Below are 57242 nucleotides of genomic sequence, written 5' to 3'. Positions count from 1 at the left end.
GGGATGGTCTGGTTCCGGCGCTGACATCCGGCAAGATCGACGCCATTATCGCCGGGATGTCTCCGACGGCAGAACGCAAGGAGACGATCGATTTCTCGGATAACTACTATAAGTCGAACTTGATTATGGTCGTGAAAAAAGGAAGCCCGTATGAAGGCGCAACATCGATCCAGGACTTCAGCGGCGCCAAAATCACGGCCCAGCTGAATACGTTCCACTACTCGGTGATCGACCAGATCAGCGGGGTGAACAAGCAGCCGGCCATGGACAACTTCCCGGCCATGCGCGTCGCGCTGGAATCGGGAACGATTGACGGTTATGTATCGGAGCTCCCGGAAGGCATCAGCGCCGCGGCGGCGAACGATAAGTTTGCTTACGTTGAATTTCAGGAAGGCTTCACGACTTCGGACGATGACACCGCCGTCGCCGTCGGATTGGAGAAAGGCAGCAGCCTGACGGAGAAAATCAACGAAATTCTGGCCGGCATTTCCGAAGAAGAGCAGGCCCAAATCATGAACGACGCCATCAAGAATCAACCTGCAGCGAACTAAATAAGGCACGGTGATCTTAAGCCGGCTGCAGCGGGACTGCAGTCGGTTTTTAGATGATCTTGCGGGAGGAAACAAAATGACTTACGAGTGGATTATTCGAATCGTATCCGACAACTGGCCTATGTTCCTGCGCGGAGCAGTAGTGACTTTATATATTTCATTGATCGGCACGATGGTTGGCGCGGCGATCGGCCTCCTGGCCGGCGTGATCCGCACGATTCCGCTGCCGGAGCGCGGTTTCAAACGCCTGCTGCTCAAGATCGTAAACGGCCTGCTCACCGTGTACATCGAATGCTTCCGGGGCACGCCGATGATTGTCCAGGCCATGGCGATTTTCTACGGATCATCCCTGCTGTTCAACTACGATATGGACCGGACGTTTGCGGCGATTTTTATCGTCTCGATCAATACGGGAGCCTACATGGCCGAAATCGTACGGGGCGGCGTCTATTCGGTGGACAAGGGGCAGTTCGAAGCGGCCCATGCGATCGGGATGACCCACTGGCAGACGATGCGGAACGTGGTGCTGCCGCAGGTGATCCGCCATATTTTGCCAGCGACGGGCAATCAGTTTATCATCAACATCAAGGATACCTCGGTACTGAACGTGATTTCCGTATCGGAACTGTTCTTCATGACCAAATCGATTGCCGGCAACAACTTCCGGTTTTTTGAATCGTTTTTTGTCGCCAGCGTGCTGTATTTGGTCATGACGCTGACGGTAACGAAGATTTTACAGCGTATTGAGAAGAGGCTGGACGGTCCCGAAAGCTATACGCTGCAGCGCTAGCAGAAAGCAGGAGTGAGGATGGAAAAGGTAATCGAGATTCGGCATTTGAGCAAATTTTTCGGTGCCAATGAGGTGCTCAAGGATATTAATATGTCGGTAAGCAAAGGCGAGGTCGTCAGCATTATCGGCTCCTCCGGTTCCGGAAAGTCGACGCTGCTCCGGTGCATCAACCTGCTGGAGAAGCCGAGCGGCGGAGAAATCATCTACAACGGCAACAACATTCTCGATGATACGCACAAAGTATCGCTATACCGCCGGCATTTGGGGATGGTCTTTCAGCAGTTCAACCTGTTCAACAACCATGATGCGCTCAGCAACTGCATAGTGGGGCAAGTGAAGGTGCTGAAGCGTTCCAAAGAAGAGGCAACCGAGACCGCGATGAAATATTTGCGGAATGTGGGGATGGAGCAATACATCCATGCCAAGCCGAAACAGCTGTCCGGCGGACAGAAGCAGCGGGTGGCCATCGCCCGTGCCTTGTCCATGGACCCGGATGTGCTGTTGTTCGACGAACCGACCTCCGCGCTTGATCCCGAGATGGTGGGCGAGGTGCTCAAGGTGATGAAGGAGTTGGCCTATTCCGGGCTTACCATGATCGTCGTAACCCATGAGATGGAGTTCGCCAGAGAGGTTTCGGACCGCGTCGTATTTATGGACCAAGGCGTGATCGCCGAGGAAGGCACGCCGGAGCAAATCTTCAATGAGCCAAAGCAGGAGCGGACGAGAGAGTTTTTGAAGCGGACGTTGAAGTAAGGAAATGTAGTGCCTCGATAAATAGTAAATGCCGGCGGAACCTGGATGCACATCCGGACTCCGTCGGCATTTTTTTCAGATCCCATCCCCGTACTCTTATTCAAGACTGCGGGGTTTGTACGGTATAACTAAAGGAATGCCATACCCCGAAATTATCTTTGACGGTGATGCCGCGTCTCCCTCCCATGGCCGCATCCTGATAGAAGGGGTATCGTCTGCCTGCTGTGAAATGGCCGCGGTAAGCGCCTTGGAACGTCATCGGCACCGCTTCGAAGCGGATCTCCCGGGGGGTGACGCTGAGGACGCGGGTCGTTTGCGTGGACGAGCCGTAATTGTTGTCGTGGCCCTGCTGCACGCTGTTATCGGCTTTCAGCATGTTGATGTCGCTTTGCATCGCGGTCAGCGTTTCGCGCACGCCGGCCATGTCGGGAGCGCCGCCGGCCGAAGGGATGCAAATCCGCTGCCCCACCCGCAGCGAGTTCGGATCGGTGCCCGGATTGGCTTCGAGGATGCTGGCGACGCTCACTCCGTAATCCTGGGCGATCTGATACAGGGTATCGCCGCGCTCGATGATTCTGGAGACGTGGTTCGGAGGACAGGACGGAATGCAGATGACCTGCCCGGTTTGCAGGTTGTTCGGGTCGAGGCCCGGGTTGGCCGCGAGGATTCGAGTCACGCTGGATTCCAGGCGGAAGGCGATGTGATTCAGCGTGTCTCCGGGCTGGACGGTATAAGAATAGTGCTCTGCGGGGCACTGCCGATAGTAGTAATTGAACAATGGAACGTTCCCCTTTCGTTCAAGCGGTTTTCCTATACACTATGCGCCAAATGGGCGTCTGTTACCGGGATTTCGCCCAGGCGGCCAAGGTGCAAGCTACCGGTACGTATAGTTATGAGAGGAACGATGCCTAATCCGAGTTGCTTCATCCAGAAAGGAAAACGTTCGGGAAGTCCCGCTCTACCTGCTTCGCCATGATGTACTGGATATTCCATTAAGTGAAGGCATGGTTGCTTATTCCTTAGGGTAAGGTTCTTTTCGGTTGGTACGGTTTAATAGATAGTCCACGCTTGTTTGGTGAAAATCCGCCAATTTCATCAAAATGGCGGTTGGAATATCAACCTCGCTCCGTTCATAATTACTGTAAATGCGCTGGCTGCAATTTAGAATGGAAGCTATTTGAATTTGCGTCAAATCCTTGTCTCAGGGAGAGGAGGATTATAATGAAAAGTATCTTGAATATTAGGGAGGCGTTGCTATGACTATCAGGATCGCGCTGCTGCGAGGCATTAACGTCGGCGGGAAAAACATCGTCAAAATGGCGGAGTTGAAGCGTTCCCTGACCGACCATGGATTCAAAGAGGTGCAAACCTACATCCAAAGCGGCAATATCTTGTTTGATTCGGACGAAAGAGAGGGGGAGCTGCGCTTGCGGATGGAACAGCTCATCCGGCAGGATTTTGGCCTGGATGTCCCGGTCGTGCTAAGAACGGCGGCAGAGCTGCGCGCCGCAGCGGCCGGCTGCCCGTTTACGGCAGAGGAGATTTCCGCGGCCGAAGCGACGGCGGCGGGAGAAAGCCTATACGTCGCCTTTTTGTCGGACAAGCCTTCAACGGAAGCGTTGGCGCGTTTTGCCGCTTACGCGAACGATAAGGAGCAATTCCATGCGGCCGGCAGGGAGGTGTTTCTGCTGTTTATGGACAGCGTCCGAAATTCCAAACTAGCGGCTAACCTGCAGAAGCTGGACGCGTCCGCCACGGTGCGCAATTGGAAGACGGTGAACAAGCTGATTTCGCTGGCGGAAGGCCTGGAGACGCAGAAGTAAAGCCCGTATCGGTTACCCGGGCTTCGACATCCCCGTTTTTTGCCGCCCGAACCAGCTTTTCCGATTCAAGTCGAGTTCCCGCGAGGTCAGATGAATCAGCAGCTCTTCCGAAGCGCTCATCGCGGAGAGGATACATAATGCGATAAGAACCCAAGGCGCTTTGCCCGCCGCGACCAGGAACAAGGGGGCGGCTAAAAACGAGCAGCCCGGTCATTTTGTTGCCCCAGGTATGGATCATGGCTACGGTGCGATATTTGCAGGCGGCATAAACCGCGGTTGCCAATCGAATGGCGACCGCACCGGCAAGGTACGGCCAGATCATCCCCATCCCTTCTCCCGCCCACCGAACCAACGCGGCGGTTGCCGCCCCGAACATCAGCAGGTCGGCTATGGAATCCAGCTTGGCGCCCCTATCGCTAACCGTATTCGTCCTGCGCGCGATCCTTCCGTCAAGCACGTCGGTTAATCCGGCGACCGCATAGATAACGATAAACGCCGCCGGCCGGTTCAGCACGAAAATCAGCATGATAGAAAGGACGATACGGCTTAGAGTCAAGCCATTGGCCAAATGTTTCATCCCGTTATCCTCATTTCCGGACCGTCGCCTGCCAACAGGTACTTTTTGGTGCCTAGGTTACTGTAAAGTGCGTACTGTTAATTTCACGGTCTCTGGGTGCATAATAACATAATCGAAGAGGAAATATCAGGAGAATGATGGAGGGATGGATCATGGATTTGCAATTGAAAGGGAGAATAGCGCTCGTCACCGGTTCAACCGCCGGCATCGGCAAAGCGATCGCGGCTTCGCTGGCGGCGGAAGGGGCGACCGTGCTTGTTAACGGCCGGAGCGCGGAGAAGGTCGAGCAGGCGATCGCGGAAATCCGGGCGCAGCATCCGGCTGCTGTTCTGAAACCGGCGGCCGCCGACCTCGGCACGGAGGCAGGCTGCCGCAAGGTGTTGGAAGAACACCCGGACCTGGACATTTTGATCAATAATCTCGGTATTTTCGAACCCGCCGAATATTTTGACATTCCCGACGAGGACTGGTTCAGGTTCTTTGAAGTCAACGTGATGAGCGGGGTCCGGCTGGCCCGCGGGTACTTGAAGCGGATGCTGGTGAAGCAAACGGGCCGGGTCATCTTTATCGCCAGCGAAGCGGCGGTCATGCCGTCGCTGGAAATGGCGCATTACAGCGCCACAAAAACGATGCAGCTGTCGTTGTCCCGCAGTTTGGCCGAGCTGACGAAAGGAACCGCCGTCACGGTCAATACGGTCATGCCCGGCTCGACGTTGACGGAGGGGGTCGAGGCGATGCTGAATACGCTCTACCCGAACGAGCGGCTGACGATCGAAGAAGCGGAAAAGAAGTTTATGGCCGAAAACCGGCCGACCTCGATCATTCAGCGCCTGATCCGGCCGGAGGAAATCGCCCATTTCGTCACTTATATCAGCAGCCCGCTTTCTTCGGCGATCAACGGGGCCGCGCTGCGGATCGACGGGGGATTGGTCAGAAGCATCGTTTGAGTTATTTCAGGCTGAGCGGTACGAATACCGAAGCGCAATTGTTCTGGCGGAACCGGGCGATCACCTTGCGGGTCCGGTCGAATTCATATTGCGGATGCGCGGACAAGTACAGCATCTCCAGTTTGTTGAAGGCGACGTCATACGGAATGGAAGGGTTGTCCCCGTTAAATTCCAACTGCGTGATATGGAGGTAGATTCCGCCCGGCAACGTCATTTGCTCGGCGATATCCGGCAAACCGTCGAAGCTGCTTACCCGGGTTCCGAAGCAGCTGTATACCTTTCCGTCCGCTTTCGATTCGAACGGAAACCCGTAATAGTCATGCAGGTAATACCTTGCGGATTCCACGGCGTACACCTGCTGCTCGATTTCGAAATATTTCATGATCGCGTCCACTCCCGTGCCGAGCGGCGCGACCGCGCAGGCGATTTTCATTTCGGGCAGCGTGACGGTCTTAAACCTCATGGAATCGTAGCGCTCCAGTTCGTCCTTCGGTATTTTTACGGGTTCGTATTTGGTCAGGATACGGCCTTCAAGGTCATACGTGTTCATCGGGCAGCCGTCTTGGTTGTAAACGTATTGCGTATCGTTCCTGAACCCGTCGATGAAATAGGCGTCGGCATGCATTCTTTCCTCGTAACCGGTCCGGCTTTCCTGACGCTGCTCGTTAATGAGCATTTTGGCAAACCGGCAGACGGGGACGGTCAAGGTATCGGCATATTCGGGCAAATGAGGCGGCAATTCCGGCAGCGACTCGACCTCGAAACCGACGAGTACTTTATAATTGCCGTCTCCTCCGATGTCGTACCGGGCGCTGATCAACTCCAGGCCGGTGAGATCTATCCCCAATACTTCGGCCAGTAAAGCAATGTCGCCCGAGCGAATCACTTTTTGGGCGAATTCGAAATCGGTCAGACAGTTGCCCGTAAACGCGCCGCCGCCGTAACTATAGCCGCGGCTTTCGTAGGTGATCGTTACCCCGATCCCGACGATGCGGGTTTCGCTTCGGTCCACGATCGAGCAGTACTCATGGACCTGCTCGACGGCGGTTTCTTTGGAACGGCTTCGGCTCGCTTCCTCGGCCACGCTCATAATAAGCGGCTTCGTTCTGGGACTGTAGCTTTCCGGATTCGCGTTTGTTTTTTTTGCTGCATTCATACGGGTGCCTCCCTTTGATATGGATGATTAGATGAACCCATTTTAGGGAAAAAAACGACGAAGGTATTATCCGTTTTTACCAGGTTTTAGCCTGCGGTACAGTTTGACCTCCTTAGGTTCGAAAGCGCCGTCGGCTTGGTAGACGGCAAAGGCCGGCGTTTCGTCCGCTTCCAGCCCGTTCTCGCGAATCCAGCGGGCCAGGATCCTGTCGTAAAGGGCATAGTCTCCGGAACCGTCGCCATATAACGCCGCGTAATCGTCGCTTTCCAGTCTGAGAATCGAGACGTTTGGATGGCCGGCGACGGTTAGCCCGTCAGGAATCCCGATGCCGCAAGTGCAGCGATTCACTTGCTTCGACACGAAAAACGTTCCGGCGCCGCAAAGCCGCCGGGGATTATGCTTTTGCAGATAGCCAATCAACATTTCCGCTGCGCTTTCCTCCGCGCGTTGACCGGATTGCGAAGCAACCAGGAAGGCGCAATTCTCCAGCCGCTCCACGGCGATTTTCGTCAAGCCGCTGCGTTTCTCAACCGGCAGGTAAAGCTTCACCTTGCGAACGTTTTTCTCTTTATGGAGGTATTCCTCAAAATACGGCAGCTCCGTCTGTTGGAACATGCTGGACGCCAGCCAGCCGGTATATATGTTATTCCAAGCTTCAAGAATGGCCTGCGGATCGTTGGCCGTTGCCGTCGTGGCAAAGGTAGCACCGATGGACGGAACGGTTTGGATCGCCGAGAACGGGCCTTGGGATAACTCCGCTTTTCCGACGCCTTGGAGAAAAAGCCGGTAGACATGGCGGTTTCCGGCGGCTTCGCCGTTTCTGCCGAACATGCGTCCATGATAATCCGGCACCAGAGCGAAAAGTGCAGCCAGCGCGTTGTTCTCCAAATGGTCCGGCACGTCCTGAACGTAATCGGCGCTTAACGTCTCGGGAATGACCTCCGCGGCTACCGCCACTTGCCGGCTTGTCCAGCTGTCGTAAGGAGGAAAATAGTAGTAGTTATCGCCGTTTTTGTAGTCGGTGGGAGTTTGGCCGATGGCGGCTTTGAGTGTTTTGCAGAAGGCTTGCTGGGAGCTGTACCCGCACGCATAGGCGATCTCCGCCAGGCTCCGGTCGGAGTGCTTAAGCAAAGCCAAGGCTTGGGACAATCGCCGCTTGCGCACGTATTCCTTGACCGAATGTCCCGTTGCGCTGTAAAAATCGCGGTATAGCTGCGTGGAGGAAACATACCCCAGTTTGGCGATTTTTGCGATATTCAACTCCTCGAACAAATTCCGTTCCAGCTCCTCGATGGCGGCAAAAATACGGTTTTCGGGTTCCAAGCGAAATCACCTTTCAATTTGTGATCCATTACAAATCGGGAATCTGCCAATCGATTTCGGCCAGTCCTTTGGCGCGCAAAAATTGGTTCGTTCGCGAAAACGGCTTGCTGCCCAGGAATCCCCGGTGGGCCGACAGCGGACTGGGGTGCGGCGTTTTGATCAGGTGATGGTTGCGGTTGGTGATGAGAGCCGCTTTTTTCTGCGCATGGCTGCCCCACAGCAAAAATACGACCGGTTCCTGCTTTTGGTTCAACGTTTCGATTACCTTGTCCGTGAAATTCTCCCAGCCCATGTCCTTATGGGAATTGGGCGTATCCGCCTGCACGGTCAGCACGGTGTTGAGCAGCAGCACGCCTTGCTTCGCCCACGGCACCAAATAACCGTTGTTGGGGATGGAGCAGCCCAGATCGTCGCGCAGTTCCTTGAACATGTTTTGTAAGGACGGCGGGGCTTTGACGCCCGGCTTCACGGAAAAGCTCAGTCCATGCGCCTGCCCTGGCCCGTGGTAAGGGTCCTGGCCCAGAATCACGACTTTGACGTCGGCGAAAGAAGTATAATGAAGCGCGTTGAAAATATCGTACATGTCGGGATAAATCGTTCTTGTGCGATATTCGTTCGCCAGAAACTTACGCAGCTGTGAATAGTACGGTTTTTCGAATTCGGCCTCCAGATGCGGGGCCCAATCGTTTTTCAGGATGGTCAAGCTCTTTCACTCCTCAGTATCGTCGAGATTAGTAAGGATTCGACACGGGTGCGTACAGTTCCTCCCGTATTCGTCCAACCCATATTTGGAAAACAATGGAATAATAAGTATCCGCCCATTGACGCACGGACAAAACGGTAGATGGCTGCAAAAGACGCTCCATCTCTGTTAGCAGTATGCGGTGTCCGGGTTTGCCGTCCGGACGGGGATGCAGCCATTCCACGACGAGTCCTTTGGCACCGGGCTTCATCACGCGCCGTATTTCCTTTATTCCGGCTGCCGGATCTTTCAAAATATGCAGGATAAGCGAAGCGATCGCGGCATCTACAGATGACGAAGCCAGCGGGACATGCTCCAAGTTCCCTGCAAGAATCTCCACCTGTGGGGTTTCATAGATTCGGCTGCGTTCTTGCAGGATGTCCAACATGAACGAATCGTTATCGACCGCGTAAACCTTGTTCTCCGTACGGTGTGCCGCGGGGAAGGTGAAGTATCCGCCTCCCGCCCCCAGGTCAAGGACGGTGTCTGTTTCCTTTAGGGCCAACAGATCCAACAACCGCTCAGGAGGAAGCTGGCGTATTCGTTCCGGCTTTTCCAAGTTCTGTAGCCTGGCTTGATTTGAAGCCAGTTCATTCCGGGATTCTTTCGATCCATTGCAATGATCTGCGTAAGCCATGCGTTTAACGCTCCTTTTCAAGTTCGATGATTACTCCCTATTCCATCACTTCCTGCGAAGTCCCTGCCTAATTTCACAAAAGGACACGAAAGGTTCAAACAAGGGAAAGCCGTGAGGAGGGTCCTCACGGCTTTCTTCATTATGAGATGAACAGCCGTCATACAAAGACGAACCTGTTATTTTTCCATCCATTGAAAATGGAAGGTGCCTTCTTGGTCGACCCGTTCGAACGTATGGGCTCCGAAGTAGTCGCGCTGCGCTTGCAGCAGGTTGGCCGGCAGCCGTTCGGAACGGTAGCTGTCGTAGTAGGCCAGGGCGGAGGAGAAGGCCGGGACCGGAATGCCGCGGGTCACGGCGATCGCGATCACCTGTCTCCAGGCGTCCTGATAATTTTCCACGACGCTTTTGAAGTAATCGTCCAGCAGCAGATTTTTCAGCTCCGGATCGCGGTCGTAGGCGTCTTTGATGTTCTGCAGGAAGCGGGCGCGAATGATGCAGCCGCCGCGGAAAATCATCGCGATGCTGCCGTAGTTCAAATCCCAGCCGTACTCCTCGGAAGCGAGCCGCATCTGCGCGAAGCCTTGGGCGTACGAGGCGATTTTGCTGGCGTAAAGCGCTTTGCGGACGGCTTCGATGAACGCCTGCTTGTCGCCTTCGAACGGAGCTGCAGCCGGGCCGCTTAACCGTTTGCTGGCGGCGACGCGTTCTTCCTTCATCGCGGAGATGAAGCGCGCGAATACCGATTCCGTGATGATGGACAGCGGCACGCCGAGATCGAGAGCGCTTTGGCTGGTCCATTTGCCGGTGCCTTTTTGGCCGGCGGCATCGAGGATGACGTCGACCATCGGTTTGCCGGTGGCCGGATCCTTTTTGCCGAAAATATCGGCGGTGATCTCGATCAGGTAGCTATCCAGCTCGCCGCCCTTCCATTCGGTGAAAATGCCGTGCAACTCGTCGGTGCTTAGGCCAAGCACGTCCTTTAATAGCTGGTACGCCTCGCCGATCAGCTGCATGTCGCCGTATTCGATGCCGTTATGGACCATTTTCACGTAGTGGCCGGCACCGTCCGGACCGATGTAGGTGGAGCAAGGGTCGCCGTTCACTTTGGCCGAAATGGCCGTCAGGATCGGCTCGACCAGTTCGTAGGCGTCCTTTTGCCCGCCTGGCATGATGGCCGGGCCTTTCAGCGCGCCTTCTTCGCCGCCGGACACGCCGGCGCCGATATAACGGAAGCCTTGCGACTCCAGCAGTTTGTTTCTGCGCTGCGTATCCGGAAAATGCGCGTTGCCTCCGTCGATCAGAATGTCGCCCGGATCGAGATAAGGAACGAGCTGATTGATCGTGTCATCGGTCGGTTTGCCCGCTTTGACCATGATCAAAATTTTGCGCGGCGTTTCCAGCGCTTGTACGAATTCCTCGATGCTGTAGGCGCCGACGAAATCTTTGCCCGGCGCTTCCTCCAGCAGTTCCTTCGTTTTCTCGGCGGAACGGTTATACAAAGCGACGGAGAAGCCTTTGCTTTCAATATTCAGAGCTAGGTTTTTGCCCATGACGGCCAGGCCGACCACTCCGATTTGTTGTTTCTTCATCTTTAAGTACCTCCAAACCTATCCTTTGGTATTTTCTTTAAAAGGTAACCAGAAACGCTATTGGCCCGCTTTTGAGCAGTTTCCGATTCTAACCGGACCGAGGAGACCTTATTTCGGTCAAAAGCGGCGTAATGGCCGCCACGAGAGCCCAATAAGGTCTCTGGAGTCCGTTACAGCGGGAAATAGCCGGGAAATGGACAAATAAGGTCATTACGGTCCGTTACGCAGCCGTGTTCAACGGACGTCCCTAGCCTCATCCAACCTTCTCGGTGCTGAAAAGCTGACATTTTGAACACTCACTATAACATTTATTTCACGGATTTCTTCCAGTCGGCGGCGAATTTCTCCAGCCCTTGATCCGTAAGCGGATGTTTGGTCAACTGCTCGATCACGCTGAAAGGAATCGTGGCGATATGCGCGCCGGCCAGCGCCACGCGGGTCACATGGTCCGGGTGACGGACGGACGCGGCGATGATTTGCGAATCCAGGCCGTGAATCCGGAACAGTTCGGCCACTTTCGCGACGAGTTGCACGCCGTCCTCCGAAATATCGTCCAGGCGGCCCAGGAACGGCGACACGTAAGTCGCGCCGGCACGGGCAGCGAGAAGGGCCTGGTTCACGGTGAAAATTAAGGTGACATTCGTTTTCACGCCTTTTTTCGAGAGGTAACGGGTGGCTTCCAGGCCGGCCAAAGTCATCGGGAGCTTGATCGTAATAAGCGGGTCGTTGTTGTTGATCTTGATCAGCTCGTTAGCCTGCGCGATCATTTCCTCCGCGGTCACCGCATCCGGCGTCACTTCGGCCGATACGGACTCGACCTCAGGCACGGCTTGCAAAATTTCCGCGATCCGGTCTTCGAATTTGACGCCTTCCTTGGCGACCAGGGAAGGATTGGTCGTTACCCCGGACAATACGCCGACTTTGTACGCTTTTTTGATATCCTCCAGATTGGCTGTGTCAATAAAAAACTTCATCGTCATTACCTCCAATTTGTTTAACTCATTTTTGAGATATCAGAGAGCAAAAACCGGGATGTTTGGGATTTTTATTTAACGGACAACGGTTCCTGGGCCGATTTGGCGGCGGCGGCTTCTTTTGCTTCGCCTTCCTTGTCGAACCACCACTCGTAACCGTCTTGCGCCAACAGCTCGTGAGCCGCTTTCGGCCCATAGCTGCCCGCCGGATATTCATGAAGCGGCAACTGTTCCGCTGCGAAGGCATCCAGGATCGGCTGTACCCATTTCCAGGACAATTCGACTTCATCCCAGTGCGCAAAGAACGAAGAGTCGCCGCGGAGCGCATCGTAAATCAGGTTCTCGTAAGCTTCGGGCACTTCGCTGCCGCTCTTGTGCGAACCGATCAGGATCGGGGTAAGGTCCTGCTTCATGGCATTGCCTTCCGTATTCAGCTGCAAATAAATGCCTTCGTTCGGGCTGATCTCGAACACGAGCAGGTTCGGCGTTTGGCCATCCTTTTGCGCGGCGGATTGCTTAATCGGCTCTTTGAATTCGATGACGATCCGGGTCGCTTTCTCTTTCATGCGTTTGCCGGTCCGGATGTAGAACGGAATGCCCCGCCAGAACACGTCGTCAATCTGCAGCTTGGCGGCGATGAACGTATCGTTTCTGGACTCGGCGGCTATTCCCGCTTCGGACTTGTAGCCGACCACCGGTTTTCCTTGGATCGCGCCTTCCGTATATTGTCCCCGCACCACATTCGCCACGACCTCTTCTTGCAGCAGCGGTTCGAGCGATTCCATGACATGTTTCTTCTTGTGACGCACCTGTTCGGAGTTATTGCCCGTCGGCAGGTGGCCGGCGAGCATCATCAGCAATTGCAGCATATGATTCTGGAACATATCGCGTACCGCGCCGGAATGGTCGTAATAGCCGGCCCGCTCCTCAACGCCGACCGTTTCGCTGGCCGTGATTTGAACGTTGGCGATGTAACGATTGTTCCAGGACGCCTGAAGCAACGGGTTCGTTTGCTGCAGTACCTCGAGCTTCTGGACCATCGGTTTGCCGAGATAATGGTCGATCCGGAAAATTTCCTCTTCGGTAAAAGCTTTGCTGAGCTGGCGGTTGAAATCCCGGGCGGACTGCAAATCGCGGCCGAACGGTTTCTCGATCACCAGGCGTTTCCAGCCCTGCGTATCGCCAAGACCGCTATCCTGAATGTTCGCGGCAATCGTTTCGAACAGCTCCGGTCCCACCGACAAGTAGAACAGCCGGTTAGGAGGGAGCCCCAGGCTTTGCTCGCGCTGCTCGATCAACTGCAGCAAGCTTTGGTAATCTTCTTTACGGTCTACATTCAGCACTTGGTAACGGAAAAAGCCGAGGAACTTCTTGACGGCCTCCGGATTGCTTGCTTCCCGTCTCGAAAAGCTGTGCAGAGATTGTTCGATGTTCGCCTTAAAGGTATCATCGGACCATTCTCTTCTGCCCAGGCCAATCAGGGAAAAAACCTCCGGCAGTTTGCCGTCCACGAATAAATTAAACAGGGCGGGGAATATTTTGCGTTTTGCTAAGTCTCCAGTTGCCCCAAACAAGACAAAAGTAGTGGCTTCCATCTAGTATCTCTCCTCTCGGCATAGCTTTTCTTTCTATGGTTGCTGGAGGTCAGGCGTGAATCCGGGTTAAATAACCAGATCTCCAACCGCTAAGCTATGGATTATTTTGACTGACTCCACTATAATACGATTATCATCATAGGTGAAATTAATATATTTGACAGGAGCTATAGATCACGTTTATGACTAACAATTATGAGCTATACAAAGTCTTTTATTGGGCGGCCAAAACCGGGAGCTTGACCCAGGCGGCGAACGCGTTGTTCCTGACCCAGCCCAGCGTCAGCCATGCCATCAAACAGCTGGAGGAAAGCTTTGGCCTTACGTTGTTTTACCGGAACTCCAAGGGCGTGTCGCTGACCCAGGAAGGCACGATCTTGTATTCCTACATCGAACAATCGCAAATCCTTATTACCCTGGCGGAGAAAAAAATGGCCGAGCTGAAAAACCTCGATACCGGCGTACTGCGGATCGGCGGAAGCGACTCGCTCTTTAAGCACTATTTGCTGCCCTATTTGGAGCAGTTCCATATTCAGCACCCGGACGTCGGGATTCAGCTGCTTCATGGCACCACGCCGGAAATCATGGGTTTCCTGAGGGAAGGGAAAATCGACCTTGGCGTCGCCCGGATGCCGATCGTCGATTCTCAGATCGAGGTGAGAGAAGGGATTCAACTGCAGGATTGCTTCGTTGCGGGCTGCGCGTACGCCGATCTGAAGGACAAGGTTATCCCGCTGGAGGAATTGCTGGAGTACCCGCTGGTCTTGTTTTCGCGCAACAGCCGGGCCCGAATGGCCATCACGGAGCTGTTTCAAGGCTTCGGGCACGAGCTGAAGCCGGAAATCGAGGTCGGCAGCGTCGATCTGCTGATCGAATTGGCGCGCAAAGGGCTGGGGATCTCCTACGTGGCGCGGGAATTCGTAAGCAAAGAGCTGGAAGAGGGGTCGCTGTTCGAGATCCGGCTGGACGTTAAGCTGCCGCCGTCCCAGGTGGGGATTATGAATATGCGGAACCTGCCGCTCACCAGCGCGGCGAAGAAGTTTATCGAGGGGTTCCGGTAAAAAGAAAAGGCGCTTCGAGAGAATCGTGCCTTCACTCATAAAACAATAAAAGGTGGGAAACTTAAAAAAGGAAAATTTGGCGCAGAAAGACGCGGCTAATCCTGAGCGAGCCTTTTGAAGGAGTGAATTAGGGTGAAGGTAGTAGTAACTGGAGCGGCCGGCAAAATCGGTCGCTGGACCGTAAGAACGTTTTTGGATGCGGGTCATCAAGTCGTGGCTTCGGATCGTAAGCTGAGGGAAGAATCCGCTTCAAAAGATTTTGTCCAGGCGGATTTGCGTGATTACGGCCAGGTCGTTCAACTCCTGATGGGGTGCGATGCCGTTGTTCATCTTGGCAATATTCCTACGGACGTGAGGAATACGCCCCAGGCGATATTTGAAAATAACATGCTTGTGAATTTCAACATCCTTGAAGCCTGCAAGGATCTGAATATTTCCAAGCTGGTGTGGGCATCGAGCGAAACGGTTTTGGGATATCCGTTTGTTCCGGAAGAGCTTAGTTATCTTCCCGTAGACGAAGAGCACCCGACCTTTGCCAAGTCATCCTACGCTATGGCCAAAGCGTTGACCGAGCAACTGACGGGAATGTATCGCAAACTGACGAACGCGCAGCTTGTTTCGCTCCGGTTTGCCAATATGTACGAGCCCGACGAATATGAGAAGATCCCCATCATGCATTGGAACGACAAGCAGAAAGATGTTCAGAAGAAAAACGCCTGGGCTTATTGCGATGTACGGGATGCCGCCGTGGCCTGTCTGCTGGCTATAGAAAAGAACGGTTTGGGGAATGAGGTTTTTCATATCACGGCTGCGGACACCATCATGCCCGATCTCAGTCTCGATTTGGTTAAGAGGTTCTTTCCGAATGTCACTTTAAAAAGAGAAGTACAAGGTCACGAGACGCTGATGGCCATCGATAAAGCACGTAAAATCCTTGGATATGAGCCTCGTTATTCCTGGCGTTCCGTATTGAACCTTGATGGGACGACCAAGGCACTGCCCGAGGACCAGCTTGCGTTATCGCATTCGGATATTTAACGGCAGAAATACGATCATTTCTGGGAAAAAGGACCTCATCCCCGCTTTGCCGGGGAATTCGAGGTCCTTTCGTGCGTAAATGGGGCTATTGTACCGGGTTTACTTCTTTCGCACGGGGTAGCATACCTCCGTTACCCATTCCTCGGGATTTTGCGTGTCATTAGGGCTAACGTGATAAATGCAGAAGGACGAACCGTCGAATTCATAGCCGTTGTCGACAACCCAGCCCGCTACTGACTCATTGACCTCAGTGATTTTTTCATAGCTGCCTTTATACGTCGCCGACGCCATATGAATGGGGGCGACCTTTTTAAATTTTACGTTTTCGGTATCCTCGTACAGTCCCTTCACGGAGATTTGTACATCCACATCCACTTCGCTCTCTTTGTACTCGTTATCATGAAAAACAGCCAGGGAATAGCAGGGTTCGTCGTGGATAATATGAAGCGGAGCCGTTTCGCTCATGAGAATATGCCAGAGCCTTCCTTCCTGTCCGTAGTCCGGAATCACCTTGCGCACACTGGCCACCGTTCTTGCCGGCAGTTCTTTTAACGTCACATTGTAATTCATCGCGGAATCATCCTTTCCAAGTCGGGTTAACGTGGTTTCCAACAGCAGAAGCCGCCGGTTTAGGCTGTCGGCTTGTTCCATGATCTCCGTTTGCTTGAGCCGGAGAAAAACTTTGAGTACAGCATAAAATATACCATAGTGAGAGAGTCAACAAGCCTCACTGAATCGGTATTTCTTTGTTGAAAAATACGATCGATGCGATTTCCTTATCGTTAATGACATGTTCAAAGGTTTTGATCATCAGCAATTGGCCGTTGATAAAATCGCTCGTGGCCAATCCGGTAAATATGCTGGTCGTTTATGAGGTGCCGTCATTGTAATTGATCGTGACGGGGTTCAGAAAAAAATCCTCCCTAGAATCATTCCAGGAGGATTATTTAGGCCCGCTGGGCGGTTTGGATGGCGATGAATGAATAAAGCGGGCAGTAGGGGCATTGTCATGAATCAATCGGCGCTTAGGACATCCTCGTCCAAGATCGCCAAGGTTTGATGGTCCTGCCACGTGCCGTTGATCCGCACGTTTTTTCGGGCGATTCCTTCTTTCTTGAAACCGGCCTTCTCCAGCACGCGGATCGACGCGGCATTGTGCGGCATGACCCCGGCTTCGATCCGGTGAAGGCCCAGCTCGGTAAAGGCGTGGCAGACGATGAGCTTCACCGCTTCGGTCATGTAACCTTTGCCGTTATGGACTTGGTCGAGAAAATACCCGATCCAGCATCCCTGCAGATTCCCCCGGGCCACTTCGGTCAGCATGACCTCGCCGATGACCTCGCCGATGACTTCGCCGCCGCTTTCCGGCAATACGAGCAAAAACAGATACGCCTCATCCGCTTCGCTTTGGTCAATGAACCTGCGGATGCGTTCCATTTGCCCGGACAACGTAAAGAACGCCTCGTTCCGCAGGCCGCTAAATTGCTGGAAAATAGGCGGATATACGATTTTATCGATAAGGTGGAGGAGAAACGCATGTTACCATTTCAAGATTCCCGGCAGATGGTGCCGCATCCCGTTTTGATCGAGGCCAGACAAATGACTCCCAACCAGATTTTGTTGACGTACGATCAGCGGGCGGATTTAGCCTCGGCCACCCGGGTCTCGAATTACTGGATTCGCAGCAATATGGGGCCGGGCGGCGCGGCCAGCCTGGATATGGGGGAGGCGCTGACGGCCGCTAACGCCATTCGACCCGAAGCGGGGATGATTACGCCGGTGGACAACTCAAATACGCGGTTTGTCATCATGTTCAGGGAACGGATCATGACTGGCGTAACCCATATCGTGCTTCCTTGATTCGTAAGCCTGGAAGGAATGACGGGGTATGGGGGAGCCAACTGGGGGCCTTTCAGCCGCAACGTGTTCGTCGGCATGTAAAACACCTATGAAAAAGAGGGGGCACCCCTCTTTTTAAGCCGAGAAGATAAGCCAATCCGAAGCCAAAGCCGCGGTACCGCCGACTTCACTTTTTTCAAACGGAATCGGGCGTTATAAATAACACAACATCGACTTTTCGATCCAATACGAAAATACCGTATCCGGGTGCTGCCGTTCAACCTGCTTTATTTTAAGATACAAGTCGATCCCGTCGGAAACGTCGTGCCACAGATCGGTGAACACGAAGTCGAACGCTTCTCCGGTTAGGCGCGTGCGGGCAAAATCAAAAGCATCGGCTTGGACGATCTTGATCTTTGGGGCATGTTTGAATTGGGGCAGCACATATTGCTTGAACAGACGAATGACGTCTTCGTTGATTTCCACGATCGTGACGTTATCGACGTTGTCTTTTTCCGAAACCATGTAGGCGTAATACCCAAGGCCAAGGCCAAACGTCAAAACGCGACCGAAAGCCTCGGCGATGGGTTCCTTCATCGTTTCGATCTCGTTTGGCGTAATCGTCATCCAGATGCGGTCCTGCTCCAAAACCGCCGGGTACTTGAATTCCGTTTCAAAAAAACCGATCTGCGGAATTTGCCTTCCCTCCGCCGTTTGGAGGATGTCGCCGCAGACGAAACCTTCATAGGGCTTGCAGGTTTCGTATTTCAACTCGCTGCCGCCGATTTTGGCCGCCGGGATGCGGATATTCCGGTAATAGGGATTTCGGGCGTATTCGCCGGCATCCAGCAGATGGACCATCGGGTCGAAATAGGCGATAAACAAGGTTTTATCCTCGGCGCTGCCGGCGATATCGAATCCGAACTTGGCGGCCAGCAGCAGCTTGAACGCATATTCGGCCGAAACGCCGATTTGCATGACCTCGGCGATTTCCGCCGGATAGATCAGATCGGGGGCGTGGTTCAAATAACTGCTGAGGAGAGCGAATATTTTACGATTGTCTTCTGTGATTTTTGCGGCTATGCCTGGATGGTGTTCCATATTTTCACCTGTTTCCGGTTTCGTCAAGTTTTATTTACGTTGGTAAAGTCGATATTATCAAAAAAAAGGTCATTTGACATACACTCGAATTTTATTTTCCCTAAATAAAATCCAAGAGTGTATTCAAATGACCTTAATCATCTGTTGACGGTTAAGCTCCTTCAACCATATCCCGTTTACGATATCCCATATAGCCCACAATCAACAAGGCAAAACTGATCACGGTCATCGTAATGAAGGTTACTCCATCAAATTGATCTACCGGCATCCGCGGAATCCAGCTTTGAACGGCTGTTTTCGAGAACCATTCCGGCAAATCCAAAATGCCGCCAAAGTAGTTTAAAGCAAAGGAATAGCCCAGATAAGCATAAACGGCTTTACCCAGTTTTGGTGCCCAACCTAAAGCCAAAGCGGCAAGTCCGGTAAAGAACAACACGGAAGGCAGGAAGTTATAGCCTGCGGCGAAAAAATCCCCCATATTCATGGGCGAGCCGTCGCCCATTGCGGAAATGGCCGTCCCGCCAAGTCCGCCTGCAGCCAGCAAAATTCCAAGGACTCCGGCTACGATGGCCAAAATGACACTCGTCCAATAGAGCTGAGCCCGCGTCACTTTTGTAGCATAAAGCTGGCTTAAATGCAGCCGCGCTTCTTCCGAGAAAAGTTTGTTCACGATGGCAATCGGCAAAATGGAAACCAAGCCAATCATGACCATCATAATGGTCCCGGTGAAGGCTTCTTCGATGGAAACGCCGGATATCGTAAACATTTGACTCATGATTTCATTGCTTTCAAGGAAGGTCTGCATATCTCCATAAATCGAACCATAGGCTGCTCCCATGATGACGAAAGCAATCATCCAGCTAATCGTTACGCCTTTGTTAAGCTTGGTAAACAAGCCGGGTACGGATAGCAATGATTTTTTTGCCGACTCCCGACCTTCTCGTTCGAGCAAATAACCGGCCCCCATATCCCGACCGCCTTCAAGGGCAAAAGCGATGATCACGACAATGATGCTGAAGACCGCGGCCAAAATCAGGGGGATCCAATCGTTTTCCGTAAATGGATAAGTCAGATAAGTCCAACTCATCGGATTGATCATGGAGAAATCAACATTCGACACATCCGTACCGGCACGGAAAATATAAAGCAAGCCTACAATTCCCAGCGATGAACCGGTTGCACCGGATGAAGTCGGCATGATTTGCGCCATGACTAAGGCAATCACGGCTCCCAAGATCCCGGCCATTCCGATGGATGCGCCAAACAAAAAGGATCCTCCGGCCGAAATCGTATCTGTACCAAAGCTGGTCATTATTCCGCCAATAACGAGCGCTAATATCATATTGATCATGACGACTTCGGCTATCACCGCAAGCGAATTGGCTTGACGGCCTACCTGAAAGGAGCGGACGAGTTCAGTAAGCCCAAGATCTTCTTCTTTACGCGTATGGCTTACCACATGCAAAGCAGCGATAATCATCGCAAACAAACCGCAGAATAACAACATTTCGTGCGCATACATGGCACCCAAAGTATAATCGGCTGCGGTGTCAACCGGTGTCGGACCAACCATGGAAATCATGGCAGGATTTTGCAAGGTTTCATACATTCCCTGCAAACCTTGCCCCTTGCCGATTTCTTCAAAAGCCGGAACAAATCCGGCTGAAAACAAACCTAAACCTAAAACCCAGATGATGATTTTTTTCCAATCGCGTTTCAGATATTGAACGAATAATACGCGTGAACGTGCAAATTTTTCTTGCATTCTAATCTCCTCCGTTTCCGCTCTTAGACTTCATAATGACGCATGAATAAGTCTTCAAGCGTAGGCGGCACGGACTCAAACTTCTTGACGCCCAATTTTGCCGCTTCGGACAAAATATCATTGATAAATTCGTTATCCGCGGAGAATGTCGCTTGATTGCCGGTTTGCTTGAAATCATGGACGCCGCTCACAGATGCCATCTTAGCCGCATCGCCTTGTGTTACCATAGTAACTGAGGAACGGGTTAAGTGACGCAGTTCATCCAAAGTTCCGGTTTCAACCACTTTGCCTTGACGAATAATGACCACCTTATCGGCTAAACGCTCCACTTCACTTAAAATGTGAGAGGACAGCAAGATCGCTTTCCCCGCCTGCTTGATTTTTTCAACTTCATCCTGGAAGACGGCTTCCATCAATGGATCAAGACCTGAAGTCGGTTCGTCGAAAATATACAAATCGGAATCAACGGACAGAGCCGCAATCAAGCCGACTTTTTGACGATTCCCTTTGGAATAGCCTTTGGCCTTCTTCTTAGGATCCAATTCAAAGCGTTTAATCAAATAATCGCGTTTATTTTTGTCTCCGCCGCCATGCAATTTTATAAATAAATCAATAATTTCGCCGCCCGTTAAGCTGCCCCAAAGCGCCACATCCCCTGGAACATAAGAAATTCGCTTATGAATCTCAAGGCTATCCTTCCATACATCCTTGCCAAAGATTTTCACATCCCCGGCCTCGCGGTTGATGATTCCCAGCAATGTACGAATCGTTGTTGACTTTCCCGCGCCATTTGGCCCGATAAAGCCGACAACTTCCCCGGCATTTACCGTAAATGACACGTCATGCAACGCTTTGAATTTACCGAATTTTTTTTGCAAGCCTCGCACTTTTACAATTTCTTCCATAGCACTAAAACTCCTTCTTAACCAGTTTTAGTAACGTGCTTTCCAGTTTAAAGCAAAGTTAAATCTCCGAGAAATAATGAACTATAAATGATCATATAATTCATAACCTCGAATTTTTCGCCTTGTAATAAACCAAAGTTCATTTACAGATTCAGTTATATACCTTTTTATCCGTCTAGTCAATTCAAAAAACATTAGTTTCGAACTGCTGCTTGTTTGGAAATTCATAACTGGTGCTATATAATAATAGGAAAGAAAAAATACGAACCAGATCTTCGTTATAAATATTTTAGTTACAAAAGATAGAAAGCAGGAATGAAGAGTGAATGGCTTTGAAAAGCGGACACAGGAGAAAAAAAATCAAGTTTTGGAGACCACCTTTAACTTGATCAATACCGATGCCGGCATAGAAAATGTGACGATGGATGAGATTGCCAAACATTCTAACGTTGGTAAAACGACGATATTTAAGTATTTTGGGAGCAAAGAAAACCTGATTCATGAGGTGTTTAAGTGTTTTTTAACTCAAATGGGAGAAACGGCCAAAGAAATTATGGCCGAAAATAGACCTTTCGAAGTAACGATCATTGCCATGAGCCAGAACAAAATCAATTACCTGGAAAAAATAAACAAGCAATTTTATTTGGAATTGATGGATTTTGTTACCAAGAAGAATAATGACGGCTTATCTCTGATGATGCAGCAATACGTCAAGGAAAGTTATAGCCTTATGTTGGATTTATTTTACCGCGGGCGTAAAGAAGGCAAGGTGGATCTGAAATATTCGGACGAATTTCTTCTGATTTATTTCCAAGCCCTGGTTGAAGGGATCTCCAGCCCGCATATCTACCCGAAGATTCTCCCTTATACCGCCCAATGGACGGAATTGCTGATCAAAGGTATTGCGCCAAGCCAATAAAGCACATAAATAGGACAAACCGCCAATCCAGTGATATCACTAGATTGGCGGTTTGTTATTTCCTTCTTTTAAAATCCAAGACGCGAATGCTCAGACCCTTAGCGAGCCGCGGAACCCTCTGGCGCCATAATAGGATTCTGCTCCATTGTGGTACATGAAGACGGTGTCGTAGCGACGATCGCAAAAGACGGCCCCGCCGAGTTTTCTAATATTGGCAGGGGTTATCACCCAGCTCGAAGTTTTCAAATCGAATTTACCAAGTTGCTGCAGTTCCCGGTATTGTTCTTCCGTTAAAAGCTCAATACCCATGGCGGCTGCCATTTCTGTCGCACTATTTTGCGGCTTGTGTTCTTTCCTGGACTCCAGCGCTTCACGGTCGTAACAAACACTTCTGCGGCCTTTAGGACTTTCCGCTGAGCAATCGCAAAATAGGAATTCGTCCGTCTCTTGATCATGACCCACAACATCCGGTTCTCCGCCGGTTCTTTCCATTTCATTGAGCGACCACAGTTTTTCTGCATTGGCTTCGAGCTTTGCTTGTATCGTTGTCCATTCAAGACCCTGATGGCGGTCCATATTTTTCTCGAAACGGACTTTCAATACTTGCAGTAGTTCTCCACGTTGTTCCGGCGATAAAACCCTTTTTTCATTCCTCATCATAAAGCCTCCTTGAAGTCTTCGATTTCTTCAAAACAATAACCGTACTGGAACCTCTACAAGTCTTCCGTACTGAGCGTAAAGCCTTCAATCACGGCATCTTCGTCAACCTCGATCAGGATGCAGCGCTTTCCGTGATAATTCACCTGTTTTACGTACTTTAAATCTTGCGGACTGACCGAAATCGTGGCGATCTTCGTATCGATCTTAATCGATTTCGAAGTAAACTTCGGTACGACGCTGGTGGCTTTGATTTCATAGTTTTTGTCGTCGATAATCGTTTGGAACGCAAGTTCCACCTTTTCCGTCGTCACGTTCTCCACGCCGCTCACCGTCAGAACGCGTTCCACGTCTTTATAATCCAACTTCGGCGGCTCTTCTTCCTCGTGGGTTTCGATGACCTGATGAACTTCCTCGTATACGTTTGCGATCGTTGAGGCATCGAGCTGCTCCCCCGCGATTTCCTTCACGATCTCCTCGAAAATGGCTCTTTCCTCCAGCGCGGTCACGGTCTTCTCGGCATTCAGGACCTGGTCGATAAAATGCTGATTCGGATCGTTCGCTTTCCCCGCACAATACAGTACCCGATTCACGTCGGAATAACCATCCGTTACGCTAGGATAGAAGAAGCCTTGCTCCGGGGACCTTAACTTAATGATGGGATCTACGATGACATTGTATTTAAATTCCCGTTCAACGTAATCGAACATCAGCGTTTTCCGTTGTTGTTCCGTGGAATTGATGCTGCATAAAATAAATGGATTCGCGAACATTTCGTCATTTTCGCTTTCCTCGGTCTCTTCGTTTCGGTCCTTCGTCGGCTTATAATATTGTCCGTGAACGAAAGTGATCACCGTATCTTGCTCATATTTGGTATCCGCCAGCATTTTCTCCACCAACAGAAGCATCAAATCATGCCACTCTTCCGCATCGCCGGTGACCAGGGCTTGGTGCAGAAGCTCCTGAGTTGGCGTTTCCGTTTCCGCTTGCTTCTGAAACTTTAATTCGAACAGCTTCTGATCCAATTCGCCAGACATCAGCTTTTTGAAATTGCCCATATGCAGTTCCTGCTTCTCCCTGTCCAAGAGAGCAAACGGTTGACGCTCATAATGATAGATTTCGTTCGTTTCCTTCATAATATAAACATTAAGGATGTCATAAATGCTCAGTCTTTCGTGATCCAGCTTAAATTGCTTGCGAATGTAGGCGACTTCTTTCTTAATCAAAACGATCAAACACCCCTAGTAGTAAGATGGCTTACAAAACCAACGACCATTATATCATTTGGTTAAGGTGGATTTCCAACGCCAATTGAATCAATCTTTGCGATGGAAAGACGGACGGAGGTTCGGAGGCGTCGCGTTCACAACTTCCTTAACTCATCTAAAGGCGAATGGGCGATAAACTGTTGTTTCATTTCTTCCAGCGTTTGATTGAAGACCGCTACAGCTGTGATGGAGCTTGCCGATATTCTCGCAGATGTCACTTCGTTTATGGAACCGATCGCCGTCAAATACGGGGTGACGCTTCATCTGATGGAGCCCTGCACGGCCTTGGTTAAGGGGGAAGAAAGCTTCTTATTCCTGGTCTTTCGCAACCTGCTGGACAACGCCATCCGGTATAATCGGCCAAATGGGAGCGTTACGTTGCAGGTTATGGATGAAGATGGAGGAGTTGTGGTTCGGGTTTCGGACACGGGGAAGGGAATTCCCTTGTCGTCCAGGGAGCTGGTCTTTGAGCGGTTTTATCGCATCGACACGTCACGAGCGCGCAGGCATGGCGGAGCTGGCCTAGGTCTGTCGATTGTCCGTCATTTGCTTTCATTCTTCCAGGGAACCGTTGAACTGGAGACGAGTTCCGAATTAGGAAGTGTATTTAAGCTCACGTTGCTCCGGGGTTAAAATCCAGCTAGTGTTTGTTAAGCCCAAGTGGTTGGATGGAGACAAGCTTATCGCTTGCCGTCTATTTGTGAGCAAGTCAAAGAAGCATCCGATGGCGCGGATGCTTCCGGGTAAATAGGGAAATGGGCTGTCTCCCGCGCCGGGAATCGTCTTCAGCAGTTCCTCTCCCCTCGATTTAAGGTACAATTTATTGGATTGCATCTTTTCTTTCGAGTCTCACGATCACCTCTACATGGCTCGTCTGCGGAAACATATCCACCGGCTGAAGCCAGTCGAGGGCGTAGCCGCCGTCCAGAAGCGCCTTGCAATCCTTCGCCAGCGTGGATGTGTTGCAGGAGACGTAGACGAAACGCTTGGGTTTGGTCTTCAAGACAGCTTCGAGGAAGCGGGGATCGAGTCCGGTGCGCGGCGGGTCGGCGACGATCACGTCCGGCTCAAAGCCGGCCTTCACCCAGCGGGGCAGCAGCTCTTCCGCGTAACCCGCGTAGAACGCCGCGTTGCCGCGCCCGTTGCGGGCCGCATTCGCCTTTGCGTCTTCCACGGCCTCGGGAATCGACTCGATCCCGCGGATCTCCTTGGCGTAAGGCGCCAGCCACAGGCCGATCGTACCGGTGCCGCAGTAGGCGTCGACGACCGTTTCCCGGCCCGTCAGTCCGGCGGCCGCGCGCACCGATTCGTAAAGTTTTACCGTCTGCAGCGGATTCAATTGGAAGAAAGCGCGGGGGGAGAGGGTGAATTCCAGGTCGCCCAGCGATTCCTGGATGCTCTCCGCACCCCAGAGCAGTTCCGTTCTTCTCCCGAACACGAGCGAGGTGTTCTTCGGATTGACGTTCATGGCGATGCTGGTCAACTCCGGCATGGCCAGCCGCAGCTCCTTGACCAGCTCGTCCCGGCGCGGCAGCCTGTCATTCGCGGTAACCAGCGTCACCTGCAGTTGCCCGGACTGGAAGCCGACGCGGACGACGATCGTACGAACGAGCCCCTGATTGCTTTTTTCCTTATATACCGGAATGCTTAGACGCTGCAGCACATTCCGCGTCTTGTCCACCGCTTCGTTGACTTTGGGATGCTGGATCGGGCAACCGGTGATGTCGATAAGCTTGTGCGAATCGGCGGCGTACAGGCCGGCGATCATGCCTTCCTGAGCCATGCCCAGCTGGAGTTGGGCCTTGTTGCGGTAGCCCCACGGGTGCTCCATGCCCAGCATCGGCTTCATGTGCACGTCCTGCAGTCCGGCATAACGCGCAAACGCCTCGCGGATCATCTCCTCTTTGCCGGCAAGCTGTCCCTCGTAGGACAAATGCTGAATCTGGCAGCCGCCGCAGATGCCGAATACCGGACAAGGCGCGTCGACACGGTAAGGAGAACGTTTCTCGATTTCCCGGATCGAGGCGGCGATAAACTTCTCCTCCACGCGGTTTACTTCGGCTTTGATCACTTCGCCGGGAATCCCGCCTTCGATGAATACGGCTTTGCGGCGGTAATAGCCGACCCCTTCGCCGTTGATCCCCAGCCGTTTGATCGTCACGACGATGCGGTCTCCGGCGCGCACCTCGTCGGCCTGATCCCTCTTGGCGATTTGCGGTTTCGGCCGGGGCTTCGCGCTATGGTTTTTTTCCTGTCGGTTACCGGAATATCTGCTATCTTTCATTAATCCTGATTCTCCATCCTAGTGATTTGTACAGACTCAATATACCATGCGAAACCAAGCCGCACCATAACCCAACTTCGGCAAAAGGCTACAGCCGGAATAACAGGGAGGCCAGAAAACCGCTGCGGCCAAGGACAGCTGGATCCATCCGGATATCCGGGCGTATTTCTGTTCTTTCAGCATTTGCTGCACCTGATAGACCCTGTTATCCACCAGAAGCAAGATAAGTCCGGAGAACAGGAATAGGGTAGAGGTAAAATCCGAGCGAAGACAGCAACGTTCGGGCTTCCTGCCGTGTGCGCATGTTCAGGCCCGAATGTTTTGCTTACTAGAGAGTGTTGGTCTATTTGGAAAAATTTATGTGAGGTCGAAACCGGGGGTGGTTGCTCCTCCGTTTCCCTGCTTACGGTTGCCCATTTCCCTAAACCCCGGTAAACTTAAGAGTGCATAAAGCCTTGTCCCTTGCAGGGAAGGGGAAGAGGAATGGGAAGTTAGGAGAAATGGCGAAATGAGCACGGAAGTACTGACGATGGAACAAGCGCAGCAGTTGCTGCAAAAATATTACGGTTACCCCGATTTTCGCGAAGGACAGCGGCGCATCGTCGCCAGCGTCCTGGCGGGGGAGGATACGCTGGGCATCATGCCGACCGGCGGCGGGAAATCGATCTGCTACCAGATTCCGGCCTTGATGCTGCCGGGCCTGACGCTGGTCGTATCGCCGCTGATCTCGCTCATGAAGGACCAGGTGGACGCGCTGACGGCAATGGGCGTCTCCGCCGCTTACATTAATAGCACGCTGTCGGGCAAAGAGGTGAACGATCGTATCCGGGCGGCGCGCCGCGGCGAGATCAAGCTATTGTACGTGGCGCCGGAGCGGCTGGAGTTGGACTGGTTCCGCGAGGAAATGAGCGCGCTGACCATCTCCTGCGTGGCCGTCGACGAAGCGCACTGCGTCTCGCAGTGGGGGCATGATTTCCGCACGAGCTATCTGGCCGTCGCGCCGTTCGTTCAAGGGCTGCCGCAGCGGCCGATTCTCGCGGCCTTTACGGCCACGGCGACGCCGGAGGTCATGGACGACATGATCCGGCTGCTGCGCCTGGACGAACCGGCCGTGTTCGTCACCGGCCTCGGCCGGGACAACCTGGCGATGTCGGTGCTGCGCGGCGAAAATAAACGCGAGTTCGTCCTGAATTACGCGAATACGCATGCGCACCAGCCCGGCATCGTGTATGCGGCGACCCGCAAGGAGGTCGACGATCTGTTCGAGCGGCTGCGCCGGGAAGGCATTCCCGCAGGCCGTTACCATGCCGGCTTGCCCGACAAGGAGCGGGAGGAGAGCCAGGAGGCGTTCCTTTATGACGATATCCGGGTGATGGTGGCCACGAACGCCTTCGGGATGGGGATCGACAAATCGAACGTCCGTTACGTGATCCACTATAATATGCCCAAGAACATGGAGGCCTACGTCCAGGAGGCCGGCCGGGCCGGCCGGGACGGCGAGCCGAGCGAATGCATCCTGCTGTTCAGTCCGCAGGATATCATGACCCAAAAGTTCCTGATCGAACAGAATCCGCAGGAGGGGGACCGCAAACGCAACGAATACCGCAAGCTGCAGCAGATGATCGAATACTGCTATTCCGCCAAGTGCCTGCGCTGGGCGATGCTCGACTATTTCGGCGAAGTCCACGACCATAAGCCTTGCGGCATTTGCAGTTCTTGCCGGGACGAACGCGAGCTCGTCGACATGACCGTGGACGCGCAAATCGTCTTTTCCTGCATCCATCGGATGCGGGAGCGGTTCGGCGTATCGCTCGTTGCCTCCGTTCTCAAGGGCTCGCAGAACAAAAAGGTGCTGCAGTACGGCTTTGACGCGCTCCCGACTTACGGCATGATGCGTACGCGCACCGAGAAGGAAATTTCCGAGTTAATTAACGTGTTTATCGCAGAAGGATATTTGGCCCTGTCGGAAGGGCAATATCCGGTCGTGCGCCTGCAGACGCTGGCGGTGGAGGTGCTCAAAAGCCGCCATCAGGTTATGCTGCGCGCGCCGGAGCCGGCGGCTACGGCCAAAACCGGGTCGCGCCGCAGAAGCTACGACGATAGCCCGTCCGCGGTCAACGAGACGGTATTCGAGCAGCTGCGCCTGATCCGCCGCGATTTGGCCGAGAAGGAGCATGTGCCTTCCTATATTATTTTCAACGACGCGACCTTGCGCGAAATGAGCATCGTCTGCCCGACCCGCGAAGCGGATATGCTGAGAATCAAAGGCGTCGGCGAAGTCAAATACCGCAAATACGGGAAACCGTTCCTGGAGTTTTTTCAAAATATGGAATAGGGTTGTGAACACGTGAAAGTCATTTTGGCGACACTTAACGCAAAATATATCCACACCTCGCTGGCCCTCCGGTTGCTTAAGGCCTACAGCGGGAACGACTTCGATATCGACCTGGCGGAATACACCATCAAGGATCCGCTGATGAACGTCGTGTCAGACTTGTTTCAACGCCGGCCCGACGTGATCGGCTTCTCCTGCTACATCTGGAACATCGAAGAAACGATCAAGCTGGCGGGGCTGCTGAAAAAAGTGCTTCCGGAAACGAAGATCGTGCTCGGCGGGCCCGAGGTGAGCTACGACACGAAATACTGGATGGAACGCGTCACGGACGTTGATTTTATCGTGATGGGCGACGGCGAGGAAACGTTCCATCATCTGCTGCAGGAGCTGTCCGGCGAGCGGAAGTTCCACTATGTGTTCGGCGCGGCCTACCGCAAAGGCGAAGAGGTGGTCGTCAATCCGCCGCGCCCGAAGTCGGACCTGAACACATTGCCGTCGCCGCACCGTTTTCCTGAGGATATTCCCTTCTTAGGCAAACGCATCGTTTATTTCGAAACGAGCCGGGGTTGTCCGTTCAGCTGCCAGTTTTGCTTGTCCAGCATCGAGGTGGGCGTGCGTTATTACGATATCGAACGGGTCAAGTCGGACATCCTGTACCTGATCGAACACGGGGCCAGAATCATCAAATTTCTCGACCGGACGTTCAACATCAACCGCAGCTATGCGATGGAAATGTTCGAATTCCTCATCAACAACCACCAAGGCTGCGTGTTTCAGTTTGAGATCACGGCGGACATCATGCGTCCCGAAGTGCTGGATTATTTGGCGGAGAACGCGCCGCCCGGCATCTTCCGCTTCGAAATCGGCGTGCAGTCGACCAACGACCCGACCAATGAGCTGGTTAAACGCCGCCAGAACTTCGCCAAGCTGTCCCGGACGGTGACAAAAATCAAGGAGAGCGGCAACATCGACCAGCATCTCGACCTCATTGCCGGCCTGCCGGAGGAGGACTACGGTACGTTCCGCAAAACGTTCAACGACGTCTTTGCCATGCGTCCCGAGGAGCTGCAGCTCGGTTTCCTGAAGATGCTGCGCGGTACGGGCCTGCGGGGCGACGCCGCCAAGTACAACTACGTTTACATGGACCATGCCCCTTACGAAATTTTGGGCAACGACGTGTTGCCTTTTACGGACGTGATTCGGCTGAAGCGGCTGGAGGACGTGCTGGAGAAATATTGGAACGCGCATCGGATGGACCACACCATTGAATATGTGGTGACCCGCGAGTTCGAAACCCCGTTCGACTTCTTCCAGGAGTTCGGCGATCACTGGGAGGAACGGGGCTGGCAGCGGATCGGCCACCAGCTTGAGGATCTGTTCGCCCGGCTGCATGATTTCCTGAGCGGCCGCGGTTTGAAGGAGCCGGATGTCGTGCTCGGGCTGATGAAGCTCGACTATCTACTCGGCCACAAATATAAGCCGCGCAAAATCTGGTGGGAGGATCGCATGGACAAGGAGCGGCGCAGCGGTTTGTTCAAAGCGTTGGCGGATGAACCGGCCGCTTTGTCCGCAGGGTTTGCGGCTTACCGGCTGGATGAACGCGAGCTGCAGAAATTCGCCTGCGTCGAGGAATTGCCTTTCTCGCTGAGCGCTATTCTTCAGGAAATCGGCGCTGCGGATGGGAATCCGCTGCCGCCGTACTCCGGTTCCGGTGACGGTACGCTGCTCGCCGTGTTATACCAGCAGGAAGAGGGCGAGCGCCCGGTTTATTTCCATGCACCGCTGAGCGTCGTTTTCCCGCAGGACCGTTCCTTAGCAAAGTGAGGTGCTTGCACGGATGTTCACCATTCTGATCGTGGAGGATGATCCCAAGGTCGCCGGGATGTTATCCGAGCATATGGAGAAATACGGGTACCGCGCGGTACGGGTCGACGATTTCGGCCGGGTGCTGGAGCGGTTTCGGGAATCCGCCGCCGATATGGTGCTGCTCGACGTTAACCTGCCGAAGTTCGACGGGTTTTATTGGTGCCGCCAGATTCGCGGGGTGTCCACCTGCCCGATCCTGTTCATTTCGGCACGGGACAGCGGGATGGATCAAGTGATGGCGCTCGATAACGGCGCGGACGATTACATCACGAAGCCGTTTTCCTTTGAGGTGGTCATGGCCAAAATCCGCAGCCACTTGCGGCGGGCCTACGGCTCCTATTCGGCCAGACAGGAGGAGCGGACCGTCGCGGGGGCCGGGCTTGTCCTGTACCCGGAGCGGTTTACCGTGACGAGCGGGGACCTTTCGGTCCTGCTGACGCAAAAGGAAGCGGTCCTGCTGGAAGCGCTGATGCAGAAGGCCGGCCGGATCGTCAGCCGCGAGACGCTGCTTGACCTCATGTGGCAGGGCCATGATTTTATCGACGACAACACACTGAACGTATACGTGACCCGCATCCGCAAAAAATTGAAGGAACTGGGCCGGGAGGAGGCGCTGGAAACCGTGAGAGGGGCCGGCTACATGCTGAGTTCGGCCGCATCGCCCCTGTCCGGAGGGGCTCCGGAATGAGGTTGTTCTGGAGGGAGCATGTGCCGCTTCTGCTGTTCCTGGTACCGCAGATCCTGCTGGTGCCGTTTCTTTATTGGCTGGCCGGCTTCCATGAGATCGGGATCGTGGCGTATGCCCTGCTGCTCAGCTTCGTGCTGCTGCTGCTCTATTTGGGGTACCGTTATTTGAGCCATCGGGAATTTTACCGGCGGATGACCCGCCCGCCGCAGACGCTGGACGACATGCTGCAGCCGGTAGGCGAAACGGCGATGGGGTCGGCATTGCACGAGCTGCTGGAATCGGGATACAGGATGTACGAATCGGAGCTGTACCGTCACGGCAAACAAATGGAGCAGCATTCGACGTTCACAGGCCGCTGGGTACATCAGATGAAAACGCCGATTTCGGTCATTCAGCTGACATTGGAGAACGAAAGGGAAAAGGAGACGATGTCCGAACGGACGCTGGACAGCCTGCAAGAGGAGCTCGATCGGCTGCGCAAAGGCTTGGAGATGGCGTTGTACACGTCGCGCCTGGAACAATTCGAGCACGACTTCCACGTCGTGCCTGTCGCTCTTCAGGATGCCGTGAATCAAGCGGTCGCCGAAAACCGCAAGCTGTTCATCCGCAAAGGGGTGTTGCCCGACATCCGGGTGGAGGGGGAACTGCGGGTCTATTCAGACGAAAAATGGCTGCTCTACGTCCTGGGCCAATTGATCACGAACGCCGTGAACTATTCGGCCGGCATCGGGGACAAGGTCGAGTTCCGCGCTTACGCCCGGGGCAAAAAAACGGTCCTGGACGTTCGGGACTACGGGATCGGCATCCTGAAGGAGGACATCCGCCGGGTCTTTGAGCCTTATTATACGGGGCAGCGCGGGCGGCAGTACAGCGAATCGACCGGGATGGGCCTGTATTTGGTGCGCGAGGTGTGCAGCCGGCTTGGTCATCGCGTGGAGCTGGAGTCGGAGCCGGGCAAAGGAACGACCGTAAGGCTGCTGTTTGATCGGGAGTCGCCGTGAGCGCCGCAGAAAAGCAGGATGGCTGAAGCCACCTGCTTTTCTGCGGTTTTTTTGCCGGAACATAACCTTACAAACTTTTAAGATACGATTAAGTTACTTCGATGGCTGTCAATCTTTCTTTGGGATAGAGTAAATACATCAGAAATCCGCGATCCGGCAGGCGATTTACGTTGCCGCGGGTCACTCGAAAGGGGAAAGAAACAAGATGGACATGCTGAAGGTCAGCGGGCTTAGCAAGGTGTATCCGGGAAAAATCGTGACTCGGGCATTGCAAGACATCGATTTAACGATAGAAAAAGGGGAGTTCGTCGGCATCATGGGCCCATCCGGAAGCGGGAAAACGACGCTGCTCAATCTGGTGTCGACGATCGACGCGCCAAGCTCCGGCGAGGTGCTGATCGGCGGCAAAAATCCATATGCCCTGAAACGGCGGGATCTGGCCGCGTTCCGGCGCCGCGAGCTGGGGTTCGTGTTCCAGGATTTCAACCTGCTGGACACGCTCACCGTCGCGGAAAACATCGTGCTGCCTTTAACGCTGGATTACCGCCCATTCCGGGAAATGGAGCAGAAGCTCCAGGCGATCGCCGAACGCCTGGGGATTACCGACATTCTCGGAAAGCGGGTCTATGAGATTTCCGGCGGGCAACGCCAGCGGGCGGCCATCGCCCGGGCGATGATTTCTTCGCCGTCGCTGCTGCTGGCGGACGAACCGACGGGTTCGCTGGACTCGAGTTCCTCGCGTATCGTGATGGAGCTGCTGGAAACGCTCAACCGCACCGAAGGCACGACAATGATGCTGGTCAGCCACGACCCGCTGGCGGCCAGTTATTGCGACCGGGTCGTATTCATCAAGGACGGCATGTTGTCGAACGAAATTCATCGGGGAGACTCCAGACAGGCCTTCTTCCAGAAAATCATCGATATGTTGTCGTATTTGGGAGGGAATGCGCATGAACTTTCTTCAATTCGCGTTTAACAACGTAAGGCGCAACGCCCGGGCCTATTTCGCTTATTTCCTGAGCAGCGCCTTCATGGTCATGATCTTTTTTACGTACGCGATGTTCATTTTCCACCCGGACATTGCCGAAAGCGAAATGGGACGCATGACGAGCATCGGCATGCAAGTTGCGGAATATATCATCTTCGTATTCTCCATCCTGTTCGTGCTGTTTTCGATCGGCAGTTTCCTGAAGGCGCGAAGCAAGGAATTCGGCGTGCTGTCGCTGCTGGGCGCGACAACCGGTTCCATCAACCGGCTGGTGTTCCTGGAAAACCTGATCATCGGCGTTGGCTCCATCGTGGCGGGACTGGCCGGGGGACTGCTTCTATCCAAGCTGTTCCTGCTGTTGAGCTCCAGGGTGACGGGGGTCGACAGGCTGCCGTTTTATTGGCCCTGGAAGGCGATCGGTTTTACGGCGGGGGCGTTCCTGCTGCTGTTTATCGTCCTGTCGGTGTTCACGCTGGTCTTTTTCCGGAAAAACCGCGTCATCGAGCTGCTCGGAGGCAGCAATAAGCCGAAAACGGCTCCGCGGGTTTCATGGGTGCTTGCCCTGTTAGGCGTGCTGTTGCTCGTAAGCGCGGTGTTCCTTCTGAAGGGCGGCGAGGGCCTGAGCTTTCCTAAAGTGATGTTGGCTGCTGCGACAGGGATTTGGGGGACTTATTTCTTCTATACGCAGGTGACGGTAGCCCTTATCGGATTGCTTAAGCGCAGCCGCCGTTTGCTGTGGCGCGGGACCCGGTTGCTATGGGTGTCCGAAATGGCTTACAAAATCAAGGATAACGCGCGGATGCTGTTTATGGTGACCGTTGCGATCTCGCTTGCGTGTATGAGCGTTGGCGTCATTTTGGCCACACAAGCCCAAAACCAGCGCATTTATGCGGCGAATCCGTTCGCCTTCACGTACGGCGTTTACGAGGAAGAGGATGTTGAGGCGGATATGGCCTGGATCGATCGGCAGTTGTCCGAGAAAGGGATCGATTATACGATGATCGACCAGGAATCGATAAGCGGTTATCTTGAAATCGAAGGCGCCTATGCGGACGTGCTGTCGCGCTCCGACTATAACCGGGCGGCTGCGATGCTGGGGAGGGAGCCGTTGCCGGCAATCGGCGAGGGGCAAGCCCTGGCCTCCGCCATGGAGGGATCGGCCGCGGAGAGCTTGCTGCGGGGGAAAACGACGTTTCGGATGATCTTTCCGTTTCTGGAAGAGCCCCTAAAGCTTGAACGGCTGCCAAGCGGAGAGGACCCGCTGATCGGAACGAACAGCCAAATTTCGACCATCGTGTTATCCGACGCCGATTTTGCGTCGCTGAAAAGCCGGTTGACGGAGGAGGAGCGGTATCGCCTGTCCCAGGAAATCAAGATTTTCGTTCCGGGCTGGCAGCAAAAAAAGGCGCCCGGTCCCAAAGATCCTGAAACCGTCGTTGGGAGGAGCTTGTTCCAAGGGATGATGGACCGCCTTGACAACGACCAGACCCGCAATTATATGAGCTCACGCGGGCGGCAATACGCCGAAACCCGTGAGCAGCTTTCGATGTTAAGCTTTGTCGGCATTTTTATCGCGGCGATTTTCTCGATTTCCTCCGCCAGCTTCTTGTATTTCAAGCTGTACAGCGAGCTGAACCAGGATCGGCGCATGTACCATTCGCTGTCCAAAATCGGGCTGGGCGACCGGGAAATGCGGTTTTCTTCCAGCCTGCAAATCGCTCTGCTGTTCTTTATCCCGGTGCTGATTTCCGGCATTCAAACGATGGTGGTCTTGTCCCTGCTGGGCGAAAAATTCCTGCTGGGGAACGTCACGGTTCCGGTGCTGACGGCCACGGCGGCTTTCCTGGCGGCGCAGCTGCTGTATTATGCCGTGGTGCGCTCCCGTTACGTGGTGCAGTTGAAGCGGGTTATGGTGTAGGTCGCGGGGCAACTACAAGCTAATGCTGTATTTTGTGCAACATTTACATCTGATCCATGGGGTTATCAGGGCGAATTATTGCATAAAGTACAACAAAATTGCTGCAGCCGGCAAAATTAACCGCAAATTGTTGCACAGAATGCAACAATTTGCGGTTTTTAAGTCGCTTTGCGCTAAGTTGTTGTACGAAATACAACAATCGGAGCGGACTCGTACGATTTCACTCCTTCGATCCCGTCAGGCGTTATCTTTGCTTAAGGCCGCCGCGGCCGGCAGATGGCGCTCCAGCCAATCGCAGATATCTGCCATTACTTCGTCGCGGTTGATTTCGTTCAGCATTTCATGGCGCCCTTCGGGATAGAGTTTGACCTCCACGTCCCTAAGATTCAGCCGGGCATACAACTCGGCGAGCCGCCGTACGCCGGCTCCGTTCAAACCGACCGGATCGAGATCGCCGCCGAAGATGTACACCGGTTTATCCTTGCGTATGTATTGCATCCGCTCCGGTTGATGAATCTCCTGCAGCAAGCCGAAGAAGCCGTAAAAAAAACCGGCGCTGCACAAAAAGCCGCAATGCGGGTCCCGGATATATTGATCGACCTCGTGCTCGTCGCGGGACAACCAATCGAACGGTGTCCTTGCGGGGAGAAAACTCTTGTTGAAGCTGCCGAAGGTCAACGCGTTCAAGAGCAGGCTGCGGTGGCTGTCGCCCTGCAGCAGCGCTTGCAGGCGGGCCAGGCTTCTTCCTAAGCCGAGCAGGGGGCGGGGGCCGTTCGTTCCCGACAGGACAAATCCGGCGTAAGGCTCCGGTGCCCGGTACATGATCTTTTGGGTCAGGAACGAGCCCATGCTATGGCCGAACAGAAACAACGGCAGCTCCGGCAGCTCCCGGCGGATGATCCCGGCGAGCCGGATCATATCCTCGGCCATGCCGGTAAAGCCGTTTTTGCCGGGCCAGCCCAGCTCCTCCGGGCTTCCGGCCGTTTGCCCGTGCCCGCGGTGATCGTTCGCGTACACGATGAAGCCGCGGGCAGTCAACGCGCGGGCGAGCCGCTCATATCGCTCGGCCGTTTCCGCCATGCCGTGGGCAATTTGCAGAATGCCCCGCGGCGGGACTTCCGGATCGGCGCCGCTCCAGCGATACGCGAATACGTCATGGCCGGTACCGTTGCTGAAGCTGAACGTGTGTTCTTCCATGCATTGCCCCTCTTTCTGGGATTTTTTGCATAAAGCGGGTCAAGCCAAAAAAGTCGGTTGAAAAAACTCGATCCGCTCGCCGTCCGGCCCGTTAAAGAAAAAGAACCGACAGCCGTTTGGCAGTGTCCGGATTTCCGCATCGAGTCCCGAAAGGCCAAGCGCGGAAATGCGGGCGTATTCCTCGTCGATTTCGCTGGCGGTAAAAGCGATATGGTGCACTTTTCCTTCGTTCGGCAGTTCTTCGCCGTCGCGGACATTGATCAGCTCCAGCTCGACCGATTCCTGTCCCGGGAAGGTGAGGAAAGCCAGCCTCAGCGGTTCGCCGACTTCTCCGACCGTATATAGCAGCTTCAACCCGACGATTCGCTCGTAAAACTCGATGGAATCCTCCAATGCCGAGACGCGAATGCCGACATGCTCAATTTTGCGAATACCCATGCGATAGACCCCCAAGTTTCTTTTTATTTTTTCTCGACCGCGATCAAATAAGGCGCGGTTGGCTTCCCCAACTGGCGGTAGATAACCGCCTGTCCTGCCGGGGAGGGCAGGCCTGCGGCCCAGGCCTCTACGGCGGCGGCTTCGACTTCGCCGCCGGGATGGCCGGGGTAGAGCACCGCCGTCAAAATCCCGCGCGGGCGGAGCAGATTTAAGCTGGCCTCCAGCGCGGGCAGCGTGCTGTCCGGCATGGTGATCAGCGCCGGGTCGGCCCCCTCGGCCGGTAAATAGCCGAGGTTGAACATCACGGCGGCGAGCCGTCCGTGCACATCGGCCGGCAGAGCGGCCGCCATGTCCGCGTGGCTGGACTGGAGCAGGGTGACGCCGGCGATTGCGGCCGGTTCCTCCTTGTCCAGTCTGGCCCGCGTCAGCGCAAGCGCCTGCGGCTGGATATCGAAGGCGAACACGCGCCCCCTCGGCCCGCAGGCCTTGGCGAGAAACAGCGTGTCCGCCCCCGTGCCCGCCGTGGCATCGACTGCGGCTTCGCCCGGCCGGATTCGCTCGGCCGCAAGCCTGTGCGCATAGCTGAGCACCGATAGGAAGCCCATGATCAGCGTCCTCTCCAGTATTTGCCCTGCCAGGAATCGCGACGTTTCAGTTCGTCGTCGATGGCGTTGAGGACTTCCCATTTCTTCAGGCTCCACATCGGTCCGATCAAGAGGTCGCGCGGCGCGTCCCCCGTCAAGCGGTGCACGATCATTTCCGGCGGCAGAAATTCCAGCGTATCCACGATCAGCTTGATGTATTCATCCTGTTCCAGGAAACGGAGCAGGCCCGCTTCATATTGCTTCACCATCGGCGTCTTGCGCATCAGGTGCAGCAGGTGGATCTTGATCCCCTGTACATCCATGTTCGCCACGGCCCGGCCGGTTTCCAGCATCATTTCGTGGCTTTCCTGCGGCAACCCGTAAATGATGTGCGTGCAGACGCGGATATTCCGCTTGCGCAGCTTCGCTACCGCGTCCAGATAACACTGCGTATCATGCGCGCGGTTGATAAGCTCGGACGTCGACTCGTGGATCGTCTGCAGCCCCATTTCCACCCACAGATAGGTTCGCTCGTTAAGCTCGGCCAAATAGTCGACGACATCGTGAGGCAGGCAATCGGGCCGCGTTGCGACGGACAACCCGACTACGCCCGGCTGTTCGAGGATCGCTTCGTAATATTCGCGCAGCTCTTCTACTGGCGCGTACGTGTTCGTATAGGCCTGGAAATAGCCGATGTACTTGGCTTGCGGCCATTTTTGGTGCTGACGATCGCGGATCGTATCAAACTGGGTGACCAGGTCGTCGCGGCGGCTTCCGGCGAAATCGCCCGACCCGCGGGCGCTGCAGAACGTGCAGCCGCCTTTGGCGATCGAGCCGTCCCGGTTCGGGCAGGTGAATCCCGCATCCAGCATGACCTTGAATACCTTATCTCCGAACTGGCGGCGCATTTCGGTATTCCATGTATGAAATCTTTTGTCTCCCCACAACGCAGGAGTGTCCGTCAATAGTGTACTCATGATAACTCCTTCAAATTGTCACAAAATATTTTCTGTATATTTATTCATCGGTAAAAGCCCCGTCATAACGCTACTTCTACTTGATTCATTGTATCAAATTTTGAGCGAAAAGGGGAATAGAGCCTGCCTGCTTCCTTGCGGCGGGTTACAGAATATGTTATTTTGATTGTATAAAATCGTTGGACCCCAATTCCAAAATATATCGAAAAAGGAATCACTCGTTTCGTCTCCCCGGCGAACGGTTGGTTCCTTTTTCATTGCAGTCTTTACTTTTACGTCAATCTTCGGCACAATATTGCAAGTAATGATTACAAGAAAGCGGAGGAATCACATGCGTTTACGCGGCAGAAAAGGTATTCGGGAGAATTTGGAGCAGCAGCGGGAGCTGGTCGTGCTGAATCCCCAGGAATATAAAGGACGTTGGGCGGAAGTGTTCGGCAACGGCCGTCCGGTCCATATCGAGCTGGGCATGGGCAAGGGACAGTTCGTCAGCGGCATGAGCGCGAAGCATCCGAACGTGAATTTCATCGGCATGGACATGTACGATGAACTGATCCGCCGGGCGAGCGAGAAGGTCCGGGCAAAGTGGGCCGAGCAAGGAGTCGAGGAGCCGGAGAGCGTCCGGCTTGCTTTGGGCAACATCGAATCGATCGAGGATTTTTTCGCGCCAGGGGAAGTGGAGCGCATTTATTTGAATTTCAGCGATCCGTGGCCGAAGAAGAAGCATTGGCGCAGACGCTTGACCCATCCGAGATTTCTGGAAAAATACCGTACCCTCTTGAATGAGGAGGGCGAAATTCACTTCAAGACGGACTCGCGTTTGCTGTTCGAGTTTTCGTTGAACGCGTTTGCGGCGACCGGCCTGCAAATGAACGATATCTCGCTCAGCCTGCACGAAGGCGGAATCAACGAGGCGCACGTCATGACGGAATACGAAAGCAAATTCGTCGGACAAGGCATGCCGATTTACCGCTGCGAGGCCATCGTCGGCAGAGCTGCGCTGGAGCGTTACCATGCGCGGAAGATGGAGATGTTTTAACGAAGGCGGAACCTTTAGACAACTCAACAGCCCGACCCCCATCGCGCGGGGTCGGGCTGTTCGTTCATCGTTCATTTTTTGATGAAATTCGTATTTCCAAGAAGATCAATGATAGCCTGGGCGCTTTGCATTGGGCGGTAGCGGGCGATATGGTTCATGACCTCTTCCCGCGAGCGGACGACTTCATCGTAACGGCGGGTTAAGCGTTTGATCCAGTCGGTAATGTCATCCAAGGAGTTAATCGGCGTCCCCCAGCCTTGCTGCGTGAAGTAGTGGGAATTCTCTTCCTCCTGACCGGGCAGCGGCTTGTGGAACAGCATCGGGATCCCTTTGGCCAGCCCTTCGGAGCAGGTCATGCCGCCCGGCTTCGTAATCAGCAGGTCCGATATTTCCATCAATTTGTCGATTTCTTTCGTGAACCCGAGCAACTGGATGTTTGGATGGATGAATCGGGGGTCCTTTTTCATTTTCTCCAACGATTTCTCGTTGTTGCCGAAGCAGAATATGACTTGGATTTGTTCCCGGTACAGGGCGAGCAGCGAGTTCACCGCCTCGTCCTTCATGAATCCCCAGCCTCCGCCCATAACCAGGACGGTAGGCATATCCTTAAGGCCGAATTGCAAAAGGATGTCTTCTTTGCGGTGACGTTCCCAGAAATTCGGATGCACCGGAATGCCGGTGATGAGGATCTTGTTCTTTTCCACGCCCCGGTCCATCAGCTTCCGCTGCACTTGATCGGTAGAAACCAGGAAGCAGTTCACTTCCCGGCTAACCCATGCCCCATGCACGTCATAATCGGTAATAACAGTGCAAAGCGGGACGTCAAGCATGCCGAGCCGCTTCAGCCGCGAGATCACGGCGCTCGGGATCGGATGGGTGCAGACGATGACGTCAGGGTGCAGCTGGCGGATGATTTGAATCGTACGCGTATAAAAAATCCGATGAAGAGCTAGCGTCGTCAATCGGTTCAAGGACTTCTTATAGTTGCTGCGGTACATCATACGGACAAGCCGAGGCTGCGAGGACACCGTTTTTTTGTAAGCGGTGATGATGAGCGGCGCCACTCTCGGATTTAAAAAGCTGCCAAGCTCCAGGACTTTCGTTTGCACGTTCGGCGCGATCTTTCGTAAACTGCTGGAGAGCGCGTAGGCCGCTTGCGTATGACCGGCTCCAAACCCCTCAGATAAAAGTAAGACTCTTTGTTTATGCACGTGGTTTCACCTTTTCCTGCAAGGTTTTCCTATTGACTACAATATCCCGTTTACGCCCATAATGCAACCGTTCCGAGCGCTACGGAAGAGCCGATCACGGCCCCCGCCAGCGTATCCGAAGGGTAATGCAAGCCCAGATAGATCCGCGAAACCGCCACAAGCAGGGCGACCGGTAACAGAAGCAGAATCATCCCCGGAACGGCCGTCATGAACGGGACGGTTACCGAGAATATGGCCGTCGTATGCCCGGAAGGGAACGAATGGTCCGTGAGCGGGTTTCGAAACGTGTTCGTGCCGGGTAAAGTCAAATAAGGGCGAACTCGCGGATAGGTTTTTTTGACCAAAACCACCGGAAGATGGCTGAGTGCCAAGGCGACGCAGGACTGAAGACCGATTTTGCTCCAAGGCTGCGGCGCGGCGATCCAAATGAGCAGGGAGGAAGCGATGGTAAACCAGGCGCCTCCCAGATGCGTAAGATGATAAAGCCAAAAATTCAGAAAACTGCGGTGTAAGCGGCCATTGATCCCCACAAAGAGCTGCCGGTCGAATTGTTGTAGCTTCCGAAATAAACGAGTCATGAGATCCCTCCGTGTGCTGGTTGCCGCTGTTACGGCCAGAAATTGCCTCCTGATCGGTCATCCGTCTTGAGTAGCATGGCATTTTCAGGTTAGACTTATCATATTTTTAATCCATGGCCTTTTCAAGAACGTTTTTTCGCATGGGCAGGCACCGCGAATTTTCGGTTTCCTGTTCGCCGTCCCTTTACAATGATTCAAATGATAGCAAATAAGTTTAAAAAAAATGGTGCAGAACTGTAAACTTTTCGCCGGGAATTTTCGTCTGTGTAAATGTAGTGTAAGTTTTGTTGGCTGTCAGTTACGAAAAAAGATGAAAAAGGAAATAAAAAATGCCTAAAATGATGAAAATAAGATGTAACCGCACCTGAAAGGCAGGATGCGGCGGTGCACTATGCGAAAATAGACCGACTTCGGTAGTATTTGAGCCATGGTGAGGGTATAGTCGTTTTGACAAATGTGGCAAAGTCATGGAAAATCGTAATGGTTTACTTTTGGTGTGAGGATCATGTGGTTAGTGATCGTATTGATTGATGGCTGTGAAACTAAAAAAGGGTCGGAAACGTAACAAAAGAAACGAAAAAGGGTCATACACAAGAAAACTCCGAAAGAAAAAGAGAAAAGAGAACACACAAAACTAAAGGGGTTAAAAGGGGGCAAGATATCATGTTGGACGTCATCTTGATCTCGCTGCAGGTCGTGCTTGCAGTGATAGGGGTGTATCAATTCGGCTTGGCTTTATTCGGCATGTACAGGAAGAAACATAAGGAGCAATTCGCTCCGAGCAAATCTTTTGCGGTGCTGGTCGCGGCGCATAACGAGGAAAAAGTGGTCGGGGCTTTGATGGAGAATTTGAAGCAGTTGAATTATCCGGAAGAGCTGTACGACGTTTTTGTTATTTGCGATAATTGCACGGACAATACGGCGAGCATCGTTCGCAGCCACGGCATGAACGCTTGCGTGCGGAGCAATCCGAATTTGCGCGGGAAAGGCTACGCGATCGAATGGATGCTGAAGCAGCTGTGGAAGATGCCTCGCCAATACGACGCCGTCGTGATGTTCGACGCGGACAACCTGGCGCATCCGGATTTTCTGCGGGAGATGAATAACGATTTGTGCTCCGGCGCCCGCGTCATTCAAGGATATATCGATACGAAGAATCCGGAGGATTCCTGGATCACCGCTTCTTACGGGATCTCTTACTGGTATTGCAACCGATTGTGGCAGTTGTCCCGCACCAATTTGAAAATGGCGAATTTTCTCGGCGGTACGGGGATGTGTTTTGAAACCGAGCTACTGAAAGAAATCGGCTGGGGCGCGACAAGCTTGGTCGAGGACCTGGAGTTCACGATGCGCTGCGTGGAACGCGGGGTGTATCCGGTCTTTAACTATGACGCGAAGCTGTTCGACGAGAAGCCGCTCACGTTCAAGGCGTCTGCGCGTCAACGCTTGCGCTGGATGCAAGGCCACTTCACCGTAGCCCGCCGTTATTTCTTCCCGCTGCTGTGGAAGAGCATCAAGGAGCGCAACATGGTCAAGCTGGACATGGCGCTTTACGGGGCCAACGTGTACGTCGTGCTGGTGACGTTCCTGTTGACGGCGTTCATCTGGGTTGACCAGTCCATGCTGAACGGGCCGCATATCAACACGCTTTACGGCTACCTGCCGATGTGGATCTCGTACGTGGCGATCGTCGCCAACGTCTTTATTTTCCTGATGGCCATGGTGCTCGAGAAGGTTACCTCCAAGAAGGTGTACGCTTATTTGTTTCTTTTTCCGATTTACTTGATCTCGTGGTGGCCGATCACGTTCTACGCCTTCTTCACGCAAAACAACAAGCAGTGGAGCCATACGCAGCATACGCGGGTGGTACGCCTAGAAGAAGTCCAAAGCAAACAAGGCTGAAGAGGAAACTCAAATGGCCATCTTTTGATCACGAAGCAATAGCTAACGAAGCGGGCTCGACGTCGAATGTTGAATTCAGCCGGGCCCTGCGTGTGCTCAACGCAAATTCATGAGCCTATTGGCCAAATAGCGGTAAAAAATGGCCTTATTCGGTCTGGGTTCCGGATTTACGGCTGAATAGAGGAATTTAATTCCTTTATTTTCGGCCGAAGGCGCCCAAAAGGCGGTTTGGCACAAAATAAGGCCATAAAATGTCTCTATTTTACCCGATAGGGGCGATTACGGCTAAATAAGGGTAAAAATGTCCTCTATTTTCGTGGGGGGCCTTCACCTTATCCCCGCCCGGCAATCCGGCGCAGTCGACTCAACATTTTTTGTAGCCGATCTTGACTTGGCGAATGAGCGTGTGATATAGTATTTGAGGTTGCAAGAAGAAATTTGGATTGCAAGCAGAGGCCCCGGCTTCTCACCTGACCGACGTATCGTGTTGGCTGGTTTTGATCCGTTGATTTGTGAATGGTATGTTCATGAAGAATTGACGATCAATTTGGGATGCGGGTGAAGACCTGCATCCCTTTTATGTGCGCGAGTATGGGTCATAGTCATTACTTAAGACCATTTGGAGGTGGAGAATTATCAGTAAGGAACATTTGATCAATGATGAGATTCGTGCGAAAGAGGTCCGTTTGGTGGGCGCCGAAGGCGAGCAAATCGGCATTACGCCGCTGCGTGAAGCACTGCAAATGGCGATCGACCTGAACCTGGATCTGGTGAACGTTGCGCCGACTGCCAAGCCGCCGGTTTGCCGGATTATGGACTATGGCAAGTTCCGCTACGAACAGCAGAAGAAAGAGAAGGAAGCCCGCAAGAATCAGAAGATTGTGGACATCAAGGAAGTATGGTTCCGTGCGAACATCGAGGAACACGACTACCAGACGAAGCTTCGCAATGTGATCAAATTTTTGAAAGAGGGCGACAAGGTAAAATGCTCGGTCCGCTTCCGCGGACGGGAAATTACCCATGCCGACATCGGGAAGAAAATTCTCGACCGCGTCAAAGAAGAGGTCGCGGAAATCTCTACCATCGAACGCCTTCCGAAGCTGGAAGGACGCAGCATGATCATGATTTTGGCACCGAAAAACTAAGCGTTTGCTTCTATATATGATCGTTCCGCTTGCGGGATGCCTCTGAATGGAAGCAGCGCTCATAAACTTTGAGGGGGAAGTACAATGCCTAAAATGAAAACCCACAGCAGCCTGAAAGGCCGCTTCAAAATTACCGGATCCGGTAAAGTAAGACGTTACAAAGCGAACCGTAATCACTTGCTGTCCCATAAGTCGAAACGGGCAAAACGTGTTTTGGCCAACAGCCCTGTTGCTTACGCAGGTGACGTTAGCCGCATGAAGCAGCAACTGGCAAACTTGAAGTAAGAGGAACACTTAAACACAACTTTTTGGGAGGTTTTTTAAATGGCAAGAGTAAAAGGCGGATTCGTCGTTCGTCGTCGTCATAAAAAAGTATTGAAACTGGCTAAAGGTTATTTTGGTTCGAAGCACCGCATTTTCAAAACCGCTAACGAGCAAGTGATGAAATCCTTGCTTTACGCATACCGCGATCGTCGCACGAAAAAACGCGACTTCCGCAAATTGTGGATCGTGCGTATTAACGCAGCGGCTCGCATGAACGGTTTGTCCTACAGCAAATTGATGCATGGCCTGAAATTGGCTGAAGTGAACATCAACCGCAAAATGCTGGCTGACCTCGCGGTCAACGATCTTAATGCATTTAATTCCTTGGCTGCCGTAGCCAAAGAAAAAATCAACGCTTAATTTGATTGGATCAAGCGCTGTCTCCGGTTAAGACGACCGGGGCGGCGCTTTTTTTGGGGAAGGTCTGGCACATCGTGGAAAAAAACGCCCGAAGCGCAGACCGGCAAAGCTCGCCCGACGTCGGGCCACACGACAAAATTTCGCGGGCAGGCATGGATCTTTAGAAAATGAGGAAGGATATAGATAAGGCCGGACCTATGCTTAACCTTTTCGCCATACCCGTGAAAAACGTTAATGTTTCCAAGTGTCCTTTGGAGGAATGTTCGGAAATCAGAGGCAACTCAGGCGTTACTTCACATGAAACGAACATTGGATGGCAAATTTGTCGAAAGTAAGCGTTTTATTTTGAATAAACACGAAAATTATTTAACCTAAGGTTATTAAAAGTATGGATTTTAGCCTATTTTGCAGGTATAATCGGTCTGTGTGGAAAATCTTAGACAGGCGCACAAAATTCTAAGGGGGATTAAACTGTAATGAACAAAGCCTTCAAACTATCTTTACTCCTGGTGCTCGCATTTACATTGATTTTGGCGGGATGCGGCAACAACAATGCAGCGAACAACGGCGGAACAGCCAATACCGGTAACGCCGGCAATACTGCCGACAATACGCAAGCGGGCAACGGCGGCGACACGGCAACCGATGCATCGAAGTTTAAAATCGGTCTCGTAACCGACGTAGGCGGCGTCAACGACAAATCCTTCAACCAATCCGCATGGGAAGCGCTCGAAGCTTTGAACAAAGAACAGGGCATTCAGCACAAGTACCTGCAGTCCAGCAGCAGCTCGGACTACGTTCCGAACCTGAACCAATTCGTGCAGGACGGCTACGATTTGACTTGGTCGATCGGTTTTGACCTCGGCGATGCGACGAAACAAGTGGCCGACGCGAACCCGAACGCGAAGCTCGCGATTATCGACAACGTCGTCGATGCTCCAAACGTAGAATCCGTTACGTTTGCCGAAAACGAAGGTTCCTTCCTGGTCGGCGTAGTAGCGGGCCTGACGACCAAAACGAACAAAGTCGGCTTCATCGGCGGTGCCGAAAGCCCGGTTATCAAACGTTTTGAAGTTGGTTTCCAAGCCGGTGTGGCAGCGGTTAACCCGGATGCGAAAGTAACGATTACTTATGCAGGCGCTTATGACAAACCGGATATCGGCAAGTCTTTGGCAACTCAATTATATAATGATGGCGCGGACATTATTTTCCCGGCTGCAGGTCAAACCGGCAACGGCGTATTCAACGAAGCGGCTGCCCGCAATCAAGCAGGCGGCGCAAACAAATTGTGGGTTATCGGCGTCGACAAAGACCAATCGATCGAATTCGGCGACGAAGTTACGTTGACCTCGATGATGAAGCGCGTCGACGTTGCGGTTAAGAACGTAACGCAACAAGTGATCGACGGTACGTTTAAAGGCGGTCAAGTTACCAACCTGACGCTGAAAGAAGACGGCGTTGGTTTGCCGGAAGAAAATCCGAACCTGAGCCAGGAAATTCTGGACAAAGTCGAAGAGTACAAACAAAAAATCGTCAGCGGAGAAGTTACGGTTCCTGCTGAGTAATACCAACGCGGACGCGACGTCTGTACCGAAAGTGGAATAGAGTTTTTCAAGCAGGCAAGGCCAGTGGATTAACTGGCCTTGTTGCTTGCGTTAATCCCATAATGGTGAGGGTGGTTTCATGAGCGCTGCGGCTCCCGTAGTTGAGTTGAAGCAAATCACAAAACGTTTTCCCGGTGTTGTCGCGAACGACTCCATCAGCCTAAACCTGCGCAAGGGCGAGATTCATGCTCTTCTCGGGGAGAACGGTGCGGGTAAATCGACGTTGATGAATATTTTGTTTGGTCTTTATCAACCGGATGAAGGTTCGATTGAGATGAATGGCAGTCCGGTGACGATCGACAATCCCAATAAAGCGATCAAACTGGGCATTGGCATGGTTCACCAACATTTCAAGCTCGTACAGCCTTTTACGGTCACCGAGAATATTATTCTTGGCATGGAACCGAAAAAGGGACTTAATATCGACTATAAATCGGCGTCCGCCCAAGTGGCGAAACTGTCAGAGCAATACGGTCTCCAGGTCGACCCGAATGCCAAAATCCAAGATATTTCCGTCGGGATGCAGCAACGGGTGGAAATTATGAAGATCCTGTTCCGCGGCGCGGATATTCTTATATTTGACGAACCTACCGCCGTGCTTACGCCTCAGGAAATCGAAGAATTGATGGCGATCATGAGACGGCTCGTGGCGGAAGGCAAGTCCATTATTCTAATTACCCATAAACTGAAGGAAATCATGGAAATTTCCGACCGCGTGACGATTATCCGGCGCGGCAAAGTGATCGATACCGTGGATACGGACAAGACCAATCCGCAGGAACTGGCCGAAAAAATGGTCGGTCGCGGCGTATCCTTCAAGGTGGACAAAAAAGATCCGCAAATCGGACAACCCGTGCTTCGGCTCAGCCAAGTGAAAGTCAAGGACAAGCATGGAATACATGCTCTGAACGGGCTGAACCTGGAAGTAAAGGCCGGCGAAATCGTCGGCATCGCCGGGGTCGACGGCAACGGCCAAAGCGAATTGATCGAAGCGATTACCGGACTGCGGAAAATCGACTCCGGCTCGATCCAGTTGTCCGGCAAGGATATTGCGAATTTGCCTGCGCGGAAGATCATCGAAAGCGGGGTGTCCCATATCCCCGAGGACCGTCACAAACACGGTCTGGTACTCGACTTCTCCGTCAGCGAAAACATGGTACTGGAGACGTATTACCAAGCGCCCTACAGCAAGGGAGGCTTGCTGAATCACCGGGCGATCGACGAGCATGCCAAGCAATTGGTCGAGGCGTTCGATGTCCGTACGCCAAGCGTGGAAACGAAGGCTCGATCATTGTCGGGGGGCAACCAGCAAAAGGCGATTATTGCTCGGGAAATAGACAAAAACCCCGATCTGTTGATCGCGGCCCAGCCGACGCGGGGGTTGGACGTCGGGGCGATCGAGTTCGTCCATAAGCAGTTGATCGAGCAGCGCGACCAAGGGAAAGCCGTGCTGCTAATCTCCTTCGAGCTGGACGAAATCATGAACGTGTCCGACCGGATTGCCGTCATTTACGAGGGACGGATCGTCGGCGAAGTGCTTCCGCAGGAAACCAACGATCAGGAGCTTGGCCTAATGATGGCGGGAAGCTTGGAGCGGGGAGGTCAAAGCGTTGGATAAATTGCGCAAAATATTTACGATGGACAGCTTGATACTTCCGCTCGTCGCAATTCTGCTCGGCTTAATCGTCGGAGCGGTGGTCATGCTGTTTGGCGGATATAATCCTTTTGTAGCCTACGGAGCGTTGATTCAACGGGTTGTGGGCAATCCGTACGACTTCGGCGAAACGATTCGCCAAATCACGCCGCTCATTCTTACGGGGTTGGCGGTTGCGTTTGCGTTCCGTTCCGGGATGTTTAACATCGGCGCGGACGGACAGGTCCTGATCGGTATGACGGCCGCGACGGCGGTATCCTTGTCCTTTTCGGGATTGCCGTCCGCCATCCTGGTTCCCTTGGCGGTGATTGCCGGCGGGATCGGCGGAGGCCTGTGGGCGGCGATCGCGGGTTACCTGAAGGCGAAACGGGGCATCAACGAAGTCATAACGACGATTATGCTAAACTGGACGGCGCTCTATTTATCGAACTACGTCATCCGCAATTTTTTCTTGCTGAAAGGGCAAAACCGTTCGGAGAATATCGAAGCTTCGGCGGCCATGACGTTTTTGAACGACGTGTTTAATAATGCGCGGATTCACTGGGGGACGGTTATTGCCCTCCTGGCAGCGGCGTTTTTCTTTATTTACTTGTGGAAAACGAAACAGGGTTATGAAATGCGTTCGGTCGGTTTGAATCCGAATGCGGCCGAATATGCCGGGATGAACGTGGGCCGAAACGTCGTCAAAGCGATGTTCATCAGCGGCGTGTTTGCCGGCTTGGCCGGTACCTTCGAGGTGCTGGGCGTGTTCCATTACCAATCCGTGTTTGCCGCGTCCCCCGGATACGGCTTTGACGGCATCGCCGTGGCTCTGTTGGGCATGAACCATCCGTTTGGCGTCGTTCTCGGGGCAATCCTCTACGGCGTGTTGACGTACGGCTCGGCCGGGATGAGCTTTAGCGCCGGGGTTCCTCCGGAGCTGATCAAGATCGTGATCGGTTCGATCATATTCTTCATTGCCGCTCAGGGCATCGTAAGACTCGTGCTGAAGCCTTTCTACCTGAAGCGCAAGAAAGAGAAGGTGATGTAAGATGGATGTACTTACACTGCTTGGTCAATTGCTCAATTCCACCCTTGTCTTCTCGACGGCGCTGATTTTCACGGCGCTTGGCGGAATTTTCTCGGAGCGTTCCGGCGTGGTCAACATCGGTCTCGAAGGGTTGATGATCTTCGGCGCTTTTGCCGCCGGGGTAGGGACCTATTACGCCCAAGAGGCGGGCATGGGAGGCCTCGCTCCTTGGATCGGCGTGCTGGCGGCCATTATCGTGGGGGCGCTGGGGGCGCTCATCCATGCGATTGCGACCATTACGTTCAAGGCGGATCAGACGATCAGCGGTATCGTGATCAACTTCCTGGCGGCCGGCTTAACCGTATATATCGTTAAGCTGCTGTTCGAGGGAGCTGCCGAAACGCCGTTGGTAAAAGTATTTCATAAAGTCCCGATTCCGGTTCTGCGCGACATTCCGGTCATCGGCGAGGGTTTCTTCAACTCGTATCCGACCACATATTTGGCGTTGATTCTCGTTGGCGTCATCTACTACGTGCTCTTTAAAACGCCGTTTGGCTTGCGTTTGCGTTCCGTCGGCGAACATCCGAGCGCGGCCGACACCCTGGGGGTTAACGTGACGAAGATGCGCTACATCGGGGTGCTGCTCAGCGGCGCGCTCGGCGGCATCGGCGGCGCGACCATTACGCTGACGACAACCAGTACGTTTGCCCATAACACCATCTCCGGTCAGGGTTTTATCGCCATCGCGGCGATGATCTTCGGTAAATGGAATCCGCTCGGCGCATTCGGGGCCGCGGTCTTCTTCGGCTTCTCGCAGGCGATTCGTAACTACGTGCAGTTGTTCGAGTGGTCGAGAAGTATACCGCAGGAGTTTATTTTCATGATTCCGTACGTCCTGACGATCATTGTGCTCGTCGGCGCGGTGGGCCGTTCTTCGGCGCCGGCTGCGCTAGGCACGCCATATGATCCGGGGAAACGGTAATCGGTCAAATACGAAAGGATGCTGCAAATCACGCAGCATCCTTTTTTTTTACGTTATGGCATACTGCTTTTGGAACTGGCGGGAGCAGAGAATCGGAGTGGGGAAGTGTATCAATCGCTGCCCGCTATGGTTGGAATAAGCCCGTTTTTTGCCGGGGAAGGCGATGGCGCAAGCGGGGGCGGACGTGCGCGAATATGTTAGGTTGAACACAAAATAGCCGATTTAAACGGTTCGGCCAGAGCAGTTTCCACGGCTATACGATCTAACCTGACAGGAGGAGTAAGTGATGGGCAGAACGGTTACGAGAAAAGAAGCCGAGAAATGGCTGGGCAAGTCGATCGTGGCGTATAAAAAAGACGGTACCGTAGTGACGGGCAAGCTGGTCAAAATCAGCGGCAACCGCTTGATCGTTCGGCAAGGATCCGGGAAAAAAGTCAAAACGAAAGCGATCATTCCGCTCGTTTTGTTCGATCTTTTGGCCATCGGGACGGCTCCGTACGCCTTTGGCGGCGGCGTACCGTACGGCGGTGTTCCGTATGGCGGCGGACCCTACGGCGGCGGTTATCCATACCCGTATTTCTGGTAAACCGGCTTAGCTGCGGCTTGGCAGCTTTTTTTCCAGCTCATAGCATTGAGACAACTGGACGTATCGCAGTGTCCGGTATCCCAATTTGCGGTAGAACAGGTGGGCTCGGGTATTATCCCGGTCCACCATTACTTTTGCGCGTTTGCACCCGCGCGAAGCAGCGAAATTTTCCGCCTGGGCCATGAGCGTTTTGCCGTGGCGTTGGCGCTGATGCGCCGCCGCGACCGCCATCATGTCGATATATAACAAATCGCCGTGGACGAGGAAATGGATAAACGCTATCGGATCGGCTTCGTAATATGGCGAAGCGACCAAAGAAATGCCTCGTGACAGCCTTTGCGGCAGCTCCTTGAAGACGGTTTCGATTTCGTGGGGAGGCATATGGGAGAAAGGGACGAGCTCTTTGCGGATCAAGTCGTAAATGACGGGATCGTCCTGTTTAGGCCTTCTATATCGGATCATACGCTTTTTCTCCTCCTTGCTGTGCATAAATTTGGGCACTATCTTTTATCATATGAGTGTAGGGGGGAGAAGCGTTCCGTTCGAAAACTTTAATTCATTAGGGTATTGACTCGATGTGGAAAGTAATCATATAATGTTCCTAAACATTTTAAGACCATATCATGTATCGGCGATGATGAGGACGAAGGTTTAAGGGCTCTTTGCTCAGAGAGTGGATGGATATGCTGAGACCACCACCAAAATCCCTTGAATGCGAGCTCACCTCGGAGCTGTTTTCCTGAAAAGCTGCAAGCCATTCCGCGGTGGTGCTTGCGACAAGGCCTATTAGGGAGAATCGTCAGGTCCGCGTTACGGACCACGGGTAGGGCGGTTTCACGCCTATACTCGTCAAGGCTTGGCACTGCGAAGTGCCGGGTAAAAATGGGTGGTACCACGGAGGATCAAACCTTTCGTCCCTCAGAGCAGGAAACTGTTCTGGCGGGCGGAAGGTTTTTTTATTTTCAATGTGCTTTTATCGAGGGTTTGAAGAACATTACAATCAAAGTTCAAAAAGTTAGGTTTTGAGCACCGAGAAGGTTGGATGAAGCTAGGGCTGAGTAGCGGAGCGTAGCTGGAGGCTACGTGAGCAGCGGAAGGCCGGGCTGAATTCAAGAATCGATGTCGAATTTACTTCATGAGTTGCTTCGTGATAAGAAAACCTTGATCGATGTATCTGTACAGAAGCCAGACCGCCTTTTAGCGGTAGTTTTTCTTGCGATATAAGGAAGCTGGTGCCGAAAGGTTATACTTTCTTATATCTTCTAAAGATGACTTTTTGAACAACTTATGAAAAGGAGGATGACTGATGAGCGCGCAAATTCCAGAAGTGCGGTCTACAGAACAATTACGTGAGAAATGGATGAAACCGGAAGTCATTACGGGTTCGGATATATTGCTTCGCAGTTTGCTTTTGGAAGGTGTCGAGTGTGTCTTCGGTTATCCGGGCGGCGCGGTGTTGTACATTTACGACGCGTTGTACGGCTTCACCGATTTCCATCACCTGCTGACCAGACATGAGCAGGGCGCCATCCATGCGGCGGACGGTTACGCCAGAGCCACCGGCAAAGTCGGCGTGTGCATCGCCACCTCCGGTCCGGGAGCAACTAACACGGTAACGGGCATCGCTACCGCGTTTATGGACTCCGTTCCGCTCGTGGTGATCACCGGGAACGTCGTCTCCAGCCTGATCGGCACCGATGCTTTTCAGGAAGCGGATATTACCGGGATCACGATGCCGATTACCAAACACAGCTATCTCGTCAGACACGTAGAAGATCTGCCGCGGGTTATCCATGAGGCATTCCACATTGCGAACACCGGACGCAAGGGTCCGGTCTTGATTGACATTCCGAAAGACGTTTCGGCGAACAAAGCGCTGTTCGAACCGGTCCAAACAATCAATCTGCGCGGGTATAACCCGACGGTCGTTCCGAATCGGCTGCAGCTCGACAAGCTGGCGGCGGCGATCAAGGAAGCCGAGCGCCCGGTCATTCTGGCCGGCGGCGGGGTCGTGTACTCCGGCGGACATGAACAGCTGTTCGAATTCGTGAACAAGACGGAAATTCCGATTACGACGACCTTGCTGGGACTGGGCGCTTTCCCGAGCGGCCATGAGCTATGGATGGGCATGCCGGGCATGCACGGAACGTATACGGCCAACCAATCGATCCAGCAGGCCGACCTGCTGATCAACATCGGGGCGCGGTTCGACGACCGGGTAACCGGCAAGCTGGACGGTTTTGCGCCGAAGGCCAAAATCGTACACATCGATATCGATCCAGCCGAAATCGGCAAAAACGTGCATGCCGACATCCCGATCGTCGGCGACGTAAAAACCGTGCTGGAAATGCTGAATCCGCTGGTGGCCCGCGCGGACAAAGCGGATGCCTGGAGAGAACAGATCCGGCAATCCAAGAACGATAAACCGCTTAGATACAAAGATTCCGATACCGTGCTGAAACCGCAATGGGTGATCGAACTGCTGAACGACACCACGAACGGCGAGGCGATCGTAACGACGGACGTGGGCCAGCATCAAATGTGGACGGCGCAATACTACAAGTTCAACCAGCCGAGATCGTGGATCACCTCCGGTGGCCTCGGTACGATGGGCTTCGGGTTCCCGTCGGCGATCGGCGCGCAAATGGCGTTCCCGGAACGGCTGGTCATTTCGATCAACGGCGACGGCGGCATGCAGATGTGCGCCCAGGAGCTGGCGATCTGCGCGATCAATAATATTCCGGTCAAGGTTGTCGTCATTAACAACCAGGTACTGGGCATGGTCCGCCAATGGCAGGAATTGATTTACGATAACCGTTACAGCCATATCAATCTCGAAGGCAGCCCGGATTTCGTCAAGCTGGCCGAAGCGTACGGCGTGAAAGGCCTGCGGGCCGCGAATAAGGAAGAAGCCAGACGCGCATGGCAAGAAGCGCTTGACACGCCGGGACCGGTTCTGGTGGAATTCGTGGTCAGCAAAGAGGAAAACGTATATCCGATGGTTACCCAGGGTTCTACCATTGATCAAATGTTGATGGGGGACAGTGAATGATGATGAACCATGCCATTTCCGTATTAGTGAACGACCAGCCAGGCGTCCTGCAGCGCGTTGCCGGCCTATTCGGCCGGCGCGGCTTTAATATCGAGAGCATTACCGTGGGTCAATCCGAGGAGGAAGGACTCTCCCGGATGGTCATTGTGACCCAAGGCGACGATAAAACGCTGGAACAAATCGAAAAGCAGCTGTATAAGCTGATCGATGTCATCAAAGTGGTCAACTTGAGCTCCAGACCGATGGTCGCTCGCGAACTCGCTTTGATCAAGGTTAAATCCGAACCGGGCGAACGTCCCGAAATCATGGGCGTCGTCGAAACGTTCCGCGCCGCTGTGGTCGATATCGGGCCAAACAGCATGATCGTACAAGTAGTGGGCGACACCGAGAAGATCGACGCGATGATCGAATTGCTTCATCCGTACGGGATTCGCGAGTTATCTCGCACCGGCGTTACCGCCATGATTCGGGGAAACGCTTAGAAATCCGTTGACTCGCAGGCACATTATTATTAGTTGTTGGCCGTGACTATGCGGCTTTTGCCCTCCGCCCGACGATGCGCGGGTGTTTGAGGGGACCGCCTAAGCCAGAGAGCTGCTTTACTGCTTCAAGGCGTCGGTCCGTTGAAACACCCGCTCATCAGGCGGAGGGAACCATAATAAAAAATCAAGGGCACAGCTTGACTGTCCCGCAAATTTTAGGAGGGCACAAGAAATGGCAGTTACTTTGTACTATGAACAAGATGCAGAACTTAGCGTATTGAAAGGGAAAATAATCGCAATTATCGGTTACGGCAGCCAAGGACATGCCCATGCGCAAAACTTGCGTGAAAGCGGACTGAATGTGGTCATCGGCCTGCGCGAAGGCAAATCCTTCAACAAAGCGAAAGAGGATGGCTTTGAGGTATTGTCCGTAGCGGAAGCGACCAAACGCGCAGACGTCGTGCAAATCCTGATGCCGGACGAAACGCAAGCTGCGGTTTATCATAGCGAAATTGCCCCTAACTTGAAAAAAGGCGCTGCTTTGTTGTTCGCCCACGGCTTTAACGTGCATTTCGGACAAATCGTTCCGTCTCCGGACAACGACGTATTGCTTGTCGCTCCTAAATCGCCGGGGCACATGGTTCGCCGGACTTACGTGGAAGGCTTCGGGGTTCCCGGCCTGATCGCGATCCATCAAGACGCTACGGGCAAAGCGAAAGAAATCGGACTCGCTTATGCGAAAGGGATCGGCTGTACGCGTGCCGGGGTTATCGAAACTTCGTTCCGCGAAGAAACCGAAACCGACCTGTTCGGCGAACAAGCCGTACTGTGCGGCGGCGTGACGGCTTTGATCAAAGCCGGTTTCGAAACGCTGACGGAAGCAGGCTACGCGCCGGAGATGGCATATTTCGAGTGCTTGCACGAAATGAAGCTGATCGTCGACCTGATTTATGAAGGCGGCATGGCGACCATGCGCGATTCCATTTCCAATACTGCCGAATACGGCGACTATGTAACGGGACCTCGCATCGTAACGGAAGAAACGAAGAAAGCAATGAAAGCCGTGCTTTCCGATATCCAGCAAGGTAAGTTCGCGCGCGACTTTATCCTGGAAAATCAATCGAACCGCGCTTTCTTGACGGCTACCCGCCGCAATGAAGCCAACCACCCGATCGAGGTCGTGGGCAGAGAGCTTCGCGGCTTGATGCACTGGATCAAGAAATAAGCGGCATTCCGTCTAAATCGAATGACGTATCATATGTATTAACATGAAATCCAATGCGGCCGTGCTTTTGCGTGAGCCGCATTGGGGCTTTTTCGGAGTCAACTTGGATAACGAGGGAAAGGCGGTGCATAGGAATGCGTAAAATCTACATGTTCGATACGACGTTGCGGGATGGGGAGCAGTCCCCCGGGGTGAACCTAAATACCCGCGAAAAGCTGGAGATTGCCTATCAGCTGGAAAAACTCGGGGTCGACCGGATTGAAGCGGGATTCCCCGCAGCTTCGCCCGGAGATCTCGCCGCCGTCAACGCCGTGGCGCGAGCGGTGAAAAAGTCGACGGTCATCGGCTTGTCGCGTTCGCGCACCCGGGATATCGATGCGGTCCGCGAGGCGCTGCAAGGGGCGGAGGATCCTTGCATTCACTTGTTCCTGGCCACGAGCCCGATTCACCGGAAATTCAAATTGAAAATGGAAAAAGAGCAGGTGCTGGAAACGGCGCAGGCAGCGATCCGGTATGCCCGGAAGTACTTTTCCAAAATCGAGTTTTCCGCGGAGGACGCCGGCCGGACAGAACTCGACTTCCTGTGCGAAGTGACGGCGATGGCGATTCGCGAAGGCGCTTCGGTGGTAAACATCCCGGATACGGTCGGGTATTTGTATCCCGAAGAATATGGGAATATATTCCGGACGCTGAAAGAAAAGGTGCCAGGCATCGAAAAAATCCAGCTGAGCGCGCACTGCCACGACGATCTGGGTCTGGCGACGGCGAACTCGCTGGCCGCGATCCTGGGCGGCGCCGATCAAATCGAGGGCACGATCAACGGGATCGGCGAACGCGCCGGCAATACCGCGCTGGAGGAAGTGGCGCTGGCGCTGGAAACCCGGTTTGATCGCTTTGGCGCGAAAACGTCGTTGGAGCTTACGGAAATCGCCCGCACGAGCCGGCTCGTGAGCCGCTTGACCGGGATGGTTGTTCCGGGGAACAAGGCTATCGTCGGGGCGAATGCTTTTGCCCATGAATCAGGCATCCATCAGGACGGCATGCTGAAGGAGAAAACGACCTACGAGATCATGTCTCCGGAAACGATCGGCCTCAAGGAAAGCAAGCTGGTGCTGGGCAAACACTCGGGCCGCCATGCGTTCCGCGAAAAGCTGATCGATATGGGGTACACGCTGGAGGAAGAACGTTTGAACGAAGCTTTCGCCAAATTCAAGACGTTGGCCGACAAGAAAAAAGAAGTGACGGACGAGGATTTGCTGGCGATCGTCGAGGAGAAGCTGATCGACACACCGGAGGAATTCCGTCTCGAAACGATTTTCGTCTCGTACGGGAACGAGTCTACGCCGGCTGCGAAAGTACGGGTCATTACGGCGGACGGCGCCATGCTTGAGAAGGAAGCGGAAGGGAACGGCTCGGTGGACGCGATTTATAACGCGATCGATTTGGTTTCCGGCGAAGAAGTGAAGCTGGCCGATTATTCGATCAAGTCGATCAGCCACGGCAAGGATGCTCAAGGGGAAGTGCACGTCGTATTGACCCAAAACGAGTTTTCCGTTCAAGGGCGGGGCGTCAGCACGGACATTCTGGAAGCGAGCGCCCGCGCTTACGTGGATGCGCTGAATCGATTGATCGAGAAGAAGAAAATGAATTCCACGATCCAAGCTTAACGGAATGCTACGACAAAACCGCAGGGAAGCTCCCCTGCGGTTTTGTTCGTATGCGCCCGGCATGGGCGATAACTAGGCGGTGAAAGTCCGCTACAGGCTTGGCAGTAGGAACTGTTAGCTGAAGGCAAGGGTGTCG

55 protein-coding genes and 1 pseudogene (1 of these 56 running past the window's edge) are annotated in these 57242 nt (G+C 53.4%); 30 read left to right on the top strand and 26 right to left on the bottom strand.

Going from position 1 to position 57242, the window contains the following annotated elements:
* The 3 genes from ACQ4N8_RS15995 to ACQ4N8_RS15985 form a co-directional block, all read left to right on the top strand.
* Positions 1–551: the 3' portion of a transporter substrate-binding domain-containing protein gene (locus ACQ4N8_RS15995; RefSeq protein ID WP_430705355.1), read on the top strand. It extends 268 nt beyond the left edge of the window; the window shows 551 of its 819 coding nt (coding positions 269–819); its start codon lies beyond the left edge, outside the window; its stop codon occupies positions 549–551.
* 76 nt (positions 552–627) lie between these two features.
* Positions 628–1341, top strand: coding sequence for an amino acid ABC transporter permease (locus ACQ4N8_RS15990; protein WP_430705354.1), 714 nt, complete (start codon positions 628–630; stop codon positions 1339–1341).
* 18 nt (positions 1342–1359) lie between these two features.
* On the top strand, positions 1360–2094 hold the full coding sequence (locus ACQ4N8_RS15985) for an amino acid ABC transporter ATP-binding protein (RefSeq protein ID WP_430705353.1): 735 nt from the start codon (positions 1360–1362) through the stop codon (positions 2092–2094).
* A gap of 100 nt (positions 2095–2194) precedes the next feature.
* Here ACQ4N8_RS15985 and ACQ4N8_RS15980 read toward each other — a convergent pair whose 3' ends face one another.
* Positions 2195–2872, bottom strand: a complete 678-nt coding sequence (locus tag ACQ4N8_RS15980) for a LysM peptidoglycan-binding domain-containing protein (RefSeq protein ID WP_430705352.1) — start codon at positions 2870–2872, stop codon at positions 2195–2197.
* 234 nt (positions 2873–3106) lie between these two features.
* Positions 3107–3286, bottom strand: a complete 180-nt coding sequence (locus ACQ4N8_RS15975; protein WP_430705351.1) for a helix-turn-helix domain-containing protein — start codon at positions 3284–3286, stop codon at positions 3107–3109.
* Between the two features lie 64 nt (positions 3287–3350).
* Here ACQ4N8_RS15975 and ACQ4N8_RS15970 point away from each other — a divergent pair, with 64 nt between their 5' ends.
* Positions 3351–3917 carry a DUF1697 domain-containing protein gene (locus ACQ4N8_RS15970; RefSeq protein WP_430705350.1) on the top strand — a complete coding sequence of 189 codons (567 nt, stop codon included), beginning with the start codon at positions 3351–3353 and terminating at the stop codon, positions 3915–3917.
* Here the strand turns inward: ACQ4N8_RS15970 and ACQ4N8_RS15965 are convergent.
* On the bottom strand, positions 3820–4494 hold the full coding sequence (locus tag ACQ4N8_RS15965) for a CDP-alcohol phosphatidyltransferase family protein (RefSeq protein ID WP_430705349.1): 675 nt from the start codon (positions 4492–4494) through the stop codon (positions 3820–3822). The genes ACQ4N8_RS15970 and ACQ4N8_RS15965 overlap by 98 nt on opposite strands.
* 152 nt (positions 4495–4646) lie before the next feature.
* On the opposite strand from ACQ4N8_RS15965, the gene ACQ4N8_RS15960 reads away from it, so the two are divergent.
* Positions 4647–5441, top strand: a complete 795-nt coding sequence (locus ACQ4N8_RS15960; protein WP_430705348.1) for an SDR family NAD(P)-dependent oxidoreductase — start codon at positions 4647–4649, stop codon at positions 5439–5441.
* Between the two features lies 1 nt (position 5442).
* Here ACQ4N8_RS15960 and ACQ4N8_RS15955 read toward each other — a convergent pair whose 3' ends face one another.
* The 7 genes from ACQ4N8_RS15955 to zwf all read right to left on the bottom strand — a co-directional run bounded on the left by ACQ4N8_RS15955 (position 5443) and on the right by zwf (position 13457).
* Positions 5443–6597, bottom strand: a complete 1155-nt coding sequence (locus ACQ4N8_RS15955) for a hypothetical protein (protein ID WP_430705347.1) — start codon at positions 6595–6597, stop codon at positions 5443–5445.
* 66 nt (positions 6598–6663) lie between these two features.
* Positions 6664–7920 carry a helix-turn-helix domain-containing protein gene (locus tag ACQ4N8_RS15950; protein WP_430705346.1) on the bottom strand — a complete coding sequence of 419 codons (1257 nt, stop codon included), beginning with the start codon at positions 7918–7920 and terminating at the stop codon, positions 6664–6666.
* A gap of 28 nt (positions 7921–7948) precedes the next feature.
* Positions 7949–8623 carry a uracil-DNA glycosylase gene (locus tag ACQ4N8_RS15945; protein WP_430705345.1) on the bottom strand — a complete coding sequence of 225 codons (675 nt, stop codon included), beginning with the start codon at positions 8621–8623 and terminating at the stop codon, positions 7949–7951.
* Between the two features lie 28 nt (positions 8624–8651).
* Positions 8652–9299 (bottom strand): class I SAM-dependent methyltransferase, encoded by a 648-nt coding sequence (locus ACQ4N8_RS15940; RefSeq protein WP_430705344.1) that lies wholly within the window; start codon positions 9297–9299, stop codon positions 8652–8654.
* A gap of 176 nt (positions 9300–9475) precedes the next feature.
* A complete protein-coding gene (gene gndA, locus ACQ4N8_RS15935) occupies positions 9476–10888 on the bottom strand; it encodes an NADP-dependent phosphogluconate dehydrogenase (RefSeq protein WP_430705343.1) in 1413 nt (470 codons plus the stop codon).
* Between the two features lie 308 nt (positions 10889–11196).
* A complete protein-coding gene (gene fsa, locus ACQ4N8_RS15930) occupies positions 11197–11862 on the bottom strand; it encodes a fructose-6-phosphate aldolase (RefSeq protein ID WP_430705342.1) in 666 nt (221 codons plus the stop codon).
* 71 nt (positions 11863–11933) lie between these two features.
* Complete coding sequence (gene zwf / locus ACQ4N8_RS15925) at positions 11934–13457, bottom strand: glucose-6-phosphate dehydrogenase (RefSeq protein ID WP_430705341.1); 1524 nt, start codon at positions 13455–13457, stop codon at positions 11934–11936.
* A gap of 182 nt (positions 13458–13639) precedes the next feature.
* Here zwf and ACQ4N8_RS15920 point away from each other — a divergent pair, with 182 nt between their 5' ends.
* Both ACQ4N8_RS15920 and ACQ4N8_RS15915 read left to right on the top strand, forming a co-directional pair.
* Positions 13640–14518 (top strand): LysR family transcriptional regulator, encoded by an 879-nt coding sequence (locus ACQ4N8_RS15920; RefSeq protein WP_430705340.1) that lies wholly within the window; start codon positions 13640–13642, stop codon positions 14516–14518.
* A 132-nt stretch (positions 14519–14650) separates the two neighbouring features.
* Complete coding sequence (locus tag ACQ4N8_RS15915) at positions 14651–15556, top strand: NAD-dependent epimerase/dehydratase family protein (RefSeq protein WP_430705339.1); 906 nt, start codon at positions 14651–14653, stop codon at positions 15554–15556.
* Positions 15557–15655: 99 nt separating this feature from the next.
* On the opposite strand, the gene ACQ4N8_RS15910 is transcribed toward ACQ4N8_RS15915, so the two are convergent.
* Positions 15656–16126 (bottom strand): GyrI-like domain-containing protein, encoded by a 471-nt coding sequence (locus ACQ4N8_RS15910; RefSeq protein WP_430705338.1) that lies wholly within the window; start codon positions 16124–16126, stop codon positions 15656–15658.
* 462 nt (positions 16127–16588) lie between these two features.
* Positions 16589–17047: pseudogene (locus ACQ4N8_RS15905) on the bottom strand (GNAT family N-acetyltransferase); the annotation flags it as partial.
* 45 nt (positions 17048–17092) lie between these two features.
* On the opposite strand from ACQ4N8_RS15905, the gene ACQ4N8_RS15900 reads away from it, so the two are divergent.
* A complete protein-coding gene (locus tag ACQ4N8_RS15900; RefSeq protein ID WP_430705337.1) occupies positions 17093–17416 on the top strand; it encodes a hypothetical protein in 324 nt (107 codons plus the stop codon).
* 192 nt (positions 17417–17608) lie between these two features.
* Here the strand turns inward: ACQ4N8_RS15900 and ACQ4N8_RS15895 are convergent, their stop codons facing one another.
* From ACQ4N8_RS15895 to ACQ4N8_RS15885, 3 genes are all read right to left on the bottom strand, one after another.
* Entirely contained in the window at positions 17609–18496 is an 888-nt protein-coding gene (locus ACQ4N8_RS15895) for a hypothetical protein (RefSeq protein WP_430705336.1), read from the bottom strand.
* A gap of 151 nt (positions 18497–18647) precedes the next feature.
* Entirely contained in the window at positions 18648–20261 is a 1614-nt protein-coding gene (locus ACQ4N8_RS15890; protein WP_430705335.1) for an ABC transporter permease, read from the bottom strand.
* Between the two features lie 23 nt (positions 20262–20284).
* Positions 20285–21166, bottom strand: a complete 882-nt coding sequence (locus tag ACQ4N8_RS15885) for an ATP-binding cassette domain-containing protein (RefSeq protein ID WP_430705334.1) — start codon at positions 21164–21166, stop codon at positions 20285–20287.
* A gap of 322 nt (positions 21167–21488) precedes the next feature.
* On the opposite strand from ACQ4N8_RS15885, the gene ACQ4N8_RS15880 reads away from it, so the two are divergent.
* Complete coding sequence (locus tag ACQ4N8_RS15880; protein WP_430705333.1) at positions 21489–22085, top strand: TetR/AcrR family transcriptional regulator; 597 nt, start codon at positions 21489–21491, stop codon at positions 22083–22085.
* A 90-nt stretch (positions 22086–22175) separates the two neighbouring features.
* On the opposite strand, the gene ACQ4N8_RS15875 is transcribed toward ACQ4N8_RS15880, so the two are convergent.
* Complete coding sequence (locus ACQ4N8_RS15875; RefSeq protein ID WP_430705331.1) at positions 22176–22742, bottom strand: DUF4256 domain-containing protein; 567 nt, start codon at positions 22740–22742, stop codon at positions 22176–22178.
* A 56-nt stretch (positions 22743–22798) separates the two neighbouring features.
* The gene (locus tag ACQ4N8_RS15870) at positions 22799–23968 is read right to left on the bottom strand and encodes a DUF4317 domain-containing protein (RefSeq protein ID WP_430705330.1); all 1170 of its coding nucleotides are present in this window, start codon (positions 23966–23968) and stop codon (positions 22799–22801) included.
* Between the two features lie 228 nt (positions 23969–24196).
* Between ACQ4N8_RS15870 and ACQ4N8_RS15865 the strand changes: the two genes are divergently transcribed.
* The gene (locus tag ACQ4N8_RS15865) at positions 24197–24643 is read left to right on the top strand and encodes a sensor histidine kinase (protein WP_430705375.1); all 447 of its coding nucleotides are present in this window, start codon (positions 24197–24199) and stop codon (positions 24641–24643) included.
* Between the two features lie 187 nt (positions 24644–24830).
* Here ACQ4N8_RS15865 and rlmD read toward each other — a convergent pair whose 3' ends face one another.
* Together rlmD and ACQ4N8_RS15855 are read right to left on the bottom strand one after the other, a co-directional pair.
* Positions 24831–26294 carry a 23S rRNA (uracil(1939)-C(5))-methyltransferase RlmD gene (gene rlmD, locus ACQ4N8_RS15860; RefSeq protein ID WP_430705329.1) on the bottom strand — a complete coding sequence of 488 codons (1464 nt, stop codon included), beginning with the start codon at positions 26292–26294 and terminating at the stop codon, positions 24831–24833.
* A gap of 36 nt (positions 26295–26330) precedes the next feature.
* On the bottom strand, positions 26331–26534 hold the full coding sequence (locus ACQ4N8_RS15855) for a CLC_0170 family protein (protein WP_430705374.1): 204 nt from the start codon (positions 26532–26534) through the stop codon (positions 26331–26333).
* A gap of 268 nt (positions 26535–26802) precedes the next feature.
* On the opposite strand from ACQ4N8_RS15855, the gene recQ reads away from it, so the two are divergent.
* The 6 genes from recQ (at position 26803) to ACQ4N8_RS15825 (ending at position 35090) form a co-directional block, all read left to right on the top strand.
* The gene (gene recQ / locus ACQ4N8_RS15850) at positions 26803–28629 is read left to right on the top strand and encodes a DNA helicase RecQ (protein WP_430705328.1); all 1827 of its coding nucleotides are present in this window, start codon (positions 26803–26805) and stop codon (positions 28627–28629) included.
* Between the two features lie 12 nt (positions 28630–28641).
* On the top strand, positions 28642–30453 hold the full coding sequence (locus ACQ4N8_RS15845; protein WP_430705327.1) for a B12-binding domain-containing radical SAM protein: 1812 nt from the start codon (positions 28642–28644) through the stop codon (positions 30451–30453).
* Between the two features lie 13 nt (positions 30454–30466).
* The gene (locus ACQ4N8_RS15840; RefSeq protein ID WP_430705326.1) at positions 30467–31183 is read left to right on the top strand and encodes a response regulator transcription factor; all 717 of its coding nucleotides are present in this window, start codon (positions 30467–30469) and stop codon (positions 31181–31183) included.
* Positions 31180–32184, top strand: a complete 1005-nt coding sequence (locus tag ACQ4N8_RS15835; protein ID WP_430705325.1) for a sensor histidine kinase — start codon at positions 31180–31182, stop codon at positions 32182–32184. The genes ACQ4N8_RS15840 and ACQ4N8_RS15835 overlap by 4 nt, the downstream gene beginning before the upstream one ends.
* Positions 32185–32389: 205 nt before the next feature.
* Positions 32390–33160 (top strand): ABC transporter ATP-binding protein, encoded by a 771-nt coding sequence (locus tag ACQ4N8_RS15830; RefSeq protein WP_430705324.1) that lies wholly within the window; start codon positions 32390–32392, stop codon positions 33158–33160.
* Complete coding sequence (locus ACQ4N8_RS15825) at positions 33135–35090, top strand: FtsX-like permease family protein (protein WP_430705323.1); 1956 nt, start codon at positions 33135–33137, stop codon at positions 35088–35090. The genes ACQ4N8_RS15830 and ACQ4N8_RS15825 overlap by 26 nt, the downstream gene beginning before the upstream one ends.
* A gap of 237 nt (positions 35091–35327) precedes the next feature.
* Here ACQ4N8_RS15825 and ACQ4N8_RS15820 read toward each other — a convergent pair whose 3' ends face one another.
* Genes ACQ4N8_RS15820 through ACQ4N8_RS15805 form a run of 4 tightly spaced genes read right to left on the bottom strand, consistent with a single transcriptional unit; the run spans position 35328 to position 38286 of the window.
* The gene (locus ACQ4N8_RS15820) at positions 35328–36287 is read right to left on the bottom strand and encodes a lysophospholipase (protein ID WP_430705322.1); all 960 of its coding nucleotides are present in this window, start codon (positions 36285–36287) and stop codon (positions 35328–35330) included.
* A 39-nt stretch (positions 36288–36326) separates the two neighbouring features.
* Positions 36327–36725, bottom strand: a complete 399-nt coding sequence (locus ACQ4N8_RS15815; RefSeq protein WP_430705321.1) for a VOC family protein — start codon at positions 36723–36725, stop codon at positions 36327–36329.
* A 23-nt stretch (positions 36726–36748) separates the two neighbouring features.
* Positions 36749–37330, bottom strand: a complete 582-nt coding sequence (locus ACQ4N8_RS15810) for a class I SAM-dependent methyltransferase (protein ID WP_430705320.1) — start codon at positions 37328–37330, stop codon at positions 36749–36751.
* Between the two features lie 2 nt (positions 37331–37332).
* A complete protein-coding gene (locus ACQ4N8_RS15805) occupies positions 37333–38286 on the bottom strand; it encodes a TIGR01212 family radical SAM protein (protein WP_430705319.1) in 954 nt (317 codons plus the stop codon).
* Between the two features lie 331 nt (positions 38287–38617).
* On the opposite strand from ACQ4N8_RS15805, the gene trmB reads away from it, so the two are divergent.
* Positions 38618–39325 carry a tRNA (guanosine(46)-N7)-methyltransferase TrmB gene (gene trmB / locus ACQ4N8_RS15800; protein WP_430705318.1) on the top strand — a complete coding sequence of 236 codons (708 nt, stop codon included), beginning with the start codon at positions 38618–38620 and terminating at the stop codon, positions 39323–39325.
* Positions 39326–39396: 71 nt separating this feature from the next.
* Here trmB and ACQ4N8_RS15795 read toward each other — a convergent pair whose 3' ends face one another.
* Both ACQ4N8_RS15795 and ACQ4N8_RS15790 read right to left on the bottom strand, forming a co-directional pair.
* Positions 39397–40536, bottom strand: a complete 1140-nt coding sequence (locus ACQ4N8_RS15795; protein ID WP_430705317.1) for an MGDG synthase family glycosyltransferase — start codon at positions 40534–40536, stop codon at positions 39397–39399.
* A gap of 50 nt (positions 40537–40586) precedes the next feature.
* Entirely contained in the window at positions 40587–41114 is a 528-nt protein-coding gene (locus ACQ4N8_RS15790) for a phosphatase PAP2 family protein (protein WP_430705316.1), read from the bottom strand.
* Positions 41115–41777: 663 nt separating this feature from the next.
* Between ACQ4N8_RS15790 and ACQ4N8_RS15785 the strand changes: the two genes are divergently transcribed.
* The 9 genes from ACQ4N8_RS15785 to ACQ4N8_RS15745 all read left to right on the top strand — a co-directional run bounded on the left by ACQ4N8_RS15785 (position 41778) and on the right by ACQ4N8_RS15745 (position 50680).
* Positions 41778–43016 carry a glycosyltransferase family 2 protein gene (locus tag ACQ4N8_RS15785; protein WP_430705315.1) on the top strand — a complete coding sequence of 413 codons (1239 nt, stop codon included), beginning with the start codon at positions 41778–41780 and terminating at the stop codon, positions 43014–43016.
* A 650-nt stretch (positions 43017–43666) separates the two neighbouring features.
* Positions 43667–44161 (top strand): translation initiation factor IF-3, encoded by a 495-nt coding sequence (gene infC, locus ACQ4N8_RS15780; RefSeq protein WP_155607533.1) that lies wholly within the window; start codon positions 43667–43669, stop codon positions 44159–44161.
* 84 nt (positions 44162–44245) lie between these two features.
* The gene (gene rpmI / locus ACQ4N8_RS15775) at positions 44246–44446 is read left to right on the top strand and encodes a 50S ribosomal protein L35 (RefSeq protein WP_059046389.1); all 201 of its coding nucleotides are present in this window, start codon (positions 44246–44248) and stop codon (positions 44444–44446) included.
* A 39-nt stretch (positions 44447–44485) separates the two neighbouring features.
* Positions 44486–44845 carry a 50S ribosomal protein L20 gene (gene rplT / locus ACQ4N8_RS15770; protein ID WP_036624933.1) on the top strand — a complete coding sequence of 120 codons (360 nt, stop codon included), beginning with the start codon at positions 44486–44488 and terminating at the stop codon, positions 44843–44845.
* 476 nt (positions 44846–45321) lie between these two features.
* Complete coding sequence (locus ACQ4N8_RS15765; RefSeq protein ID WP_430705314.1) at positions 45322–46410, top strand: BMP family lipoprotein; 1089 nt, start codon at positions 45322–45324, stop codon at positions 46408–46410.
* A 118-nt stretch (positions 46411–46528) separates the two neighbouring features.
* On the top strand, positions 46529–48067 hold the full coding sequence (locus tag ACQ4N8_RS15760) for an ABC transporter ATP-binding protein (protein ID WP_430705313.1): 1539 nt from the start codon (positions 46529–46531) through the stop codon (positions 48065–48067).
* Positions 48060–49133: an ABC transporter permease gene (locus ACQ4N8_RS15755; protein WP_430705312.1), complete on the top strand. Its 1074-nt coding sequence runs from the start codon at positions 48060–48062 to the stop codon at positions 49131–49133. Before ACQ4N8_RS15760 ends, ACQ4N8_RS15755 begins: the two co-directional genes overlap by 8 nt.
* Before the next feature lies 1 nt (position 49134).
* Positions 49135–50094 (top strand): ABC transporter permease, encoded by a 960-nt coding sequence (locus ACQ4N8_RS15750; protein ID WP_430705311.1) that lies wholly within the window; start codon positions 49135–49137, stop codon positions 50092–50094.
* A gap of 286 nt (positions 50095–50380) precedes the next feature.
* Complete coding sequence (locus ACQ4N8_RS15745; RefSeq protein ID WP_430705310.1) at positions 50381–50680, top strand: hypothetical protein; 300 nt, start codon at positions 50381–50383, stop codon at positions 50678–50680.
* Between the two features lie 6 nt (positions 50681–50686).
* Here ACQ4N8_RS15745 and ACQ4N8_RS15740 read toward each other — a convergent pair whose 3' ends face one another.
* On the bottom strand, positions 50687–51142 hold the full coding sequence (locus tag ACQ4N8_RS15740; RefSeq protein ID WP_430705308.1) for a GNAT family N-acetyltransferase: 456 nt from the start codon (positions 51140–51142) through the stop codon (positions 50687–50689).
* 844 nt (positions 51143–51986) lie between these two features.
* Here ACQ4N8_RS15740 and ilvB point away from each other — a divergent pair.
* The 4 genes from ilvB (at position 51987) to ACQ4N8_RS15720 (ending at position 57106) form a co-directional block, all read left to right on the top strand.
* A complete protein-coding gene (ilvB, locus tag ACQ4N8_RS15735) occupies positions 51987–53732 on the top strand; it encodes a biosynthetic-type acetolactate synthase large subunit (protein WP_430705307.1) in 1746 nt (581 codons plus the stop codon).
* Positions 53732–54214, top strand: a complete 483-nt coding sequence (ilvN, locus tag ACQ4N8_RS15730; protein WP_430705373.1) for an acetolactate synthase small subunit — start codon at positions 53732–53734, stop codon at positions 54212–54214. Before ilvB ends, ilvN begins: the two co-directional genes overlap by 1 nt.
* 232 nt (positions 54215–54446) lie before the next feature.
* A complete protein-coding gene (gene ilvC, locus ACQ4N8_RS15725) occupies positions 54447–55439 on the top strand; it encodes a ketol-acid reductoisomerase (protein ID WP_430705306.1) in 993 nt (330 codons plus the stop codon).
* A 134-nt stretch (positions 55440–55573) separates the two neighbouring features.
* Complete coding sequence (locus tag ACQ4N8_RS15720) at positions 55574–57106, top strand: 2-isopropylmalate synthase (RefSeq protein ID WP_430705305.1); 1533 nt, start codon at positions 55574–55576, stop codon at positions 57104–57106.
* Positions 57107–57242 lie beyond the last annotated feature (136 nt).

Source organism: Paenibacillus macerans (genome assembly GCF_050565405.1).
Lineage (GTDB): Bacteria > Bacillota > Bacilli > Paenibacillales > Paenibacillaceae > Fontibacillus > Fontibacillus macerans_B.
Note: the sequence above shows the minus strand (reverse complement) of the source record. Positions and strands in the feature narration are given on the sequence as shown.

What these genes read in the sequence shown, in the direction of transcription:
- ACQ4N8_RS15990 (WP_430705354.1), top strand. Translation starts at nt 628, where the DNA reads ATGACTTACGAGTGGATTATTCGAATCGTATCCGACAACTGGCCTATG.
- ACQ4N8_RS15985 (WP_430705353.1), top strand. Translation starts at nt 1,360, where the DNA reads ATGGAAAAGGTAATCGAGATTCGGCATTTGAGCAAATTTTTCGGTGCC.
- ACQ4N8_RS15970 (WP_430705350.1), top strand. Translation starts at nt 3,351, where the DNA reads ATGACTATCAGGATCGCGCTGCTGCGAGGCATTAACGTCGGCGGGAAA.
- ACQ4N8_RS15965 (WP_430705349.1), bottom strand. Translation starts at nt 4,494, where the DNA reads ATGAAACATTTGGCCAATGGCTTGACTCTAAGCCGTATCGTCCTTTCT.
- ACQ4N8_RS15960 (WP_430705348.1), top strand. Translation starts at nt 4,647, where the DNA reads ATGGATTTGCAATTGAAAGGGAGAATAGCGCTCGTCACCGGTTCAACC.
- ACQ4N8_RS15955 (WP_430705347.1), bottom strand. Translation starts at nt 6,597, where the DNA reads ATGAATGCAGCAAAAAAAACAAACGCGAATCCGGAAAGCTACAGTCCC.
- ACQ4N8_RS15940 (WP_430705344.1), bottom strand. Translation starts at nt 9,299, where the DNA reads ATGGCTTACGCAGATCATTGCAATGGATCGAAAGAATCCCGGAATGAA.
- gndA (WP_430705343.1), bottom strand. Translation starts at nt 10,888, where the DNA reads ATGAAGAAACAACAAATCGGAGTGGTCGGCCTGGCCGTCATGGGCAAA.
- fsa (WP_430705342.1), bottom strand. Translation starts at nt 11,862, where the DNA reads ATGAAGTTTTTTATTGACACAGCCAATCTGGAGGATATCAAAAAAGCG.
- zwf (WP_430705341.1), bottom strand. Translation starts at nt 13,457, where the DNA reads ATGGAAGCCACTACTTTTGTCTTGTTTGGGGCAACTGGAGACTTAGCA.
- ACQ4N8_RS15920 (WP_430705340.1), top strand. Translation starts at nt 13,640, where the DNA reads ATGACTAACAATTATGAGCTATACAAAGTCTTTTATTGGGCGGCCAAA.
- ACQ4N8_RS15910 (WP_430705338.1), bottom strand. Translation starts at nt 16,126, where the DNA reads ATGAATTACAATGTGACGTTAAAAGAACTGCCGGCAAGAACGGTGGCC.
- ACQ4N8_RS15900 (WP_430705337.1), top strand. Translation starts at nt 17,093, where the DNA reads ATGTTACCATTTCAAGATTCCCGGCAGATGGTGCCGCATCCCGTTTTG.
- ACQ4N8_RS15895 (WP_430705336.1), bottom strand. Translation starts at nt 18,496, where the DNA reads ATGGAACACCATCCAGGCATAGCCGCAAAAATCACAGAAGACAATCGT.
- ACQ4N8_RS15890 (WP_430705335.1), bottom strand. Translation starts at nt 20,261, where the DNA reads ATGCAAGAAAAATTTGCACGTTCACGCGTATTATTCGTTCAATATCTG.
- ACQ4N8_RS15885 (WP_430705334.1), bottom strand. Translation starts at nt 21,166, where the DNA reads ATGGAAGAAATTGTAAAAGTGCGAGGCTTGCAAAAAAAATTCGGTAAA.
- ACQ4N8_RS15875 (WP_430705331.1), bottom strand. Translation starts at nt 22,742, where the DNA reads ATGAGGAATGAAAAAAGGGTTTTATCGCCGGAACAACGTGGAGAACTA.
- ACQ4N8_RS15865 (WP_430705375.1), top strand. Translation starts at nt 24,197, where the DNA reads ATGGAGCTTGCCGATATTCTCGCAGATGTCACTTCGTTTATGGAACCG.
- rlmD (WP_430705329.1), bottom strand. Translation starts at nt 26,294, where the DNA reads ATGAAAGATAGCAGATATTCCGGTAACCGACAGGAAAAAAACCATAGC.
- recQ (WP_430705328.1), top strand. Translation starts at nt 26,803, where the DNA reads ATGAGCACGGAAGTACTGACGATGGAACAAGCGCAGCAGTTGCTGCAA.
- ACQ4N8_RS15840 (WP_430705326.1), top strand. Translation starts at nt 30,467, where the DNA reads ATGTTCACCATTCTGATCGTGGAGGATGATCCCAAGGTCGCCGGGATG.
- ACQ4N8_RS15835 (WP_430705325.1), top strand. Translation starts at nt 31,180, where the DNA reads ATGAGGTTGTTCTGGAGGGAGCATGTGCCGCTTCTGCTGTTCCTGGTA.
- ACQ4N8_RS15830 (WP_430705324.1), top strand. Translation starts at nt 32,390, where the DNA reads ATGGACATGCTGAAGGTCAGCGGGCTTAGCAAGGTGTATCCGGGAAAA.
- ACQ4N8_RS15825 (WP_430705323.1), top strand. Translation starts at nt 33,135, where the DNA reads ATGAACTTTCTTCAATTCGCGTTTAACAACGTAAGGCGCAACGCCCGG.
- ACQ4N8_RS15820 (WP_430705322.1), bottom strand. Translation starts at nt 36,287, where the DNA reads ATGGAAGAACACACGTTCAGCTTCAGCAACGGTACCGGCCATGACGTA.
- ACQ4N8_RS15815 (WP_430705321.1), bottom strand. Translation starts at nt 36,725, where the DNA reads ATGGGTATTCGCAAAATTGAGCATGTCGGCATTCGCGTCTCGGCATTG.
- ACQ4N8_RS15810 (WP_430705320.1), bottom strand. Translation starts at nt 37,330, where the DNA reads ATGGGCTTCCTATCGGTGCTCAGCTATGCGCACAGGCTTGCGGCCGAG.
- ACQ4N8_RS15805 (WP_430705319.1), bottom strand. Translation starts at nt 38,286, where the DNA reads ATGAGTACACTATTGACGGACACTCCTGCGTTGTGGGGAGACAAAAGA.
- trmB (WP_430705318.1), top strand. Translation starts at nt 38,618, where the DNA reads ATGCGTTTACGCGGCAGAAAAGGTATTCGGGAGAATTTGGAGCAGCAG.
- ACQ4N8_RS15790 (WP_430705316.1), bottom strand. Translation starts at nt 41,114, where the DNA reads ATGACTCGTTTATTTCGGAAGCTACAACAATTCGACCGGCAGCTCTTT.
- ACQ4N8_RS15785 (WP_430705315.1), top strand. Translation starts at nt 41,778, where the DNA reads ATGTTGGACGTCATCTTGATCTCGCTGCAGGTCGTGCTTGCAGTGATA.
- rpmI (WP_059046389.1), top strand. Translation starts at nt 44,246, where the DNA reads ATGCCTAAAATGAAAACCCACAGCAGCCTGAAAGGCCGCTTCAAAATT.
- rplT (WP_036624933.1), top strand. Translation starts at nt 44,486, where the DNA reads ATGGCAAGAGTAAAAGGCGGATTCGTCGTTCGTCGTCGTCATAAAAAA.
- ACQ4N8_RS15765 (WP_430705314.1), top strand. Translation starts at nt 45,322, where the DNA reads ATGAACAAAGCCTTCAAACTATCTTTACTCCTGGTGCTCGCATTTACA.
- ACQ4N8_RS15760 (WP_430705313.1), top strand. Translation starts at nt 46,529, where the DNA reads ATGAGCGCTGCGGCTCCCGTAGTTGAGTTGAAGCAAATCACAAAACGT.
- ACQ4N8_RS15750 (WP_430705311.1), top strand. Translation starts at nt 49,135, where the DNA reads ATGGATGTACTTACACTGCTTGGTCAATTGCTCAATTCCACCCTTGTC.
- ACQ4N8_RS15745 (WP_430705310.1), top strand. Translation starts at nt 50,381, where the DNA reads ATGGGCAGAACGGTTACGAGAAAAGAAGCCGAGAAATGGCTGGGCAAG.
- ACQ4N8_RS15740 (WP_430705308.1), bottom strand. Translation starts at nt 51,142, where the DNA reads ATGATCCGATATAGAAGGCCTAAACAGGACGATCCCGTCATTTACGAC.
- ilvB (WP_430705307.1), top strand. Translation starts at nt 51,987, where the DNA reads ATGAGCGCGCAAATTCCAGAAGTGCGGTCTACAGAACAATTACGTGAG.
- ilvN (WP_430705373.1), top strand. Translation starts at nt 53,732, where the DNA reads ATGATGAACCATGCCATTTCCGTATTAGTGAACGACCAGCCAGGCGTC.
- ilvC (WP_430705306.1), top strand. Translation starts at nt 54,447, where the DNA reads ATGGCAGTTACTTTGTACTATGAACAAGATGCAGAACTTAGCGTATTG.
- ACQ4N8_RS15720 (WP_430705305.1), top strand. Translation starts at nt 55,574, where the DNA reads ATGCGTAAAATCTACATGTTCGATACGACGTTGCGGGATGGGGAGCAG.